Raw genomic sequence first — 57,671 nt, forward strand, 5'->3', positions numbered from 1 at the left:
ACTAGATCATCGGACAAAAGCCCTACTAGCGTTGATATGAAGAGGTTGATCCATCGAATGAACCAAACCGCCCACATATCTCTTCAGATATCATCAATGTCAAAGAGCATACATCCAGAGACAAAAACCAACAGATGCGCCAAATTCCTGACGCGCCCGCCGATCAAAACCCCATAAATGCCACCGTCTTTCCGATGCGTCCGACCGTCTCTCCAGCCCGTCCCAGCGTCTCTCCGCCGCGTTTCCCGTCCATCCCAGCGTCGCCGCCGTCCCGTCCGGTGTGTCTCAGTAGCGCCTCAGCGCCGCCGGTGAAGGGGGTTCTAAGGCGAGTTACCGATGGCCGCAACACCAAAATCAAAGAAAATCAAAGTTTCCGCAGAGAAAAGCGTGAAATCAAACAAAATCAAATAGTTAAACACCAACAAAGTCAGCATGCCTGACCCGAAATCCACCCCACCCTCGCCAAAACACAGCCGCCAATCCCCCCAAACCCAACTTACCCACAGACTCGCCCCACATATCCACAGACTCGCAAAACACACAAACAAGCCAACCAACCAAAATCACCGAAAAACAAACAACACAGGTTCGTCTGGACGGTGTCGCCAAAGGCCAGACGAACCGCAGGCGTCCCCCTCCTCTCATCATAGTATATAAAGACCGAACTGGGCGGTGACCGGGGCACACCAAAAGTCAAAACCCGCACCGTATAAAGATGCGCCGCGCTTTCGGACTGCAAACGCCGCACCCCTGTAAGGGGCGCGGCGCCTGGCCCAACAGAATAGGACCAAAGGTTCGGTTCTGGCGGGAGACCCCGCCCCGGTGGGGCGCGGTCTGTCTGGTGTTACTGGAGTTGTGCCCAGAACAGTTCCAGATGACGCGAGACGATGTCCTGAAATCGGCCATCAGCCTTGAGCGCCTTCAGACCTGCGTTGATGCGATAGAGATGCGAGGTACCGCGCCAGTGGCGTTTGGAAATCACCACATGCAGGCCTTCCTCGGAGAGTGGACGCTCCAGAGGGATCACCTGATCACGCAACCCCTCTGAGATCAGCGTGTTCGCGCCAAGGAAGAGGTTCAGGGATACCGCATCCACCTCCCGCGCCATCAGCTTGCGGAAACAGGCGCCGGGATCCGCGGCCTGAACCAGCGTCAGCTTGCCCTCGCTCAACCAGCGACGATCGCCGCGATCGAGGTCATGGGTGTAGTATCCTTCTGGACGGCACAGGGTCTTGCCCAGCATATCGGCGTCGCTGTCAAAGGCGAAGGCGGCATCTGCCCGCACGAAGACCATGATCGGGATGGTCATCAGCGGTTCCGAGAAATGGAAGTTCACGCAGCGCTCATCTGTTGGGTTTGCCGCGCAATCCGGCTTCAGCCAGGGGAACCCCATGTCGAACTGTTTCTCATCCAGCATCGGGAACAGATGTTTCGACCAATCCTGTTCCCAGGTGATCGAATAGGACACCGGCGCAGGGGTCAGCTCCAGCGCGGCATTGACCAGTTCGGTCACCATCCCCTGACCGGGCAGCGTCTGATCGGTGAACGGGGCAAAGCCACCACCGGTCAGCAGCTTCATCTCCGCGTCATCCTTGCGCAGGGGCGTGGCATCGGGCGTCGTGGCCTGCTGCGCGCAGGGGATGTGCAGGGTTTTGCCGGGGATGACGCTGGGCCCCTCCAGCACATGCTGGTTGCTATAGTAGATCAGCGTCCAGCGGCTGCGGTCACTATAATGGGTTTCGGCAATCGAGAAGAGCGTGTCGCCGGGCTGTACCCGGTAATCGACATTGCAGATGGCCTGCGCCGCGCGTGGTGCGACACCGATGGCCAGCAGCAGCGCTATGGCCGCCGGTGCGAGATGTTTCAACATGGCGCCCTCCCTCAGAAGCTAAGCCCAGATCCTGGCCATGTGATCCTCGATAATGGCCTGATAGCGACCGTTCTCACGGATATTGCGCAGACCGGTATTGATCATGGTCAGCATATCTTCGGCCTGTGGATGGGTTTTATGCACCACCACATGGATACCCAGCACTGAGAGCGGCAGTGGCAGCACTTCAAACTGATCCAGCAGATCGTTTTCCTTCATCACGCTGCGTCCGGTGAATTCATTGATCGCAACGGCATCCGCCTCCCCCTTGGCGACCATCTCGAAACAATCGGCAACCTTATGCGGCTGTTTGAGGGTGATCTTCTTCTCCTCCATCCAGCGGCGCCCGTAGCCATCCAGATCAAAAGTCAGATACCCCGCCGGGCGGCAGAGTGTCTTGCCCTCAATGTCAGCGTCCGTCTCAAAGGTGAAGGGGCGCGATTTATCGACAAAGAGCAGCATCAGCGTCTCAAACATCGGGTCCGAGAACAGGAAGTTCACGCAGCGATAGCTCTCCGGCATGGTGTCGCAATCCGGGCGATACCAAGGGAAGCCCAGATCCAGCAGCGCGTTCGACAGCAGCGGATCGAAATGGGAGGCCCAGTCGTCCACCCAGTGGATGGCAAAGCCCTGCGCCGGAGCGGCATCGGTCATGGCCGCATTCACCACCTCGGTGATCAGCCCGCCATTGTGGGCAGTCTTGGAGGTGAAGGGCGCATAGTCATCCCCGGTCAGCAGATTGATCTTGCTGCGCACGGCGGCGGTGCCCGGCTGTACCTTGACCGGTGCCGCGACCACTGGCTGCGCATCCGCAACCGCCTTGCCGCCGGGCAGCCCTGTCGGCAGACCATTCAGGCAGGCCATTGTCAGCTCCATGCCGACGCGGATCGCATCCGGGCGCGGGCCAATCGCGTCTATGTTGCGGCTGTGGATCGCGCTCCACATGCCCACATCCTTGTAAAGCCGATCAGCAATCAGCGACAGGCTGTCCCCGGGGCGCACCTTATATGTGCCACCGCAGGTCTCGGCGACGACAGGCGTAGCCAGCAGGCCGGTAACGCAACAGAGCGCCGCGATCAGGTGTTTTTTCATAATATCCCTCTTGGGTTGAACTCGGGCGTCCCGCGCCGATCATCGGCGCCGCCTCTTTGTCTTAGAACGGTTGGAAAGCTTATATCTTGGAGCTCTGCCGCGTTTCGGTCGAGCGCATCGGCGCACGCAGCAACACTGGCCCGGCGCTGGCGCTACTGACCGACGAACAGCGCCAGAATGGTTGCGGTATCGACGCGCCCATCCGCGCCGATCAGCGCCGCAGGTACGGTGATGGTCTCGCTGCGATAGGCGTCATTTACCATTTGGTCGATATAGGCGGGCGATTGCCCCTGCCCGACGGCCCGCAGCACCAGACTATAAAGCGCGGTATGGGCCTGCGACGCCGGGGCGGCGGGCTGTTCTGCGTCCGCAGACGGGCTCACGGCGCTGCCACGCCGCAGCGCCGCGAGCGTTCCTGCGGTCATCTGCGCAACCATGGCATCCTCGGCGCTGAGCGGCGCGGCGGTTTCGACTGCAGCCGTCAGCAGCTCCTCAGCCGCAGCGCGCTCGCTCGGGGTGGCACTTGGGTCCAGGCCCGCCAGCGCCTGCGGCGTCAGCAACCGTGCCACGCGGGGTTGATCAACAGCCGTCTCAGCAGTCTCATCAGGTCCGAACTGCAGCACCGCAAGACCCACGGCAAACAAACCCAGGACCGCAGCTGCGGCCCCCAGTTTCACAATCGGCGACATCTGGGCCAGGGGACGGCCGGGAGCAGGCCTACGCCCGTCAGCCTTCCCGGTTGCAGCGTTCAATGATCCACCAGCCCCTTTATTGATGTCCGGATTGAGTTCTGACCGATCCGTCGCAACGGAGGTCACCGCCGCGATATTTGCCTTGGCGCGGGATTTTCCCGCCTGAGGAGAGCGAAGCGCGCTGTTGCTTGAGGAGATCACACCATCAATCTGGACCGAGCGCACCGGGCGATCACCGGCATCAGCAACCTCTGTTCCGGTTTCACTGTCTTTCTTTACGCTCAACATCGGCACACACTACCCCCCGGCTGCTCCGAAAATCGCGGTCGAGCCGCTTTTTATTAACCGATTCTTAACGTTCGAGTGATTCTGCGTCAACATTCTGCGGCAGAATGGTAAATCTCTACAGGATTTGCTGTGGGGAAGCTCATGTTGAGAGGCAAACCGGGCAATCCCTCAATATACAGAACCAAAATATTTGGTGTACGCATGCCGATCATATCCGCCGCACGCGCGCCCGCCGAACGGATCACCGCTTACCCCAGATGCAATCATGAGAAGAGTTATGAGCGAGTCATGTCGCAGAGCGACCGAAACCGGTACCAGCTCGCGTCGCCGAAAACCTCAGCGCCATCCCCAGCTCGGGTGAACCGTCGCGGGCAGATTGGGCGCGGGCAGCGACAACATGCTGCCCGCGGCTGAAATCAAAAATCCAGGTTTTCCACGCTCAGTGCGTTTTTCTGGATGAACTCGCGCCGGGGCTCGACGACGTCACCCATCAGCTTAGTGAAGAGATCATCCGCCTCAACCATGTCTTCGACTCGGACCTGCAACAGGGTGCGCGCATCAGGGTCCAGCGTGGTCTCCCACAGCTGGTCGGGGTTCATCTCACCCAGACCTTTGTAACGCTGCAGCGCCAGACCTTTTTCGCCCTCTTCAAGGATGGCTTTCAACAGGCCAAGCGGACCGTGAATCGCCTGACTACGGTCGCGCCGGACGAGGGTCGCCGCAGCCCCGTAGATTTCCTGCAAGCTATTGGTAAAGCTGCCAGTTTTCCGGGCCTCGCCGGAGCGCAACATGGGGCCGTCCAAGGTGCGCAGCTCCTCAACACCGCGCAGGATTCGTGACAGGCGAATACCGTGATCCTGTGTGATCCGCCCACGCCAACCACGTTCATATTCCAACGCAATCAGGTCCAGACGCTGCGCCACCTTATCAGCGACGCCCTGCAGATCAGCATCAACAGCACCCGGCACAAAGGCGCTAAGCAACCGCGGCCTGCTCAAGAATATGACGCGGGTAATGGGTGGGGAAGGCGTCCAGAACACGCTTGAGCTGACGCGCCTCATCGACAACACGGGCAAGATCCTGACCTACCAGTTCCTCGCCGCTGCCCAGTTTCAGCACCGCCCCGTCGACGCCCTGATTGATCAGATATTCATCAAGGGCGGCCTGATCCTTGAGGTAGACCTCTGATTTGCCGCGCGACACCTTATAAAGGGGCGGCTGCGCAATATAGAGATACCCGCCTTCGATCAGCTCCGGCATCTGACGATAGAAGAACGTGAGCAGCAGGGTTCGGATGTGGGCGCCATCGACGTCTGCGTCAGTCATGATGACGATCTTGTGGTAACGCAGCTTCTCGATGTTGAACTCATCCCGGCCAATGCCGGTGCCCAGAGCCATCACCAGGTTACCGATTTCCTGACTGCCAAGCATCCGGTCGAAACGCGCGCGCTCCACGTTCAGAATCTTACCACGCAGAGGCAGGATCGCCTGGGTCATCCGGTCGCGCCCGGTCTGGGCGGAGCCACCGGCAGAGTCCCCCTCCACCAGGAAGACTTCGGTTTTGGAGGGATCTTTTTCCGAGCAGTCTTTCAATTTGCCCGCCAGATAATTCACATCCATCGCCGTCTTGCGGCGGGTCAGCTCGCGCGCCTTGCGGGCGGCCTCCCGTGCGAGGGCGGCTTCGATAATCTTGCCGACGATCTGCTTGGCCTGATTTGGGTTCTCCTCAAACCATTCTGCCAGCTTTTCGTTGACCAGGCTTTCGACCACAGGTCGCACCTCGGAGGAAACCAGCTTGTCTTTGGTTTGGCTGGAGAATTTCGGATCAGGCACCTTGACCGACAGCACGCAGGTCAGCCCCTCACGGGCGTCATCCCCGGTAAAGGAGACCTTCTCCTTCTTGGCGATGCCGGAAGATTGCGCATAGTTGTTGATGGTGCGGGTCAGCGCACCGCGAAAGCCCGCAACATGGGTGCCGCCGTCCCGCTGCGGGATGTTGTTGGTAAAGGGCAGCACCGTTTCATGATAGCTGTCGTTCCACCACATCGCGACCTCGACCCCGATGTCGTCCTTGTCGCCGGTGATATAGATCGGCGCCTCCATCACGGGCGATTTCGACCGATCAAGATATTTGACGAATTCCTTGACGCCGCCCTCGTAGAACAGCTCCACCTCCAGCCGTTCGGCCGGGCGCTCGTCAATCAGGATGATCCGCACGCCTGAGTTCAGGAATGCCAGTTCACGTAGGCGTTTTTCCAGTGTCTCGAAGGAATATTCGAGGTTGGAGAAGGTATCGGTAGACGCAAGAAAGCGCACCTCGGTACCGGTCTGATCACCACATTCGCCAACAACTTTCAGGTGTTCAGCAGTATCGCCACGCTCAAACCGCGCGACATGTTCCTTGCCATCGCGCCAGATGCGCAATTCCAGCCAATCTGACAGCGCGTTCACCACAGAAACGCCCACGCCGTGAAGGCCGCCGGAAACCTTGTAGGAGTTGCTGTCAAACTTACCGCCAGCATGGAGCTGGGTCATGATGACCTCAGCCGCTGAAACACCTTCTTCTTCATGAATCCCGACCGGAATCCCGCGCCCGTTGTCGTTCACCGAGACGCTGGAATCGGCGTGAATTTTCACGACCACCCGGTCCGCGTGACCGGCCAGGGCCTCGTCGATGCCATTGTCGACAACCTCATACACCATATGGTGCAGCCCCGACCCATCGTCGGTGTCCCCGATATACATGCCGGGGCGTTTGCGAACCGCCTCCAAGCCCTTGAGAACTTTGATGGAATCCGCGCCATAGTCTGCGGGGGCCTGCTCGTTTCCGGACATTCACATCTTCCTGTCTTTGCTTCAGGATTTTATACGAAGTCTGGCCGGGAATGTCACGCGCAAGCCCCTTTTTTCTTGGTGGAATCAGGCTGCTCTGGCGCCTAGGTCCGCGACCTTGCGCTGCCAGGAAAGGACGGTCTTCTCCGCAGCATCTGTCGCTGGTGCAAAAGACGAGAAGCGCGTCGGTTTGATCCCGACAAATCCCAGGATCTGGCTGCTGATAATCCGCTTGATAGCATTGCCGTAGATCAGCCGCAGCCAGAGCGCGGGCGTGTCAGATGTCAACAATACCCGCGCTGTCTTGCCGGTGAGCATCGGCGCAGGCAGCCCCAGGACATTGACGTTGTGGGTATCAAACGCGCGGCCCGGCAAGAGTGCGCGGTCAAAGACGCCTTTCAGCTTTGCCGGTATCGCGCCCCACCACATAGGTGTCGCCATCACAATGTGATCAGCCCATTCCAGATCGGTGAGAAAAGCTGCGAGATCCGGTTCCAACGGTTTTACATTCTTGTACCCCGTCTGCCCGTAATCGATATCAAATTGCATGGACGACAGGTCATGGTAGCGCACCTGATGGCCGCCTGCCTCTGCCGCCGTTTGATAGGTTTGACAAAGCGACTGGGACAGCGAACTGGGCGCCGGGTGACCGTTGAGGATGATGATTTTTCGCGTGGACATGGGGATCTCCGGATCTTAAAAGTGACTGAGGTCAACTTATTGAGAAAATGACCGTGGTCAATAAATTAATTGACCACGGTCATATTCGTGAGAGGTCATTATGTCCCGCGCTCCGCAACAACGCCGACTGGAAACCCGCGCCCGCCTGCTGGAGGTGGCTGCAGCGCAAATCACCGCATCGGGCTATAGCGGTTTGAGAGTAGAGGATGTGGTTGCAGAAGCCGGGGTCGCAAAGGGCACGTTATTTTCGCATTTCGGCGACAAAGATGGCCTACTCGCTGCGGTGATCGGCCCCCGGATCATGGCGGTTTTGGACGAGACCGAAGCCTTGCCCGCGCCGCAGACGCTGGAGGAGGTGATTGACCGGCTGCTGCCTGTGGTGCAGTTCGTGGCGCAGGACCGGGTGATTTTCGATCTGCTGCTGCGCTACTCAGGCACCACGGGCACCGAAACCGATGCGGTCATCGCACAGAGTTTTTGCCGCCAGACCTCGCTCTGGTCCGGTTGGGTCACCGAGCTGCAGAACACCGGCATGCTGCGTCAGGATCAGTCAGCTGAGGTGCTGGCCGAGGGGATGCAGGCCTTCCTGAATCATATATTGGCCCTGTCATTCTGCGCCGCACATGATGCCCCCGGCAACTTCCGCGATGATCTTCTGACCTATCTCAGCCCATGGCTGGTGCTGCCATCCGGGGCGTAGGAACCCGGTGCAAACCTCAAACAAAGGGGATCAGGCACCCCACCCCGATCAGCAGGCACCCCGACACGATATTGATCCGGCGCAGTGTCGCCGGGGATGTGATGTGCCAGCGCACCCGGTGGACCAGACCAGCCATGCACAGGTTCCCCGCCAGAGGCACCAGAAAAGACAGCACCACAATGGCGAGGATATCGAGATGGGTGACAGCCGTCAGATCAAAGAACCCCGGTAGCACCCCCATGTAGAACAGGATCGCCTTCGGATTGCCCAGAATGACCGCGATACCGGCAATAAATCCGGCCCATAACCCCGGACGGGTCAGCGCGCTATTGGCCTCAATCCGGGCACCGGCGTGCCGCAGCAACATCCCTCCCATGAACAGAAACATCGCACTAGCGACCCAGCGCAGCACCTCCATCAGGCCGGTGACCTCTGATACAATCCAGGACACGCCCGCCACCGCCACCAGCGGCCAGAGAATATCACCGCAAGCCACGCCCAAGGCCAGCGGCCAGGCTGCGGGAAAGCCGCCCGACATCGCCCGCGCCATCACCGCCAGCCAAACCGGCCCCGGCGTCAGAAACAACACAAACAACCCACCTGCATAGAGGGTCAGATCCCAGGCAGACACGCTCATCCCGCCACCACTTCGGAGCCTGCGTCGCCATCCTCAACGGTGAGCATCTGCGCCCTGCCTTCGAATTCATCGAACAGTTCGGGGCCGGTGCCCGTCATCCAGGCCTGCGCGCCAAGCGTCACGATCTCCTGGTAGAGCGCGGCCCTGCGAGTCACATCCAGATGCGCCGAAACCTCGTCCAGCAGCAGGATCGGCGGCGCGCCGCCTTCTGCGATTAATGCCCGCGCATTGGCAAGAATCAGCGACACCAGCAGCGCCTTCTGTTCGCCGGTGGAACAATCGCGCGCGGGCACGCCTTTGGCCTGATAGGTGCCCAACAGATCCGTGCGGTGCGGCCCCAGCAGAGTACGCCCAGCCGCCAAATCGCGAAACCGGCCCTCCTCAAAGGCCTCCTGCAGATCTGCTGCTGTGTCCGGAAGCCCACCGTCGGATTGGATTAGCTCCAGCTCGGCCGCGGGAAAGGCCGTTTCGGCAGCGTCCTGCGCCATTCGCAGGCGATCCACCGCAGCAGTACGCGCCGCGTGGATGCGATGGCCGCTTTCGGCCATCTGCGTTTCCAAGACCCGGTACCAGGCCGCATCGCGGATCTGTTCCTTCAGCAGGCGATTGCGCTCGCGCATGGCCTTTTCATAGAGCAATGTCGCCTCGGCATGGCCGGGATCGAAACTCAGCACGATGCGATCTAGAAACCGCCGCCGCCCTTCGGCCGCTTCGATCCACAACCGATCCATCGCAGGGATCAGCCAGACCACACGGCAGATCTGTCCCAGATCAATCTGGCTGCCAGCTTTATTGTCGATTTTGACCTGCCGCGCCTTGCCCGCTTCCGACCAGGTTTCCACCTCATAGCTCTGCCGCGCGGCGGTCAGCTGGCCCTTCAGCTTCCAGCCAAGAGCCTCGGGCCGACGCGCCATATCAGCAGCGCTGGCACGGCGCAGACCACGACCGGGTGAAAACAGCGACACCGCCTCAAGGATATTCGTCTTGCCCGCGCCATTGGCACCATGGATGGCGACAGGGCGACCGTCCAAATGCAAATCCGCCCGCAGATGCGAGCGGAAGTGCGACAGTGTCAGGGTCGTCAACGCCAGCATAAGGCGGGATCCCGTGTCATCTTTCCAAAAATACTCAAACTCCCCCGCCCGGCGGACAATTCAGACGCCAAGAGGGGTAAGCGCACCGTCCGGCAGATCACACCCGCATCGGCATGACGACATAAACCGCGCTTTCGTCGCTACCTTCTCGCATCAAGGTCGGGTCACCGGATGAATTGAACATGAAGACCGCGTTTTCACGATCAACCTGATTGGCGATCTCAAGCAGATATTTTGCGTTGAAACCGATCTCCAACCGCTCGTCACGATACGCCACAGCCAGCTCTTCCTCAGCCGCACCGCTGTCGGGCGCGTTGACTGAAAGGATCAGCCGATCCTCGTCCAGCTGCAGCTTCACAGCGCGCGACCGTTCGGAAGACACGGTTGCGACACGGTCCACAGCGCGGGCAAATTCAGAGGCGTCCACTTCCAGACGGCGGGTGTTGCCTGCCGGTATGACCCGCGTGTAATCGGGGAAGGTGCCATCGATGACCTTGGAGGTCAGCGTGATATTGGGTGTCGCAAAACGCACTTTGGTCTCAGAGACAGAAACCGCAATGTCCATCTCATCGTCGTCCAGCAGCTTACGCAGCTCGCCCACGGTTTTACGCGGCACGATCACACCGGGCATATCCTCGGCACCCATCGGCAGATTGGCATCGATCCGCGCCAGCCGGTGGCCATCGGTGGCGACACAGCGCAGCGCCTTGCCACCTTCGACACCATCCGCAACATGCATATAGACACCGTTCAGATAGTAGCGGGTCTCCTCGGTGGAGATTGCAAATTTCGACTTGTCGAACAACCGCTGCAGGACGGCAGCATTGGCAGTGAAGTTGGAATGATATTCGGAGGAGGCCATCACCGGGAAATCTTCACGCGGCAGGGTGGCCAGCGAGAAGTTCGAGCGGCTGGCCTCTACTGTCAGACGGCCGCTGGCGGCATCTGCAGTCAGGGTGACCAGCGCGCCATCGGGCAGTTTGCGCACAATCTCATGCAGGGTGGTGGCGGCAACAGTGGTGGCGCCTGCGCGTTCGACCTGGGCCGGGGCCTTGTCGACCACCTCGATATCCAGATCGGTGGCGCGGAACTGAACAGTGTCCCCTTCGGCCTCAATCAGCACATTTGCCAGGATCGGAATGGTGTTGCGGCGCTCAACCACTGACTGGGCCTGAGCCACAGCTTTCAACAGGGTGCCGCGTTCGATGCTGATCTTCATGTCCCTAAGTCCTCTAACGTCTGGCCGGGAGAAGCAACGTAACGCTTTACCCCTTCGGCACAAGGCTTTTTATGGATTTGTCCAAGGGATTGTGCGCAGCGTCAAGGGCGGATGCCCCCTTGCCCGATTTATCCCCGGTAAACGTGGCTCTCCGGCATGGTTTGCCCGCAACCACCCGATTTGTGTCATTCCTCAATCCCATAAGCCCAGAGGGCAAAAGACCCCGGACTGGCCGGGGTCATGCGGGACTTTTGGGGATGCCAGCTGACGGGACGTCAGGGCAAAATCTGCGACAAACACCGAGAGATATCAGGCCTCCAGCGAGCGGCGCAGCATTTCGACATCTTCGGCGATCTGGCCGTCGATTGTCTTCAGCTCTTCGATACGCCGCACGCCGTGCATCACGGTGGTGTGGTCACGCCCACCAAACCGACGACCGATTTCCGGCAGGCTGCGGCTGGTCAGCTGCTTGCAGAGATACATCGCCACCTGACGCGGACGCGCATAAGAGCGCAGGCGCTTGGGGCCGATGATGTCGGACATGCGGATGTTGTAGTACTCGGACACCTTGCGCTGGATCTCCTCGACGGTGATCTTACGCTCAGACGCGCGCAGCACATCCGCCAGACAATCCTGGGTCAGCTCCATGTCGATCTCACGACCAACGAGCGATGCAAAGGCAAACAGACGGGTCAGAGCACCTTCGAGAACACGAACATTGGTCGAAATACGGTGGGCCAGGAATTCCAGCACACCATCCGCAATCCGCAGATCCGGGTAGGTCTGCATCTGCTGCGCCACTTTGGACTGCAGGATGCCCAGACGCAGTTCATAATCCGTTGGGTGCAGATCGACCACCAGACCACATTGCAGACGTGACCGAACACGGTCTTCCAGATCCTTGATCTCCCCCGGAGCGCGATCGGCGGAAATGATGATCTGCTTATTCTGATCCACCAGCGCATTGAAGGTGTGGAAGAACTCTTCCTGGGTGCTGTCCTTGCTTAGGCAATAAACTGAACGTCGTCGACCATCAGCACATCCACGGAGCGGAACAGATGTTTGAAATCCATCATCTTGCGTTCGCGCAGCGCCTGCACAAAGCGGTACATGAACTGTTCTGCAGAGAGATACAGCACATTCAATTCGGGATTGCGGGCGGTCAGTTCCCAGGCAATCGCGTGCATCAGGTGGGTTTTACCCAGACCAACCCCGCCATAAAGCACCAGTGGGTTGAAAGTCACCGGCCCGCCTTCAGCGACGCGGCGCGCAGCCGCATGCGCAAGCTCGTTGGGCTTACCCACAACAAAGCTGTCGAAGGTGAAACGCGGATCCAGCGGTGCGGCCTGCAATGTCTCGCCCGGATCCTTTGGCGCGGCACCGTGACCTGTGGCAGCGCGGGCGCGCGGCAGATCGGTCAGCGCCTCATCATCCAGATCAAGCGGCAGGTCATCAGCAGCACCTGCGGTGTCGACAGCGGTCGGACGTGCAGCTGTATTGGCTGCAACCCTGAAGGCCAGCCGCTGCACCGGTTCACCGGACATGTTCAGTTCATGCAGGATCAGGTCAGCAAAGTTCTGGCTGACATAATTGCCCATGAAGTTCGTCGGTACGTTGAAAATGGCAACACCATTCTCCACGCAGGTAAACTCCAGAGGTTCGATCCAAGTCGTAAAGTTGTTTTGCCCCACGGTTTTCAACAAACGCTGTCTCAACCGGCCCCAGTTATCTTCCGTCATTCTGCGCCTCACGCGTCCCAATAGCATCGGCCCTTATTTGGCCTCTTGTTTCATCCCCAGCCTGGCCCAAAACCCAGACGACGTTCACGCACAGCGGATGTGTGTACTGACCCGCAACCGGAGCAGCACTGCCTCGCAGAAGGCAAAGTTTGGGGTCGCGTTTACATCAACCGGCAAGCAAGTTTGCGGCGGTCGAATAGACGAACCAAATACATACACAATTGGAACAGGCCTGCCGTCTGGATGACTCCAGAAACACAGCAGGAGCGTGGTGCACGGCGCATTGAAATGCCTGTGTACCAGCGCAATCAGCGCCCTTGAGTCCCATCAAGGAAGCTATAGCAGCCTGTCCCCCCAGCGAGTGAATCGCTGTAACAGTGGTAGCAATTCGGAAGGGGTCGCAGCAATGAAACTATGATGTTGACTCAGGGATTGGTCACAAAGAATCCCCTGCGCCCGCCGAGGTCGCATCAGCTGTGACCAAAATGCAAAAGGCGCCGCGGAACGCGACGCCTTTGTATTTTTTACGGCTTGTCGGGGGAGCGCTCAGCGCGGGTGCGATGGAATCAACCGCTCCCTCGAATACCCCGTTTTAACCCAGCGCTTTGACGCGCGCGGTCAGGCGGGAGATTTTCCGCGATGCGGTGTTCTTGTGGTAGACGCCTTTGGTCACGCCACGCATCAGTTCAGGCTGAGCAGCGCGCACAGCTTCTGCTGCTGCGTCTTTGTCGCCAGAAGCGATGGCTTCTTCAGCTTTACGCAGGAAGGTACGGATGCGCGAACGACGGGCTTTGTTGACAGCAAAGCGTTTCTCGTTCTGACGGGCGCGCTTTTTTGCCTGAGGCGAATTTGCCATGGTGTAGGACCTAACTTTGGTTTCGTGTTTTCAATAGGCGCAATGCCAGCCGAACCCGGATCCGATCCACCGGTGTGATTCTAGCCAAGCGGGCTGCACGCGCATGTATGGCGGCGGGTAGTAACGTCAAACCCCGAGGAATGCAAGCCATGTCGGAGCTGCTCGCCCTTCCCGGTTCCAGCACGCTGCCGCAGTACCAACGGAAACGGGCAGACGCCAGCGCCTGCCCGTTTCATATCTCGAAAAGAGACGCCGCGGATTGCGTCGCCACAGCCTGTGAACAGGATTACTTGTCGCGGAACTGAGCTTCGCGCTTTTCCAGGAAGGCGGCCATGCCCTCTTTCTGATCCTCAGTGGCAAACATTGAGTGGAAAACGCGGCGTTCGAACAGCAGCCCTTCGCTCAGCGGCAGCTCATAGCTGCGATTCACGGTTTCCTTTACCGCCATCGCTGTCAGCAAGGATTTCTCGGCAATTTTATGCGCCGCTGCGGTGGCTTCATCCAACAACTTCTTGGCGGGCACCACGCGAGACACCAAACCAGCGCGCTCGGCCTCTTCAGCGGTCATGAAACGACCGGTCAGGTTCATATCCATGGATTTCGACTTCCCGACAAAGCGGGTCAGGCGCTGGGTGCCGCCGATACCAGCAATCACGCCAAGATTGATCTCGGGCTGGCCGAATTTGGCGGTATCTGCGGCAATGATGAAATCGCAAAGCATCGCCAGCTCACATCCGCCGCCAAGCGCGTAGCCTGCCACGGCTGCAATGATCGGCTTGCGGATCGCGCTGACGCGGTCATTCACACCAGCAAACAGATTGGTTGAGAACACTTCGGTAAAGCTCTTTTCCGACATCTCCTTGATATCGGCGCCTGCGGCGAAGGCCTTCTCCGACCCGGTCAGGATGATGCAGCGCACCTTGTCGCTGGCGTCTGCCTCTTCCAGGGCGGTGCAAAGCTCACTCAAAAGCTCGGAATTGAGCGCGTTCAACGCTTCGGGCCGGTTCAGTTTAATTTGGCAAACGTGGTCCTGCACTTCGACGTTGATCGTCTCATAGGCCATGATAGTCGCTTTCGGTTGTTCCGTTCAGGGAAGAGTCATTATCACGCGACACATCGCATTCAAGCTATCTTTGGCATTTGCCACAGTAGAAGGAGGAGCGCCCCGACTGGGTGATCCGACCTACGATGCCATCGCATCCCGCCCGTCGGCAGGGCTCTCCCTCGCGGCCATAGACATCAAAGCTGTGCTGGAAATATCCAAGTTCTCCATCAGCTTGGCGGAAATCCTTCAGTGATGAGCCACCCGCCTTGATGGCATCCGTCAGCACGTCCTTGATGATCGGAACCAAGGCGCCAACCCGCTGCGCGGCGATCTGCCCAGCCTTGCGCTTGGGCGATATTCCCGCACGGAAGAGCGCCTCGCAGACATAGATATTGCCAAGACCCGCGATGATTCCCTGATCCAGAAGCGCCGATTTCACCGGCGTATTGCGCCCCTTGAAGGCCGCGATCAGGTGTTCTTCGTGAAAGCTGTTGCCAAGCGGTTCCGGCCCGAGAACCGCCAGAAGCTTGTGCTGATCCGCCGTGGCCGTCTCCAGCAGGTCCATAGCGCCAAACCGGCGCGGATCGTTGAAGGTGATGCGCGCACCATTGTCCATATCGAACACCACATGGTCGTGTTTCTGCGCCTGCGGGTGATCATGAACGAACTGGCCCAGAGGATCACCAGACACGGTCATACGCCCCGACATGCCAAGATGCACTAGCAGCGTCTCGCCGCTGTCCAGATCGGCCAGGATGTATTTGGAGCGCCGTCGCAGCGCGGTGACACGGCGCCCGGTCAGCCGTTCGGCCATACGTTCGGGAAAGGGCCAGCGCAGATCTGGTCGATTGATGGCAGCCTTTTCGATCACCGCCCCCTCCATCGCAGGGGACAATCCGCGGCGCACCGTCTCGACCTCGGGCAATTCTGGCATTACATCCCTCCTGACACATTGCACCAACATGGGGCCGAAGGGCCGCATTGTACCGCCCTCTCAGCGCCCTATAACTGGGGCGACACACAACAAACGGCAAGCCGCATGACCCAGAGATCTGAAGATACCACCCATTTCGGGTTTGAAACCGTGCCCGAGTCGGAAAAGGCGGGGCGCGTGCAGGGCGTATTCAACTCAGTCGCGTCAAAATATGACGTGATGAATGACGTCATGAGCATGGGCATCCACAGGATCTGGAAAGACGCGATGATGGACTGGCTGTCACCGCGCCCCGGTCAGCGCCTTCTGGATGTGGCCGGTGGGACCGGCGATATCTCGTTCCGATTCCTGAAGCGCGCAGGCTATGGCCATTCCACCGTACTGGATCTGACCGCGCCAATGCTGGAAGAGGGCCGCAAACGGGCTGAGGCCGCACAGATGGCCGACAGTCTAGACTGGGTCACCGGCGATGCCATGGCGCTGCCGTTCAAGGACAATACCTTTGACGTCTACACCATCTCCTTTGGCATTCGGAACGTCACCCGCCCTCAGGAAGCGCTAAATGAGGCTTACCGGGTGCTGAAACCCGGCGGGCGGCTGATGGTGCTGGAATTCAGCCAACTGCCAAACCCGGCAATGCAGAAGGCCTATGACCTCTATTCCTTCAACGTCATTCCCCGCATGGGTCAGATGATCGCGAACGATTATGACAGCTATCAGTATCTGGTCGAATCGATCCGTAATTTCCCGGATCAGGACACGTTCCTATCGATGCTGCGCGAAGCCGGGTTTGCCAACGCAAAATACCGCAACCTGTCGCTGGGCATCGCGGCGCTGCACTCTGGCTGGAAGATCTGAACCATGCGTGGCCCCCACAACATTATCCGCCTGATCCGCACAGGCGCCACATTCGAGCGCACGGGCGCCATGAATGTCGTACTGGATGCGTTTGAAGCGCCAAAACCCCTGCGCATTCTGGCCCGCACCCTTGGCTGGCCCTTCAAATGGCTAGGCTACAAGGGCGATCCCAATATGCCACCGGCCACCCGCGCGCTGACGGCGCTGGGGCTAAGCCTACATCAAATTTGGACAGGGTCCTGTCGACGCGGCCCGATGTGGTGGGCGATGATCTGGCGCTGCAATTGCGCGTGCTACAGGACAAGCTACCGCCGTTTTCGCGTGCGGAAGCCATGGCGCAGGTCGAACAGGAACTGGGTCAGCCGGTCGAGCAGATCTATTCCGAGTTCAGCGAACCGATCGCTGCCGCCTCCATCGCGCAGGTCCACCGGGCGCGTCTGGTCGACAACGAACGCGAAGTTGCGGTGAAGGTTCTGCGCCCCGGCATCGAACGCGCGTTTCGCAAAGATGTGGATGCCTTCTACTTTGCGGCACGGATTGCCGATCTCTTTGCCCCCGGCGCGCGGCGATTGAAGCCGATGGACGTGATCAAACATTTCGACGGGGTTGTGCAAGGAGAGCTGGATCTGCGATTGGAAAGTGCGGCCGCCTCCGAGTTTGCCGCCAATACCAAGGACGACACCGGGTTTCAGCTGCCCCAGATTCTGTGGAATCACTCCGCACGCCGCGTGATGACACTGGGCTGGGCCGACGGGTTACCGCTGGGTGACAATGCCGCGCTGGATGCCGCTGGGCATGACCGTCGGGTGTTGGCGGAGCGTGTACTCTCGTTGTTTCTACGCCATGCGCTGCGCGATGGCTATTTCCATGCGGACATGCATCAGGGCAACCTGAAGGTCGCGGCCAATGGTGATATCATCGCTTATGATTTCGGCATCATGGGGCATATCGACGAATACACTCGCCGGGTCTACGCCGAGATTCTCTTTGGCTTCATCAAACGAGACTACAAGCGTGTCGCCGAGGTTCATTTTGAGGCCGGATATGTGCCTGCCGACCGCGATGTCGATGAATTTGCGCGTGCACTGCGTGCTGTGGGGGAACCGATCTTTGGCATGGATGCCACCCATATCTCCATGGGGCGGTTGCTCAATTACCTGTTTGAAGTGACCGAGCGTTTTGGCATGGAAACCCGGACAGAACTGATCCTGCTGCAACGTACCATGGTAGTGGTGGAAGGTGTGGCCCGGTCACTGGACCCCCATATCAACATCTGGGATTCGGCCCGCCCCGTGGTAGAAGACTACATCAAGAAATCCATCGGTCCCCGGGCAATCGTCAATGATTTGATGAGCACGGCCAAGGTGATGGCCCGTTTTGGTCCGCGTCTGCCCGCGCTTGTGGAACAGGCGTTGATTGCCCAGACCCAAGAAACGGGTGACCGCAACCGCCGGTCCGGCAAGACTGGCTGGGTGCTGCCCGGTCTCTGCGGTCTGGGGCTGGGGATGGCCATTGCTTTTGCCGCAGCCGCCTTCAGCTAGACCTATCAGCGCAGGCGGTTGAGCACCGAAAGCGACGGGTAGCCGTCCGGGGTCAGCCCCATGGCCAGCTGATAAGCTCGCAGGGCGGCACGGGTCTTCGGCCCGATCCGCCCGTCCGCACCGCCGGTACCATAGCCCGCGCCAGTCAGCCGCTGCTGCAGTTCGCGCCGTTCTTTAGAGGTCAGGGGGCGGCTGTCCTGCGGCCAGCTGGCGCGGATCGGTCCCGCGCCACGCAACCGGTCGCTCAGGTGCCCCACGCCAATCACATAGGCATCCGCTGCATTATACCGCTCAATCACGGCGAAGTTTCTGTAAACGATGAAGGCAGCCCCCTGCGCACCGGCGGGCAGCAGCAAGGCGCCCTTGCCATGATCCGGAAGGGCCTCGCCATCGGCGCGGGTCACCCCCAGCTGCCGCCAGGACTGCGCGGATTTGGTGATTTTACGATCCGCCAGCGCGTAGTTAAACCCGGTCGGCAAGCGCACTTCCAATCCCCAGGGTTGGCCTTTGACCCAGCCGAAACGCTTCAGATAGGCGGCGGTTGATGCCAGCGCATCAGTGGGATCGTCGGACCAGATATCGCGTTTGCCATCGCCGGTGAAATCCACCGCATAGGCCAAATAGGAGGTCGGCATGAATTGCGTATGCCCCATGGCTCCGGCCCAACTGCCAGTCATCGCTTCCGGCGTCACGTCACCCGCCTGAAGGATCTGCAAGGCGGCTATCAGCTGGCTTTCAAAAAACGCAGCGCGCCGTCCGTCAAAGGCCAGAGTCGCCAGCGACCGGATGATATCGCGCTCCCCCCGAAAGGTGCCGTAGTTGCTCTCCATGCCCCAGACTGCCGCGACGACCTCCCTGTCGACGCCATATCTGGCTTCGATGCGGGCCAATGTCTGGGCGTGCTCGCGCAGGGCAGCCTGTCCGTTGCCAATGCGCGCGTCGGACACGGCACGCTCCAGATAGGTCCAGATCGGGGTTACGAACTCCGATTGGTTGCCATCACGCTGTACTATCTTCGGATCGAATTCCAGACCTGCGAGCGCCCGGTCCAGAGTAGCCTGCGACAGTCCGTCAGCCCGGGCGCGGGCGCTGAACGCGGCGATCCAGGCCTCAAAGGCGCGCTGCGTGGCCGGGGAGGCCCGAGGCTCCTCGGGTGTGGGGGTCTGTTGCGCCGGGCGTATCCGTGGCCGCAACCGGGTAGCTGCCACGCCCGATGGCGTCACCGGGCGGGCGGTTGGGCGCAGGGACACCTGCGGCGGTTGCGATGCCGCAATCTCCACAAGCGGTCCAGCGGCTGTGGGCAAGGGATTGGCTGCAACGCTGGCATCGGTCGCCACGAGGGCCGCAAACATCGCTGCTGTCAGGGCTATGTGCCTGCGGGCGCCAAGATCATACTGCATCTTACACCTCATTTTTATCTGCTCTGCCTCAGTCTACCCGCATCCCTGCCGCGCTCAAAGCAGTGGCACGCCGATGTGCGGAGGCTTGCCGACGTATCAAAAACACCGCGCTACCCCTCGGGCGCATCAGGCTCCACGTCGGCCCGCGGCGCGCAGGCTGCACGGTCAGCGCGCATCTGAGCCAGCGCATCCCGCAGCATTGGCACCCGATGAGGACGAAAACTGACGTCTGTGGCCTCAAACCCCGCAATCCGGTCAACGCGAAATACCCGCACGTCATCTCGCAATCCGCACCAGGCGATCAGCACGGTGGAGCGATCAAAATAGACCAAGCCAAGGGGCTTGACCTGTCGCTGGGTGACGGCACCCTTGGCATCGCAATAATCCAGCCGTACCTCAACCTCATCCCAAGTCGCACGGCGCAGGTCGGCCAGGGCGATCCCCGGCGGTTGTGGACGCTGAAACCGATAGGCAGACAAGACCGCATGTCGCAGCCGATGAGCCTGACGATTGGGCAGCCGCGCCTGCAGCTTGCGCAAGGCCTCGGCGGCGGCGTCGGCCAGCTCGGGATCACCAATCTGCTGCACCTCACGAAGGCCAAGAACCAGCGCCTCCAGCTCAGTGTCGCGAAACCCCATAGGCGGCAGCGCATTGTCCTCGATCAGGGTGAAGCCATAGCCCGCCTCGCCGTCGATAATCGCTCCCATCTCACGCAGGGTGGCGATATCGCGGTGAACACTTCGGGCAGAAATACCAAGGTCCTGCGCCAGTTTAGCGGCGGTATGAGGACCACCGCCCTGACGCAGCAGCTGCATAACCTGAAAAAGACGATGAGATCGGGACATGGCCCCATCATCCCTATCCCTGATGACAGTTTCTGTCATCAGCAACCTCTAAAACAGGGTAACGCATCTTCCCAGGAGCCAGATTGATATGACCCGCCCCTTTGCCAGCGCTGAAATTTCTGCCGTTTTTGATCAGGCGCCACCGGGCACGCGGGAAGGCCTGTTGCGATTGCGCGCGCTGATCTTTGATGTGGCTGAAAGCGATCCGGATGTCGGACCGGTCACGGAGACCCTGAAATGGGGGCAGCCCTCCTATGTCGCGGCGCGTGCCGGGCTGGGCACCCCACTGCGTCTGGGCCGGTCCAATCAGGCGCGATTTGCGTTGTTGGTTCACTGCCAAAGCCGGGTAATCGACAATTTTGCCAATCGTTTTCCGGCTTGGGACAGATTCGACGGAACCCGTGGCGTGCTGTTCAACCGTGTCGAGGATGTGGAACCTCTGCGCCACGGCTGGCTGATCCGCCACGCATTGACCTATCACAAATCCAAGGCTGCGGCGGACCGGGCCCGCAGGGCCCGGACCGGTTCAACTAGGGCTGCAAGGCGCAGTCAAATCAGCTGCGGCGCTTGCGTTCCACCTTGCGCTTGATCTTGCTGCGCTTGGCCTTTGCCTTGGCGGATTTGCGTTTCACGGATCGACCCGCCGGACTGCGCCGCCCGCCACCGCCGCCCGCTGGCATCGGTTTGTCCTCGATCGACAGCAATTCCAGTTCCAGCCCTCCGGTCACCGGAGTGGCCTGTGCCAGACGCACCTTTACCCGCTGGCCGATGGCGATGATCAGGCCGGTGTCCGCTCCCATCAGGGTTCCGGCCTCGGCATCGAAATGGAAAAACTCCCGCCCGATCGAGCGCACCGGCACCAGACCATCGGCCCCGGTCTCATCCAGTTTCACAAAGGCGCCAAAGCGGGCAATGCCGCTGATACGCCCCTCAAATTCATTGCCCACCCGTTCCGCCAGATAGGCGGCAAGATAGCGATCTGTGGTGTCCCGTTCGGCCATCATCGACCGGCGTTCGGTCTCTGAAATATGGGTGGCAGTCTGTTCGAGCCGTTCGATCTCGGCACTGTCCAGCCCGTCATCACCCCAACCATGAGCGGTGATCAGAGCTCGATGCACGATCAGGTCGGCATAGCGGCGGATGGGCGATGTGAAATGTGCGTAATTTCGCAGGGCCAGACCGAAATGGCCGAAGTTCTCCGGCCCGTAATAGGCCTGCTGCATGGATCGCAGGGTGGAGATATTGATCAGCTCCGCATCATCGGTCCCGGCGGCCCCATTCAGCAGCGCATTCAGGTGGCGGGTCTGCAAGACCTGCCCCTTCGCCAACGACAGACCGGCGGCACGGGCGGTCTCACGCAACGCTTCCAGCTTCTCCGGTGCCGGTTCCTCATGCACGCGGAACAACAACGGCGTGCGCTTCTTGATCAGGGTTTCCGCCGCTGCCACATTGGCCAGCACCATGAATTCCTCAATCAATTTATGCGCGTCCAGACGGTCGCGGAAATTCACCGAAACGACTGTGCCCTTCTCATCCAGCACGATTTTGCGTTCCGGTAGGTCCAAATCCAGCGGCTGGCGCTCTGCCCGGGCTTTGACCAACGCAGCGTAGGCGGCGTAGAGCGGCTTGATCACAGGCTCCAGGAAGGGGCCTGTGCGATCCGTTGGCGCGCCATCCATCGCCTCTTGCACCTCAGCGTAATGCAGGGATGCCGCCGACCGCATCAACCCCCGCACAAAGCGATGAGCGATTTTATTGCCATCGGCATCAATCTGCATCCGCACCGCGATGCAGGCCCGCGGCACCCCTTCGTGCAGACTGCAAAGATCGCCGGACAACCGGTCCGGCAGCATGGGCACAACGCGATCCGGGAAATAGCTTGAATTGCCACGTTTGCGTGCCGCGCGGTCCAGCGCTGACCCCGGCTGCACATAGGCAGCGACATCGGCAATCGCGACCCAGATGACATGGCCACCGGGGTTTTTGGGATCATCATCCGCATGGGCATAGCAGGCGTCGTCATGATCGCGCGCATCCGCAGGGTCGATGGTGATCAACGGCAGATCTCGCAGATCTTCGCGTCCCTTCAGACCCATCGGTTTGGCGGCATCAGCCTCGGCGATGACCTCATCTGGGAAATGATCAGGGATACCATGCTGATGAATCGCAATCAGCGACACCGCCTTGGGCGCCGATGGATCGCCCAGTCGCTCCACCACGCGGGCGCGCGGCAGGCCAAGGCGCGATTTCGGTCCGGCCTGTTCCGCCTCAACCAGTTCGCCGTCGCGCGCGCCGTGGGTGGCGTTTTCCGCAACGGCCCACTCCGTGGAGGCGGATTTGTCGATGGGCACGATACGCCCGCCTTCGTCACCCTTGCGGAAGATCCCGATCACCCGGCGCGGATTGGTGCCGATGCGGCGGATCAACCGGGCCTCGTAGTGATAATCGGCATCCTGAACCACGGTTAGACGGGCCAGAATGCGGTCCCCCTCGCCCAGCGCGGGGTCTGATGCGCGCGGCATCACCAGCACGACAGGTTCGACCCCTTCCCCATGCCATTCCAGCGGCCGTGCAAAAAGATCGCCATCGCCATCCGGCGCTCTGATCTGCAGAACGCTGACCGGGGGCAGGCGCTCAGGGTCGCGGTAGGTCTTTTTACGCTTTTCCAGATGACCTTCGGCCTCAAGCTCTTTGAGGATCCGTTTCAGATCGATCCTGTCGGAGCCTTTGATGCCGAAAGCTTTGGCGATGTCGCGTTTGGAGGTATGGGTCGGATGGGCTGCGATCCAGTCGAGGATCTCGGCCTTGGAAGGAATACGGGTCATATGCCTGAGCTACCACGCCCAGCCCCCAAGGTCATCGTGAAAAGCGCGCCGCAGACGTCATTGCCCGGGCGCGCGCTGTTCAGGTATCAGTTTCTATATTCGATCAGCCTTGGTCGAAATAATCACGCAGGATACGGCCGTAAATCGACTTCAGCTGGTGGATCTGGGCAATTTCCACCCGTTCATCAACTTGGTGCATCGTTTTGCCAACCAAACCCACTTCAACCACCGGGCAGTGATTTTTGACAAACCGCGCATCCGAGGTGCCGCCAGTGGTGGACAACTCAGGTTTGCGACCGGTCTCGGCCTCGACTGCGGCGCTGACAAGATCGGACAGCGGCCCCGGCGGCGTGATGAAACTCTCGCCGGAGATTTTGATCTCAACCCCGATATCAACATCGAAATCGCTTGCGACACGCGCCGCTTCTGCGCGCAGCCAATCGCTGAGCGCCACGCCAGAATGAGCATCGTTGAAGCGGATATTGACCGTGGACCGCGCCTGCGCCGGGATGACATTGGTCGCCGGGTTGCCGGTATCGATGGTCACCACCGCAAGGGTAGAGGCATCAAAATGATCCGTGCCCTGATCCAACTCGTGGCTGGCAAGGCGGTCCATCAGGCGCACCATGGCATTGAGCGGGTTCTTGGCGCGGTGGGGATAGGCCGAATGACCCTGCACGCCGGTGACTGTGAACCAGGCAGACAGCGACCCGCGACGTCCGATCTTGATCATCTCCCCCATCTCATTGGGGCAGGTCGGCTCTCCCACCAAGCAGACGTCCATCTGCTCTCCCACGCGATCCATATGGTCCAGCAACGCGGTCGTGCCATCGATGGCATCACCTTCTTCGTCGCCAGTGATGGTCAGAAGAATGGCCCCCTCAGGCGGTGCGGTCTGCACCAGATCAACAGCCGCAGCCACAAAGGCGGCAACGCCGGATTTCATATCCGTCGCCCCCCGCCCATAGAGAAAGCCGTCTTTCTCCTCCGCCCCAAAAGGGTCAACGGTCCAGGCGGCGGTGTCACCAACCGGCACCACATCGGTATGGCCGTTGAAGCCCAGGGTGCGGGGATGGCCCTTGTCACCCCAACGGGCGATCAGATTGCTAACCTCGCCACGATCCACACGGGTGCAGGTGAAACCCGCCGCACTCAGCACCTTGTCCAGCAGGACCAGCGCTCCGCCCTCCTGCGGCGTGACAGAGGCACAGCGGATCAAATCGGCGGTCAGCTGTTGCGGGTCGAGTGGCGAATGCGTCATTTGGATCCTCCGGATATGGGCCGCACGTCTCTGGCCCTGGTCTGCGACCACTGGCTACCCCGGTTCGAGCCATGGTGCAAACCTCCACGCCGGGGGCGATCCCATAAGCCCGCCCCGCCACGCCGCGCGTCTACCTAAGGAGCAAGGCGCCCGTTTGTGGCGTAAATGCCGCGCAGACCTGCATTGTTCCGCCGTCACCCCTTGGTCAACCAGACAAGACACCGGTGAAAATGTTAACAAAAAGCTAACATACGACTCGAGGCAGAGTAGTTATGCTGGGGATCCACCGTAATAGCGGGGCCACAGCGCAGATCGAACATTGCGTAGCCCCGGCAGGGACGCGCCACCGGCAACCGCTGGTATGATGTCGTGATCTGCCACATATGCTGCCTCATCGTGCAGAGGTGAGACAGAGCAATGGTTGCGGCATCCGAGCTGACATATAATATCAACGCGACAGCGGAACAGATGGCTGAGACCATCTTTGGCGATAGCGTGCGGGTGGTGAACGCGAGCTACACCGGTGATACCCGCGCCTCGGCGATCTATTCTGACGGCGATACAATCGCACCCGGAGCGACGCCCTCCGATACCGGCATCATCCTCTCCACAGGCCAGGCCAGCGCCTATACCAACTCCACCGGTGAGGCCAATCAGTCCAACAATCAGTCGACTGCCAGCAATGGTCCGAATGGAGATCCGGCCTTCAACGCGGCAGCGGGCACACGGACATTCGACGCCTCCTATCTGGATGTGACGTTTGTGCCCGACGGCTCGGTCATGACAATGCAGTTCGTCTTTGCCTCTGAGGAATACCCTGAGTATCAGGACTCGGTGTTTCAGGATTTCGTCGGCGTTTGGGTCAATGGCCAGATGGTGAACTTGGAGATCGGCAATGGCGACGCTGATCCGGGCAATGTGAACTCCGGCAATAACTCCAACATCTACCTCGACAACGCCAACGACGACTACAATACGGAAATGGACGGTCTGACCGTCACCATGACGCTGACCATGCAGGTCGATCCCGGTGTGGAAAACACCATACGGATCGGTATCGCCGATGTGTCGGACAGCAGCTACGACAGCAATCTGCTGATCGCCGCTGACTCCGCGCAGACCGAAGTGATCGCGGAAACCGACACGGTCCGCGTTGACGCCAACGGATCGCGGGTGGTCAATGTACTGGCCAATGATACCAACAACTCTGCAACAGCACTGACCATCACACATATCAACGGCACCGCCGTGGTTGCCGGAGATGTGATCACGCTGGGCACCGGCCAGCAGGTCCAGCTCAATGCAAACGGCACCTTGACCCTGGTCGGCGATGGCGATGTGGAAGACTTCGCCTTCACCTATACGGCCAGCAATGGCACCAACAGCGATGTCGGCTATGTGGAGGCAACCAGCATCCCCTGTTTCGTGGTCAGCAGCCGCCTGCTGACGGACCGGGGGTTGGTCCCTGTCGAAACCCTGCAGCCCGGTGATTTGGTCATGACCCGCGACGATGGCTTGCAACCGCTGCGCTGGATCGGCGCGCGGCGGGTACAGGCGCAGGGGCGCTTTGCCCCGATCAGGATCAGGGCTAGGCGCGCTTGGCGATCATGACGACCTTTGGGTGTCGCCGCAGCACCGCGTACTGCTGAGTAACGGGATGGCCGAAATGCTGTTTGGCGCGCGTGAGGTTCTGGTCGCAGCCAAAGATCTGGTCAACGACCGGTCGATCACGCGCAAGCCCGGTGGTGAGGTCACCTATGTCCATGTGCTGTTCGATGATCATCAGCTGGTCATCAGTGAAGGTTTGGTGACCGAGAGCTTCCAGCCCGGACCGCAAACCAGTCGGCAATTCGACCGCGACGTTCTGGACGAACTGCAAGCGCTGTTCCCGGACCTCGACCCCCGCACCGGCGAGGGCTATGGTCCGGCAGCCCGCCCCAGCCTGCGCAGCTATGAGGCGCGCCTGCTCTCCGCCACACTTGATGCGCGCTGATCAGATGAATTGGGTGGCGGCACATAGCATCGACCGGAAAGGGATCGCCCTGGCGACACCCCAGAACAGCCGCTGCCCCGGTGGCCCCGACAACGCCCTGATGACAAGGGGCAGCCTCTGTCTGGACCTGTCTCTGGATGAGGCGCGCCCAAGCGGTGATCTGCTGCTGCTGGAGCGAACAACAAAGGATCCGGAGGGCTGGCCCCTCTTGCTGCGTGTGAAGCGAAATCGGGGCCGAGGCATCACGCTGACCCTTTGCCAACCGGGCTGCGAACTGGAGCACCGGATCATTGCCGACACCTCCCTTAGCAACGAAAGCGATGCAGCGCGGCTGATCTATTCCTGGGACAGCCTGTTGCGCTGGGGGCGGTTGGCGCTGATGACCGGTTCGGGCGGAAACATCGCGACCGTGGACATTTCATCGCCTCCACCATTGAGAGCGCAGGACGCAAAAACACTGCTGTCGCTGTTGCCAGCCACGGCGGAGGTCTGCGGACTGCGGGCCGTTTCGCTGAACTCTGACATTATGCCGTTAACGCCGCTTGCCGGGCTAATACCAGAGACAAAGATTGCCACCCCCGATGGAGCGACATCTCTGGGACAGCTGCGACGCGGAGATCTGGTGCTGACACCCGAGGGCGATGCCGTGCCTGTTCTGCATCGCATCGACCGCCGCGTCCCAGCCATCGGTCACGATGCCCCCATGCGTCTGCGGGCGCCGTTCTTTGGGCTGACAGAGGATCTTTTGCTGGCGCCACAGCAACGGCTGGTGATTTCCGGCACGGATGTGGATTACCTCTTTGGTCGCCCGGATGTTCGACTGACAGCGGAGATGCTTCAAGGAACTGCGGTGGCCGCACCAACGACGGTTGCGCTGCACGGCAGACCTGACCGTCCTTGCCCATTGATCGAACTGACCCAACTGATACTGCCACGTCATCAACGCTTCATCGCAGCGGGCACGGCCGTCGAAAGCCTGTATTTGGGTCGCCTGCGAAGAAAGCGCAGCGCCTATGAGGTCAGCGCGCTGTCCCATCTGGATCGCAATACACTCCCCGAACATGCCATGGATCCGGCCCCGTTGCTGCGCAGCTTTGATGCCGCAGTTTTGGCAGAACGGCGCATCGCCTGACCGCGACACTTGCCTGAGGCTTTGGGACATTCTAAGGACAAAACGAATGATGTCTCATGGGGTTCTATCGTTCCGTTGCGCCGCTTCTTTGCTCCTTTTGTCCTGATCTACCTGTTGTGGGGGCTGGCGGCGACTGCCGAGACCCTGACCGTCAGCACCGTAACGCGGCCTCCATTTTCGATGATGGACGGCGACCGCGAGACCGGGTTTTCCATTGATCTGGTGCGCAGCCTGACTGACCGGTTGGGGTGGGACTATCAGCTCGTCCGCACCGATACCTTTGGCGAGATGCTGGAAATGGTGCGCACGGGTGAGGTGGATATGGCGGCGGCCAATATCTCCATCACCGCAGCGCGCGAAACCGATATGGATTTCAGCCACCCAATTTTCGAAAGCGGTTTGCGGATCATGGTGGCGGCGGCTGATGTGCGTTCACCCTCGCTGATCCGGGTGCTGTTCTCCGCTGATCTGATGATTGCGATCGCAATTGCGGTCGTCTTGTTGATGGGGGGTGGCATGCTGATGTGGGGGCTGGAACGGCGCGCACAGCCCTATTTCGACCGCCCCCTGAAAGAGGCCTGGTTCCCGTCGTTCTGGTGGGCATTGAACCTCGTCGTCAACGGCGGGTTTGAGGAGCGGGTCCCGCGCACGCCAATCGGGCGGATCTTTGGCGTGATTCTTGTCGTGTCCTCATTGTTCGTGGTGTCCCTCTTCGTCGCCAAGATCACTGCCGTTATGACGGTTGAGGCGATCAGCGGATCGATCAACTCTGTCAATGACCTCTATGACAAAGACGTCGGCACCCTCGCTGAGTCCACAGCCGCCCGCTTCCTCGAGCGACGCGATATCAGCTATCGCGGGTTCTCGGATCTGGCCTCACTGCTGAGCGATTTTGAAAGCGGTAATACACGGGTTGTGGTGTTTGATGCTCCCGTGCTGGATCACTATATGGAAGACAACGGTCGCCTGCATGGGCGCGCGGTTGGTCAGGTATTCCTGCGCGAGGACTATGGCTTGTTGCTGCCGGACGGCTCACCACATCTGGAAGAGATCAACCGCGCCCTGCTGGCCCTGCGCGAAAACGGCGAATATGGCGACATCTACCGTAAGTGGTTCGGCAAGGCGCCCTGACCAGACGTGACCAGGGCGGCCTGCATCCAAGCCTGCCCCAGGACCGTGCTATGTCAGAGATGCCAGAGGCCCGCCCGCCATCAGTGCAGAGTTGCAGGCCCGTCCTCAAAGAACGGCGTCATCTGCGCGACAATCACCGAATTCTCGTCCAGCGCCCGCTGCATCAGCGCCCGTTCTTCGTCCGAGATGTCTTGATCCTCGGCCTCACGGTCAGCCAAAGTCCCATAGCCGGTGACATCCAGCGGCGCAGTGTCGGCCTGCTTCAGGATAGCAACGGTTTCACGCACGGCCTCAGCCTCATCAACGCCGGAGGCGTAGATCATCAGGGCTGCACCAGTGGCCCCTTCGGGAAGGCCATCACCTTCCTTGCGCCCGATCTGCACCACAAGCGTGTAGACCTGCTGACGGGAGATTTTCTTTTTTTCCATGCGCTCGCCATATCCCTGTGACGGGGGTTTGGTCAATACAAGCCAAACTGCCGCGCGCAGTAACGCGCCCGGTCAGTAGCGGCTGCGCATCTGATAGCCCGGATGAAAACTCATCCTGACAAAAGTCACCGGCTGCGCCTGAAACCACGTCGTGCGCTCCATCTGAAACAATGGCGCAGCAATCGGACAAGCAAGGTATTCGGCAAGCGCCGCATCAGCAGCAATTGCCCCAAAGCTGAGTTCCGCCGTCGAAAACGGCACCTCGGCCAATAGCCATTCATTGGGCCCGACCGTACTGAAGTCAGCCGCAGTAACGCCGGGCACAGCGGCAATATTGATCCAGCGATCTTCGAACTGAAACGGGTGATTGTCAGCGTAGTGCATCGCACAGATGTGCAGCACCGGGGTGTCAGCCGCCAGCTGAAGCTGCGATGACAGCCATCCCGGCGCCGGGACCTCCTCCCGGTGGACCAGCGCATAGCGGTAATTAGCGTTGCGATCCTCGACCAACTGGCGGGTCAGGGTGATTTCGAGCTTGGCTTGTTTCACGGGTAACACTGCCACCCGTGTGCCGCTTTTGCGTTTGCGGTCAATGATGCCGCGATCTGCCAGTTCCCGCAGCGCGCGGTTTACCGTGGCGCGGGCGCAGCCAAATTCTTCTGCAAGCTCCTGCTCGGTCGGCAATAGATCACCCTGCCCCCAGACCCGGTCCTGAATGCGTTTCAGCACCTCATCACGGACGTCCTGAAAACCGGTTTTTGTCCGCTCTGTCATGCCTCTACCCCTCTTGTGCCCTGCTCAACCGCTGCCACAGGCCATCCTGTGCCGCAACCCCATGTGTCCCAATCCAACCCGTCAAAGCGCTCTCAGAAGCGAAGCCACGGCAGAGGTATAGCGGGCGATGATCTGTGCACGGTTCGCATGGCGCCCGCCGGTCACAACATGGCGTCCCGCCGACCAGACATCGCGAACGACAGAATCATCAGCAGCAAAACACAGCCCATCCAGCAATTGATCCGGGCGCAATGCGCAGAGCGCCACATCAGTTGTGTCAAAGGCCATCAGATCCGCCAATGCGCCAACCTCAAGACGGCTAAGCGTCACGACCCAGAGCCTGAGCCCCGCCGCTAGCTGCACCAAGATAGAGGGTCGCGCCGACCGATCCCTCCCCTGGCACCATCACATTGCGGGCGAGATCGCGTAGCCGTTGCGAATATTCCAGCAACCGCAGTTCCTCGCTGAGGGAAATTCTGACATTCGAGTCCGACCCCACACCAAAGCGACCGCCACCCTCCTGGAACAACGCGCCATTAAACGGCCCGTCGCCCAGATTTGCCTCGGTGATCGGACAGAGCCCAGCCACCGCACCGCTGCGGGCCAGATCATGGGTTTCCTCCTCCGTCATATGGGTTGCGTGGATAAGACACCAATCCGTGTCGACCGCGCAGTTGTTCAGCAACCATTGCACCGGTCGCTCTCCCAGCCATCCGCTGATATCTGCGACCTCCTGCGGCTGTTCAGCGATGTGGATATGAACCGGGCTTCCCGCACGCAGTGTGAGCACCTCGGCCAGTTCCTCCGGCGCGGTCGCACGCAGTGAATGGGGCGCAATGCCGACCCGCGCATCCGGCGGCAAATGCTTACGCGCAGTAGTGCGACAGTCGGACAGAAGATCTGCGTAGCGCGCCACATCATTGCCAAACCGCTGCTGTCCACCGCTCAACGGGACCTGCCCCGCGCCACCGTAGGTATACAGCACCGGAAGATGGGTCAGTCCGATTCCGGTCAAATCCGCCGCCGCAAACACGCGATTGCTCAGCTCTCCCAGCGCCTCGTAAGGCTGACCTCCCGGCTGGTGATGTACATAGTGGAATTCCCCGACTGACGCATACCCTGCTTCCAGCATCTCCATGAAAACAAGCGCGGCAATCGCCTCGTACTGCTCAGGCGTCAGGTGGTCGACGAATTGATACATCAGCTTGCGCCAGGACCAGAAGCTGTCCCGGCCTGATACGCGGGTTTCGGTCATTCCAGCCATCGCCCGCTGGAAACTGTGAGAATGCAGATTGACCAATGCCGGCACCAATGCCCCGACCCGATGGTCCTGCGGCTGAACAGCCGCACCGGGCTCAAGCGTTGTGATCTTTCCCGCCTCAATCGTGAGGCGCAGATCGGTGACCCAGCCCTGAGGCATCCGCGCGTGATGTGCAAAAATTGTCTGCATCAGATCCTCTTATGTATAGACATAATGATATTAGATTCATACATTACACCTATCAAGCGTTTTTGCGAGGATGCCATGGACAGCCCCCATTCTTATCTGATCTGTGATGCGACACTGGCAACGATGGCTGGCAGTGATCCTGCCTATGGCTTGATCCCTCGCGGCTTGATCGTTGTACAAGACGGCTGGATCCGTTGGTCGGGGCCTGAGGCGCAGCTGCCCAAGGACTACACCAACTGGCCGCGCGTTTCGATGGGGGGGCGTCTGATCACACCCGGTCTGATCGATTGCCACACCCATATCATCTTTGGCGGCAACCGGGCGATGGAGTTCGAGATGCGCCTCAATGGTGCGTCCTACGAGGAGGTCGCCCGTGCTGGTGGTGGCATCGTCTCAACTGTGTCGGCCACCCGCGAGGCCTCGCTGGAGGATCTGGTGCAGGGCGCGCTGCCGCGGCTGGACGCGCTGATCGCCGAGGGCGCGACTGTGGTGGAGGTGAAATCCGGCTATGGGCTGGACCTCGAAACCGAGCTGAACATGCTGCGCGCCGCCCGTCGGCTGGGCGAGTTACGCCCGGTGACGGTGAAAACCACTTTCCTTGGCGCCCATGCCACACCTGCCGAGTACAAGACCCGTGACGATGCCTATATCGACGAGGTCTGCATCCCCGCCCTGCGCGCCGCCCATGCGGAGGGGCTGGTGGATGCGGTGGACGGCTTCTGCGAAAACATTGCCTTTGCCCCCGCGCAGATCGAACGGGTGTTCAAGGTGGCGCAGGAACTGGGCCTGCCGGTGAAACTGCACGCCGAACAGCTGAGCCACCAGGGCGGCACCGCGCTGGCGGCGCAGTACGGTGCATTGTCAGTTGATCATGTGGAATACGCCACCGAGGACGACGCTAGGGCCATGGCGGCGTCCGACTCGGTGGCCGTGATCCTGCCCGGTGCGTTTTACACAATCCGCGAAACCCAAGCGCCACCGATTGAGCATTTCCGTACCCACCGCGTGCCGATGGCGCTGGCGTCCGACTGCAACCCCGGATCCTCGCCGCTGACATCCCCGCTTCTGACAATGAACATGGGCTGCACCCTGTTCCGCATGACACCGGAGGAGGCGCTGGCGGGCGTTACCCGCAACGCCGCCCGCGCGCTGGGGCTGACGGACCGCGGTCAAATTTCTGCCGGTATGCGCGCCGATCTGGCGGTCTGGGACGTGGATACGCCTGCCGAGCTTGCCTACCGCATCGGCTTCAACCCGCTTTACACCCGTATCTATGAGGGCACCCAATGATCGAGACGATTCAGATGGTTCCGGGCACAGTCACCCTGTCCACGCTGGAAGATATCTACCGCAACCTGACCCCGGCCAAGCTGGCGTCTTCGGCGCGTGAGCCGGTGGAAGCTGCGGCGCAGATGGTGGCGGACGCCGCCGCGGGCGAGGATGCCGTCTATGGCATCAACACCGGCTTCGGCAAACTGGCCTCGACCAAGATCGCACCGGAAGACACCGCCACCCTGCAGCGCAACCTGATCCTCAGCCATTGCTGCGGGGTGGGGGAGGCGCTGCCGGAGGACAAGACCCGGCTGATGATGACGCTGAAACTGCTGTCGATGGGCCGCGGCGCATCGGGCGTGCGCTGGCTGGTGATTGATCAGATCGAGCAGATGCTGGAACGCGGCGTGGTGCCGGTGATCCCATCGCAGGGATCCGTGGGTGCATCGGGCGATTTGGCGCCGCTGGCGCATATGGCGGCGGCGATGATCGGGGCAGGAGAGGCCACTTATGACGGCACACGTATGTCCAGCGCGGATGCGCTGAAAAAGGCCGGGTTAGAGCCTATTGTGCTCGGCCCCAAGGAAGGTCTGGGGCTGATCAATGGCACGCAATTCTCGACCGCCTGCGCGCTGGCCGGGCTGTTTGACGCCTGGCGTCTGGCCGAGGCCTCGATGACCATCGCATCGCTGACGACGGACGCAATCATGGGCTCAACCGCGCCGCTGATCGCCGATATCCACACCCTGCGCGGCCATGCCGGGCAGATCGATGTGGCGCAGCAGATGCGGGAGATCATGGACGGCTCGGAAATCCGCGAGAGCCACCGCGAGGGCGATACCCGGGTTCAGGATCCCTATTGCATCCGCTGCCAGCCTCAGGTTGTCGGTGCTGCACTGGACGTGCTGCGGATGGCCGCGAAAACGCTGGAGATTGAGGCCAACGCCGTCACAGATAATCCGCTGGTGCTGGTGAACGAGGGCCGCATCGTCTCTGGCGGCAATTTCCATGCCGAATATGTAGGCTTTGCTGCTGACCAGATTGCGCTGGCGGTGGCCGAAATCGGCGCCATCGCGCAGCGCCGGGTGGCTCTGATGGTGGACCCGACCCTCAGCCACGACCTGCCACCGTTCCTGACGCCTGATCCGGGCCTGAACTCCGGCTTCATGATTGCCGAGGTGACCACCGCCGCTTTGATGAGCGAAAACAAACACTTGGCCAATCCTTGCGTGACCGACTCGACGCCGACCTCGGCCAACCAGGAGGACCATGTGTCGATGGCCGCCCACGGCGCGCTGCGGCTGGCGCGGATGAACGCCAACCTGTCGGTGATCCTGGGCGTTGAAATGCTCTGCGCTGCGCAAGGGGTGGAGGCGCGTGCGCCACTGCAAACCTCGGCCCGCCTGCAGGACGTGCTGGCGATGCTGCGCGCGGACATTCCCGCGCTGGCCGAGGACCGCTATCTGGCACCGGACATCGAAACGGCCAGTGCGATGGTGCGCGCGGGCCGCGTGGCGGATGCCGCAGGCGTGAAGGTGACGGCATGATCGAAGTGACCCGAGGCGCGTCGCCGCTGGTGCTGGGATTGCCCCACACCGGCACCGATGTGCCCCCGGACATTTGGGACTGCCTGAACGAGACCGGCAGGGCGCTGGCTGATACTGACTGGCATATCCATGATCTCTATGCAGGGCTGGTGGAGGACATCACAACTGTTCGCACCCCCATCCACCGCTATGTGATCGACGTGAACCGCGATCCCGCGGGTATCAGTCTCTATCCCGGGCAAAACACCACCACTCTGGTGCCGCTCACGGATTTTGACGGGCTGCCGATCTGGCAGGAGGGCAAGGAGCCGGATGAGGCCGAAACCGCCCGCCGCCGCGATGCCTATCACGTGCCTTATCACACCGCGCTGGCGGCAGAGCTGGAACGGGTGCAGGCGATCCACGGCTTTGCCATCCTCTATGACTGCCACTCGATCCGCGGCGACATTCCCTTCCTGTTCGACGGCCGCCTGCCGGATTTCAATGTGGGCACCAAAATGGGCGAAACCTGCGATGCATCCATCGAGGCGCTGACCGTCGCCCATTGCGAGGCGGCGGAAGGGTATACCTCGACCCTCAACGGGCGCTTCAAGGGCGGCTGGACCACCCGCCATTACGGGCGGCCCGCGGATGGGTTTCACGCCATCCAGATGGAGCTGGCGCAGGCCACCTATTGCCAGGAAAGCCCGCCCTGGACCTATCTGCCGGAGCGCGCGGACAAACTGCGCGCCCATCTCACCAAAATTCTGACTGATCTCAAAAACTGGAGGCCCTCGGCATGAGCGATCCCCGCAAGAACACCCGCGACATCTTCCCGCCTACCGGCCCGGAAATCACTGCCAAGTCCTGGATGACCGAGGCGCCGATGCGGATGATGATGAACAACCTGCACCCGGATGTGGCCGAAAACCCGCATGAGCTGGTGGTTTACGGCGGCATCGGCCGCGCCGCGCGCACCTGGCAGGATTTCGACCTGATCGTCGAGACCCTGAAAAACCTTGAGGAAGATCAGACCCTGATGGTGCAGTCGGGCAAGCCGGTCGGCGTGTTCCAGACCCACAAGGATGCGCCCCGCGTTCTGATCGCCAACTCCAACCTGGTGCCGCATTGGGCCAACTGGGACCACTTCAACGAGCTCGATAAGAAGGGGCTGATGATGTACGGCCAGATGACCGCTGGTTCGTGGATTTACATCGGCACGCAGGGCATCGTGCAGGGCACCTATGAAACCTTTGCCGAGGCCGGGCGCCAGCATTTCGGCGGCGATCTGACCGGCAAGTGGATCCTGACCGGCGGTCTCGGCGGCATGGGCGGCGCGCAGCCTTTGGCGGCGGTGTTTGCCGGGGCATCCTGCCTGGCAGTGGAGTGCAACCCCGACAGCATCGACTTCCGCCTGCGCACCAAATACCTGGACGAGAAGGCTGAAACCCTGGACGAGGCGCTGGAGATGATCGAGCGCTGGACCGCCGAGGGCGAGGCGAAATCCGTGGGCCTCTTGGGCAATGCGGCAGAGATTTTCCCGGAACTGGTGAAGCGCGCGGAAGCAGGCGGCATCCGCCCCGATATCGTAACCGACCAGACCTCGGCGCATGATCCGGTCAACGGCTACCTGCCGCTGGGCTGGACCATGGGCGAGTGGAAAGAGCGCCGCGAGAGTGACAAGAAAGCGGTTGAGAAAGCCGCCCGCGCTTCGATGAAGGTGCAGGTCGAGGCGATGTGCGATTTCCACGCGATGGGTGTTCCCACGGTGGATTACGGCAACAACATCCGCCAGATGGCGCTGGAGGAGGGGCTGGAGAACGCCTTTGACTTCCCCGGATTTGTGCCCGCCTATATCCGCCCTCTGTTCTGCAAGGGCATCGGCCCGTTCCGCTGGTGCGCGCTGTCGGGCGACCCGGAGGATATCCGCAAGACCGACGCCAAGATGAAGGAGTTGTTCCCCGAGAACGAAGGCCTGCATCGCTGGCTGGACATGGCGCAGGAACGCATCGCGTTCCAGGGCCTGCCTGCGCGGATCTGCTGGATCGGTCTGGGCGACCGCCACAAGGCCGAGCCTCGCGTTTAACGAGATGGTCCGCAATGGCGAATTGTCCGCACCGGTGGTGATTGGCCGCGACCATCTGGATTCGGGTTCGGTGGCGTCGCCCAACCGTGAGACCGAGGCGATGATGGACGGCTCGGACGCGGTATCCGACTGGCCGCTCTTGAATGCGCTGCTGAACACGGCATCGGGTGCCACCTGGGTGTCGCTGCACCACGGCGGCGGCGTTGGCATGGGCTTCTCACAGCATTCCGGCGTGGTGATCTGCTGCGACGGCAGCGAGGACGCCGACCGCCGCATCGGCCGGGTTCTGTGGAACGACCCGGCGACCGGTGTCATGCGCCACGCGGATGCAGGATATGAGATTGCCAAGGATTGCGCACGCGAACACGGGCTGAACCTGCCCGGCATCCTCTGAGGTCAAGGGGGCTCTGCCCCTCGGCCTTACGGCCTCACCCCGGAGTACTTGGAGAAAGGTGACATGTAGCCCCCTGTCATCTTTCCAGAAAATACTCTGGGGTCCGGGGCAAAGCCCCGGTCCTGACAAAAGAAAACGCGCCCCGTTTTCCAGGGCGCGTTCCGTTTGCCAGTCTGTGCTGCGCACTCAGTCGCGCAGCAGCTCGTTGATTCCGGTCTTGGAGCGGGTCTTCTCGTCCACCCGCTTCACGATCACCGCGCAGTAGAGGTTAATGCCGTTTTTCGATGGCATTGAGCCTGCGACGACAACCGAATAAGGCGGCACTTCGCCGTACATCACTTCGCCGGTTTCACGATCAACGATCTTGGTGGACTGACCGATAAAGACGCCCATGCCCAGAACCGACCCTTCACGCACGATGCAGCCTTCGACCACTTCGGAGCGTGCCCCGATGAAGCAGTTGTCTTCGATAATCGTGGGGCTAGCCTGCATCGGCTCCAAGACACCACCGATACCGACGCCACCGGAAAGATGCACGTTCTTACCGATCTGGGCACAAGAGCCAACGGTCGCCCAGGTATCAACCATGGTGCCCTCATCGACATGGGCCCCGAGGTTGACGAAGGACGGCATCAGAACCACGCCCGGCGCGATATAGGCCGATTTGCGAACAACGCAGTTGGGGACGGCACGAAAACCGGCCTCTTTCCACTGGGCTTCACCCCAACCCTTGAACTTGCTGTCGACCTTGTCCCACCAGCCGGAGCCCTGCGGGCCGCCGGATTGCTCTTCCATATCCTTGATGCGGAAGCCCAGCAGCACAGCCTTCTTGGCCCATTGGTTGACATGCCAGTCGCCACTGTCCTGACGCTCAGCCACACGCAGCTTGCCCGAATCCAATGCGTGCAAAGTCTCTTCGATCGCATCGCGCTGCTCACCTGTGGTGGCTGATGTGATGGTATCACGGGCCTCCCAAGCGGCCTCGATTGCGGTTTCCAGCTGAGCGTTGGACATCAGGGGTCTCTCCGGCGTGTGGTTGGTTTGGCTGCTACATACCCTCATTTTGCCGCGGGGTCATGTGCGGATTGCGTCAATATTTCCCTCCGCAGCGGCCAATCGCGGTACCAGATACTGGCACCTAGCGGACGCGACGCAAATGACGACGCAGAATATCGCAGGCAGTGGTCACATCGCGACGGCGCATGGCCTGCACGATCAGGGCATGGTCGGTGTCAACACGCTGACTCCAGCGGTGCTTCCAGTTCGCAAAAAGATGCCGGGCGGAGGCGATATGTAAGTCATCAATTGTCGCCAGCAGGCGCGGCATGCCACAGGGTGACAGGATCACGCGGTGAAAGACCCGATTTTTTTGCTCCCAATCAGCCATATCGGTTGCAGCATCACAAGCCAGCCGGGCGGCATCCGCAGCCTCCAGCTCCGCCGCCCCCAGATGGGCAAAGGCGTTTTGCAACGCCAGCAATTCCAGCGAGACACGCATTTCGATGACCTCGCGTATTTCAGAGGGATCCAGCGCCGTCACCCGCATCCCCCTCCGGGGAATGGACTTGGCCAGTCCATGTGCCTCCAGCCGCAGAAGCGCCTCGCGGACCGGAACATGGCTGGCGTTGAACTCACGCGCGATATGATCCTGGCGCAGTTTCTCACCTGCAGGCAGCGCGCCGGTGACAATCCGTTCGCTCAACGCATGATAGATACGGTCAGAGATCGTGGCACTGACACTCATGATACACCACCGCGACATCGGTGAGCGAGCCAGAAGCCAACACGGCACTCACGAAGGGACATGTGGTGCCTCCAGCGGATCATGGGCAATATTGCCACCGCAGAGAAGCACGGCAACCCGCTCATCCGGGGCGGGTTGATAGGCGCCGCTGGTCAGTGCTGCCAACGCAGTTGCACCTGCTGGCTCCACCAGAAGCTAGCGCTCCTGCCATAGTTTGTTCTGCGCATCAGTAATTGCCTCATCCGACACGGTGAGCGAGGTCACGGTATCAGACTGATCCTGTGCCAGCCCATAACAGATGGTTCCAATGCGCCGAGCACCAAGTGCATTTGCAGCAACACCTGAGACTTCGACATCAACAGGCGCGCCAGCCGCAAGCGCTGCGTTCAGGGCCGAGCTGGTTTCAGGCTCCACCGCCACGATCTTCTTCGAGTTACCGTACCAGGCCATCGCGCCAGCGATAAGGCCGCCGCCACCCACCGCGATCAGAAGGGTATCCGCCTCCAGACCCTGGGCATCCCATTCGGCGAAACAGGTCCCCTGACCAATCACTGTTGCCGCTGCATCATAGGCATGGACCTGCATGGCGCCTGTCAGCTGTTCATAAGCCTGCGCCTGCTCTAGCGCATTGGCATAGGCACCCGGCACAACCTTCAGATCGGCGCCACAGGCCCGGATCAGCGCAATTTTTGCAGGGCCTGCCATTTCAGGCACATAAACGCGCGCGCGCATCCCAAGCCGCTTTGCCGCGTAGGCAACCGCTGCTCCGTGATTGCCGCCTGATGCCGCGACCAGCCCTGCATCCGGCACAGATCCGCCCAACAACGTGTTGAAGGCGCCCCGTGCCTTGAAGCTGCCGGTGTGCTGCATATGCTCCAGCTTCAACGAGATTGGGTAATCCAATCCAAAACCGGTGGTTTCGAGTATCGGTGTGCGTTGAATATACGGGCGGATCCGCGTGTCAGCGGCCCTGATATCCTGCGTCCAATGCATATGCTGTCCCCTTTTGCCATTGGCGCGCTGACCGTAAGCCCTGTACCGGCGGGCGCAAGCCCTCGTTGCACCTGACCAAGCCTCACTGCGGATCACCTGCGTATTGGCACGCCATTCCGGACTGGCGCCACGACAGCCAAAGCGGTAGAACTGAAACTCCGCTTTCTTTCAGAAATAACACAGTAGGTTTGCAATGAATGATGATCGCCACAGCCGGTTCCGGGATGCACATTCTGACAGGGATCGCGCCGAGCATGTGCCATCGACACCGCAGACCGAATCTCCCGCGTATCGTCTGGCGTTTGCGGATAAGGATTTTCTCTGTCGCGACGAGCTGCGACCGGTGCGGTTACAACTGGAGCTTCTGAAACCCCAGCTCATGCTGGATGAACATGGTATCGAAAGCACAATCGTCATGTTTGGCGGTGCGCGGATCCCGGCCCCAAAGGATAAGGATCAGGCACGCACCAAGACATTGCGAGATCTGTCGCATTTCTACGATGAAGCCCGCAAATTTGCGAAGCTGATGACCGAAAAATCCATGCTCACCGGTGGCAAGAATGACGTCATCGTCACCGGCGGTGGACCGGGTGTGATGGAGGCTGGCAATCGTGGCGCGATTGATGCCGGAGGCGCCTCTGTTGGCCTCAATATCGTGCTGCCGCATGAGCAGGCGCCAAATGAATATGTGACGCCCGATCTGTGTTTCAATTTCCATTATTTTGCGATCCGGAAGATGCATTTCCTGATGCGCGCGCGCGCCATCACCGTGTTCCCTGGTGGCTTTGGCACCCTGGATGAGATGTTTGAAACTCTGACACTTATTCAGACCGGCCGGATGGAACGTGTGCCGTTCCTGCTGTTCGGCCGTGCTTTCTGGGAAAAGATCATCAATTGGGAGGCGCTGGCGGATGCGGGCACCATTTCCGAGGAAGATCTTGATCTGTTCCGTTTTGTGGAAACCGCCGAAGAGGCGATTCACATTATCGACAACTGGGCACCAGCGCCGCCGCGCGACAGCCTGCCCGGTCGCGATGATTAATCATGTGACCTTCCCCGTCGCGCGACACATCGCGCGTGGCGGGGACCGGCAAATCTGCAAATGGGTCAGGCAAATTCAGCAGGCAGGACACCCAGCGGTTTGCCATGTGGCAGGCGAGTCAGGATTTGCGATCCTTCGATATCCTTGATCGCATAGCCGTAGCCGCGCAGGCGGAATTTCCATTCACGTGGGCTGAGCGCCTTGCCGCGTTCTTCGCGCACCAGATCCAAAACGGTGGGCTCAATCGGCGTGGCGGCCGGTGTGTGACGTGCCATGATCTCTTTCCCTTCCATTGACTGTCTACGATTTGGAAACTGTCTTGCCGAAATGGCGGAAATGTACCGCAATTGTGAAAATTTCTGGGCGACACCCAAACCTGCAAGTCAGTGAGGTCAAAATTACCCCCTGGTAACCGGATACCAAGAGCCGTCAGAATCGCCTCCTGATCTCCAATCTTTAAGAGGGTTGTTTTGAATGTGACCTTCCGGCGCAGAAACGTCATTTTCTGAAAGTTGATGCAAAGGAGCAGCCTGACCGCCCTCCAGCTTGGACATACTACATTGAATCAACTGCACTTTCGAGAAGGGATCAGCAGCGACACCGACAGGGGGGATCAGTAATGGCTGTCTCTCAGGTCGTTTGCGAGCCGAAAACTGCGCAAAAAGTCCCAATCTCGGGCGTATCGGCGCCACATTCATTGACGAGATTGACCGCAACCCAATGTGGAGTGGTCACATGCCAAGAGTCTCGGATTATTCAGCGCTGCTATACTATCTTGATGGTGATCATTTTCGCTGGAACGCCCCTGCAGACCTGGGGACGCAAGCAATCATCACATATAGCTTCACAGAGACAGGCAGCCTTGCAGATCCTGCAGTCAGTGATCCTTATGGCGCGACGGAGTACTGGTCATTTGACGAGGACCAGCGCGATATTTTTCGCGAAGGGCTTTCTCTCTACGAAGACATCTCAGGCGTCCGGTTCATAGAAGTCGACGGCCGGGGCATGATCAATGCGTTTGGCACAACCGGCAGTAGTGCTGGTGGCTGGGCCAATATCGCAATGTCCGGAAATGGCTTCACCGGCAGGGGTGACCTGACCGTTGATACGGATGTCATGACAAAAGGCACTTATGGCTATGTCACGGTGTTGCATGAAATAGGTCATGCTCTCGGGCTGCAACACTCTCATGACGGTGGTCTGACATTAGATCACCACGCGGATACGCCCGCGAACACCGTAATGACCTACAATCATAGCCCTGCTTATGTGACCGACTTGGGTACATTCGACGTTCAGGCCATGCAGCACCTCTATGGCAGTACCGACAGCCTTGCGGGTTGGGAAATATTGGGCGGTGGAAGCGACCCGATCATCATCCGCAGCACGAATGCTTCCGAAACGGTGATCGGCACCGACCAAAACACCACCATTAATGCCAAGGGCGGCCATGACCACGTTCGGGGTCGCGAAGCAGATGACACACTACGTGGCGCGGATGGGCGCGACACGATGATTGGTGGCCTGGGGGAGGATCGCCTATTCGGGGGCAATGGCGCCGACCTTCTGATCGGCGGCACAACGGGCGATGCCTATTCCGGTGGTAGCGACAATGATGTCCTCTACGGCAATCGCGGACACGACATGCTGCACGGCGGATCCGGCAACGATCACCTGCTGGGTGGTGTTGGTCGCGACACGCTGGTGGGTGGTGACGGCAGTGATACCCTGACCGGTGGTACCGGTGCGGATACATTTGTTTTCGATCAGGCTGATGCCTTCGACACCAACCGAATCACCGATTTCGGCCGGGGCGCTGATGTGATTGATCTGTCGGGTGTTTGGTTGACCAGTTTGGAACAGCTGGACATCTCAGAAGACAACGGCACCACCACCATCTCTTATTCCAATTGGTTTGAGCTGGAGCTGACCAATTACACCGCCCCCCTTACGGGATCGGATTTCATATTCAGTTGAGGCAGCCGGGGACCTGCCTGGAGGTCGAGGTCAGGGGTTGAGCCCCGCCTCGGCCTCAATCTGTTTACGGCTCTTGCGCGCACGCTCAGTGGCGGATTTCAACTGGCCACAGGCCGCCAGAATGTCTTCACCACGCGGGGTACGGATCGGCGAGGCATAGCCGGCCTGATAAATGATGTTCGCGAACGCATGGATGCGGTTGTTTGATGACCGCGTATAGGGTGAGCCGGGCCATTCATTGAATGGGATGAGGTTCACCTTCGCCGGAATCCCCTCAATCAATTCGACCAGGCGGTGGGCGTCTTCGTCGCTGTCGTTCACACCATTCAGCATCACATATTCAAAGGTGATCCGCTCCGAATTGGTCAGACGGGGGTACGCGCGCAGCGCCTCCAGAAGTGCCTCGATGTTCCAACGTTTGTTGATCGGCACCAGCTTGTCGCGCACCTCATCAGTTGTGGCATGGAAGGAGACTGCCAGCAGGCAGCCGATTTCTTCAGCTGTGCGGGCAATTTCCGGCACCACGCCGGAGGTCGAGAGGGTAATGCGGCGGCGCGACAGGCTGATCCCCTCAGGATCCATCGCAATCTTCATCGCATCGCGCACGTTTTCAAAGTTATAGAGCGGCTCACCCATGCCCATCAGCACGATGTTCGACAACAGACGTGTCTCATCCTTGGGCGCGCCTGGCACAGGCCATTCGTCCAGATCGTCACGCGCCATCATGATCTGGCCAACGATTTCAGCGGACGTCAGGTTGCGGACCAATTTCTGCGTGCCGGTGTGGCAAAAGGAACAGGTCAGGGTGCAGCCCACCTGCGAGGAAATGCAGAGCGTCCCGCGCCCTTCCTCCGGGATATAGACGACCTCCACCTCGTGACCGCCAGCAATCCGCACCAGATATTTGCGCGTGCCATCGGTCGAGACCTGCTTGCTCACCACCTCTGGGATCGCAATCACGAAATGCTCATCCAGTTCCGCGCGATACGCTTTGGCGAGATTGGTCATCTCGGCAAAGTCGCGTTTGCCCCATTGATAGATCCACTGCCAGATCTGCCCCACCCGCATTTTGGCCTGCTTTTCCGGCGTGCCATGCGCAATCAGGGTGTCGCGCAACTGGTCGCGGGTTAGGCCCACAAGATTGATCTTGCCGCCCTCTGGCAGTTTGCGGGGCAGGGTCAGGACGTCTTGGGTGATCGGCGCATTGGCGGTCATGGCAAAAAGACTCGGTCTGTTTGGGTGGATGCGGCTCTATATAGGATTCTCACCGAAGATCAAAAGGAATCCTGCAGATTGACCTTTTCCGCCCGCTATCCTGCGTGGTCCATCAGCGCCTCAACCCGCCCCCGTGTCAGGCTGATACGGCAGGACAGAATCGCGATACCGGTACCGGAACCACCGCCGAAGGTCGTGCCAACAAAGGCGCAATGCGCATCGCGAAACGCCTCCCACGACTGTTGCGCCGCCTCCAACGCGGGGCTGGCGCTTTGGCGCCCTGTCGTGTCGTCCAGATCGGCGGCCGCCTCACGGGCATAGCCAAGCGCCTGCGACAGAGCGGCGTTCGCGCGAATATGGTCACCCTTCAAGCAGTCGCGCAGCTCAATCTGAGAACCGGTGTCACTGCATTCCATTGCGGGATCCGCAAGGGCGGGCAGCGGCAGAGCAAGAAGGGCGGAAAGCATGTACTTTCTCATGATGTGACTGTCCTTTTGTCGTCGCCTAACCGAAGTGACATTCCGGTGGTGAAAACACAAAACCCCGGGCGAAGGCCGGGGTTTCTAAGCGTTTGATGGAGGCACCGGAACGATGACCGGATGCCCTCAGTTACAGCGCTTTTCTGCGTCTTCGACCGCGGCGGTAAAGCCCAACAGGGAAAAGGTATCTTTCGTCTGGGTGCCGCGGGCCGATCGCGCCGTCAGCACTGCCTTGGCACCCCGCTTCATCGCGGTGATGATCTTCGCGTCATCCGCAGCGGTGGCAGGCCAGGCCCATTCGCCTTCGGTGAACAGCTCAAATTCTGTGTCGCCCACCGCAAGGTTCACAGTCGATCCCGGAGCGAAAGGATACCCGCCGGTAAAGGTCACCTGACCCTTGTCGCCGGTTTCGGGCCGATAGAAAACAAACAACTGGATTTTGCCGCGGCGCACCGCTTTGACCCGCCCGTCGCGGGTGTTCACGGTTTCCTTGGGCGCAGAGACACCCCAGCATTCCTTGGGGCTTTCGCCTTGGAACACGCTCCAGTCGACATTGCTCGCAACGCGATTGTCAGATTCTGCCTGCTGTGCGGATGCGCTGGTGGCCATTGCGGCCAGACACAGGCCCGCGATGCAGCGGACGAGTTTTGATGTCATTTGTCCCAACTCCAAGACTGTCTTTACCTCAAATAAGCCAGAGGACATGCGGCGTTGCCTTCGCCGTCTGGTCCCGATCCCCTCGCTTGTGTACTCATACACACTATCGTAACTATCGCCACGTGTGAAAGCCCGTTTTGGCGGGAAATTGCCAACAGGAAAGGCGTTTTGTGATGACCAACCCCGTACCAATGACCGAAGTATGGCGCGGTCCGCTCCTGGAAAGCCTCCACCTGGGCCATGCCGTGGTCTGTAACGCCAAGGGCGAGATTGTGCGCAGCTGGGGCGATCCTGATGCGGTGATTTACCCCCGCAGCTCGGCCAAGATGATCCAGGCCTTGCCGTTGATCACATCGGGTGCGGCTGCAAAATACGGGCTGACGTCTGAACAGCTGGCCCTGGCCTGCGCCTCCCACAATGGGGCCGAGATCCACACAAGCCGCGTCAACGCCTGGCTGGATCAGCTCTCTATGACCGATCATGATTTTCGCTGCGGCCCGCAACTGCCCGACGATATTCCTGCCCGCAATGCGCTGATCAAAACAGACACCAGCCCCTGCCAGGTACATAACAACTGCTCTGGCAAACACGCGGGTTTCTTGACGCTGTCGCAGCATCTGGGCGCCGGACCGGAGTATGTCGAGATTGATCACCCGGTACAGCAGGCCTGCCGCAGCGCCTTTGAACAGGTGACGGAAGAGGTTAGCCCCGGCTACGGTATCGACGGATGCTCGGCCCCGAATTTCGCAACCTCCGTAAAGGGTTTGGCCCGCGCGATGGCCTGGTTCGCCGCCGCGTCTGACCGCTCTGACCGCGACGCTGACGCTGCACAGCAGTTGGTGAGCGCAATGATGACCCACCCCGAGCTGGTGGCCGGGGAAACCCGTGCCTGCACCAATCTGATGCGCGCTATGGGTGGCAAGGTTGCTATCAAAACCGGGGCCGAAGCGGTCTTCATCGCTATCCTGCCGGAGCAGAAACTGGGCGTTGCGCTCAAGATCACGGATGGGGCCACCCGCGCCAGCGAATGCGCCATTGCAAGCATCCTGGTGGGGCTGGGTGTTCTGGATGCGGATCATCCAGCAACGCTGAAGTATCGGAATGCCCCCCTGATCAATCGTCGCGGCATCGACTGCGGTTCCATCCGACCATCCGCCGAAATGATGTTCTGAATGCAAATCGCCCCGGCAGCCACATGGCGCCCGGGGCGATGCTCAAGACAATAGTCTGTCCTTACATTTCGATGATTTCGGCCACCTCGACTGAGCCGTCGCCGCTGGCGACCATCGGGCAACCATTTGCCATTTTGCAGGCGGCGTCGATATCGACCGCCTCGACCACAGAATAGCCAGAAAGCGGATTGGCACCGCCATTATCCTCGACCCCAGAATGCTGAACCGTCTTGGACATGCCGACAGGATTGCCCGGCACGACAAGCGCATCACCCATTTCTCCCATCCAGCTTTTCCAAGCCTCCATAACCTTGGCGCCCTCCTCAGGTGTGTCCGGTGTCTTGCCGCCGTGATACGCAAAAATGAACTGTGGCATTGGGTACTCCTCTCCCGTTTGGGTCTTCGTTAAAAACACTCGCAGCTGCCTGCACCTGCCAGAACTACTGGATCTTGGACGCCAGTTTGCGCAGGGTTGATTCCCACCCTTTTTGATGACCTGCGGCCTGTTCGGAACTGTCCAGATCGCGATGGTCGATGACGAGGCGGGCGCTAAGCCTCGACAGCCTCAACGGTCAGGGTCACATGGCTTTCGTGTCCCCGCGCGCCGGTCTCATCGTGCCACCCCCAGGTAAACCCGATTGATTGCGGCGGCCGGACATGGGTAACCACGCCGGACACATGGTAGCGCTCCCCATCGGCATTGGTCATGACCGTGGACCATGGCCCCTCCTGATGAAAATTCAGCGTGTATTCGGGCACGGTCATCCCCTCTGGCCCCCACCATTGCAGCAGCTTTTCGGTGTCGCTGATCCAGGCAAACAGGCGCTCCGGTGACACGGAAAAGTCGCGCTCCAATCGCAGATCTGTCATTCTATTTCCTCCCTTAACGCCGCCTCCAGCCGATCAAGGCTGTTTTGCCAGAACGACTGGCGCGACATGGTCCAATCCGCGATCAGCTTCAGCCCCTCAGGTCGCGCAGAATACAATCGGCGCGTTCCATCGGCACGCTGCGCAACCAGCCCTGCCTCGCGCAGGGCCTTGAGGTGCCGAGAGACTGCTTAGCGCCGTGATCCCCGATCCGCGCACAAGATCCCCAGCGGGCAATTCGCCGTGTTCCATCAACTGTTCAACGATGGCCATGCGGGTGCCGTCAGACAGCGCGGAAAAGGATTTGAGCAGAGGTGTCATGCCGATGACATTAACACATCAGTTAATTAATAGATAGGTTAAATTTAAAACCACTCGTCACCCGGACAAAACATTGGCGCTGCTTTGAAACTCAGACGGTCACAGCATGTCCCACAAAAGCCGCAACGCCAGTACGACCGATGTTACCACCAGCAACGGCTTGATCATCCGTGCACCCTGTTTCTGCGCCATCCCCGCGCCCACGCGTGCACCGGCAATCTGCGCAGCACCCATGGCCAGCCCCACACCCCACCAAGGGGTCGCAACAAAGGCAAAGGCCAGAAGCGCGCCAGCGTTGGATGCAAAATTCAGCAACTTCGTATGTGCGGTCGCCCGCAAGATGCCGAAACCGGCCAGCGACACGAAGCCGAGCATGTAGAAACTGCCTAGCCCCAGGCCCCAGAAGACCATCATAGAGCCCGCAGAGCGGTACGATTGTGACTGCAAACAGCGTCGGCGAAAGACGCCGTGCCCGGTCGCTGTCATCCAACCCCTTTTTGGTGGCAAAGAAAACCGCGATCCCAATTAGCAGCAACGGCAGGATCCATCGGATCCACGTTGTCGGCAGAACGGATATCAACAGCGCGCCGCAGATTGAGGCAAGGCCCGCGATCAGAGCCGAACCAGCCTGCGCCCGCAGGTCAACATGACCGCCGCGGGAATAGCTGATCGCCGCGGTGGCGGCTCCAAACAACCCTTGAATCTTGTTGGTCGCCAAAGCGGTAATGGGATTGGCACCGGCCAGCAGCAATACAGGCACCGTGATCAGCCCTCCACCGCCCGCAACCGCATCAATAAACCCAGCCGCAAACCCCGCTGCCATCAACAGCAGCAGGAGATCAAACCCCACTTCGAACATAAAATCAGCCCTTGAAATCAGTCCGGGCATAGCCCTGGAGATAAAGCAGTGCCGTCAGATCGCCATGGTTGATACGGATATCACATTCTGCGGCCACGGATGGTTTGGCGTGCAAGGCAACCCCTGCACCTGCCCGGCCCAACATGCCGAGATCATTGGCCCCGTCACCGACCGCCATGACATCCGCCTCGCTCAACCCGAGGCGGGCGGTGATCTGTTCCAGCGCCTCAACCTTGGCAGCGCGCCCCAGAATCGGCATACCAACCTCGCCAGTGAGCAACCCATCGGCGACCAGCAACGTATTGGCACGGTTCTCATCGAATCCCAGCTGCTCTGCCACCCGTGAGGTGAAGGCGGTGAACCCGCCAGACACCAGCGCCGCATAGGCGCCGTCAGCCTTCATCGTAGCCAGCAGCGCGGGCCCACCAGGCATCAAGGTAATGCGACGATCCAGAACCTGAGCAATCACTTCGACAGGCAGCCCTTTCAGCAGCGCCACGCGCTCCCGCAGGGCGCCGTCGAAATCCAGCTCACCATTCATGGCGCGTGCGGTGATCTCCTTAACACGCGAACCGACGCCCGCCTCCTCGGCCAGCTCATCAATACACTCCTGTTGGATCATGGTGCTGTCCATATCGGCCAGCAGCATCTTCTTGCGACGCCCCTCCCTTGGCTGAACCACCAGATCAACGCCCAGATCCTGCAGATCGGCCCAGACCTCCCATTGGTTGTCCGGCAACCGCTCCAAAGAGAACTCCGCAGCAATATCGGGTGCCAGCCACTGTGCGTCCCCACCACCCCAGGCATTGCGCAGAGAGTCGACAAGCGCAGGCGCAAGGCAGGGGTTTTTAGGATTGCAAAGCAGGGTGGCAACAAACATCGGCAGGCTCCATTTGGGCGGGGTTGCGCCCGTCATACGCCCGCACGCCCACTATCGCCAAGCCCTCGAATCCACCCCGATGCCAGAACTGTGCTGCCAGCGTCGCACATCACGTCGGCCTGCCGCCCTGGGATACATCTGTTTCCGAAAGGCGTCACAACAGGTCGTGAATGATCCCAAAATGGCCGCTATCTGTCGTTTTCCCTGTTGCCGGTCCGGATTTCAGCCAGTAGCCCTATCTGTGGGACACCTCTCCCCAACGAGAGGCGCTTATCTGGAAGGATAGCAGTAATGGCTATTGAACAACCGGCAACGCGGCCGGGTAATCCGCGTTTTTCTTCTGGCCCCTGCGCCAAACCCCCCGCATTTGATCTGACCAAACTTGCAGGCGCGCCCTTGGGCCGCAGCCACCGTGCTGCCGTTGGCAAGGACAAGCTGCTCGCCGCAATTGAAGGCACGCGCGAAATCCTCGGCGTACCGGCGGATTACCGCATTGGCATCGTGCCTGCCTCGGACACTGGTGCGGTCGAGATGGCGATGTGGAACCTGCTGGGCGCGCGCGGTGCGGAGATGCTGGCCTGGGAAAGCTTTGGCGCGGGCTGGGTTACGGATGTTGTCAAACAGCTGAAACTGGACGCGGTTGTGAAGACCGCCGACTACGGTGAGCTGGTCGATCTGGCCTCTGTCGATTTCAACAATGACGTCGTTTTCACCTGGAACGGCACCACCTCCGGCGTACGGGTTCCCAATGGCGACTGGATCCCGGCAGATCGTGCAGGGCTGACCATCTGCGATGCGACCTCTGCCGCCTTTGCGCAGGATCTGCCGTGGGACAAACTGGATGTGACCACCTTCTCCTGGCAGAAAGTTCTGGGTGGTGAGGCCGCACATGGCATGATCATCCTGTCCCCGCGCGCGGTCGAACGGCTGGAAAGCTATACCCCAGCCTGGCCCCTGCCGAAGATCTTCCGCCTGACCAAAGGCGGCAAGCTGATCGACGGTATCTTCAAGGGGGCGACGATCAATACACCGTCCATGCTGGCGGTTGAGGATTACCTGCTGGCGCTGGACTGGGCGCGGTCTGTTGGTGGTCTGGACGGGTTGAAGGCGCGCGCGGACGCAAATGCCCAGGCGATCTTCAACTTCTGTGCCAACCGCCCCTGGATCGCCAATCTGGCAACGGATGTCGCGACACGGTCAAACACCTCAGTCTGCCTGAAGTTCACCGATCCCCGCATTCAGGACGGCGCTGTATTTGCCAAGGCAATCGCCAAGCGGCTGGAGGCGGAGAACATCGCTCTGGACATCGGCGCCTATCGCGACGCGCCGTGCCAGCCTGCGCATCTGGTGCGGCGGCACGGTTGAGACCTCAGATATCGAGGCCATGCTGCCCTGGCTCGAATGGGCCTTTGAGGTCGAAATCGCAGCACAATCGGCAGCGGCCTGATCAAGACGCCGCCTGCCCGACCAACCACATCGGGCAGGCACCATATACCCTGACGCCGAGCGCGGCGTCATTCCAGACATTCGGCCCAACCGGCCCCCGCATGAAGGACCTAACCCATGGCTCCCAAAGTTCTCATTTCCGACAAGCTGTCCGAAGCCGCTGTTCAGATTTTCCGTGATCGCGGTATCGACGTTGATTTCCAGCCCGACCTTGGCAAAGACAAGGACAAGCTGGCCGCAATCATCGGCGACTACGACGGGCTTGCGATCCGTTCGGCCACCAAGGTGACGCAGAAGATTCTCGACAATGCCACCAACCTCAAGGTGATCGCCCGCGCTCGGCATCGGCACCGATAATATCGACAAGGATGCCGCCTCGCAGAAGGGCGTGATCGTGATGAACACGCCTTTTGGCAACATGATCACCACCGCTGAGCATGCCATCGCCATGATGTTTGCTGTCGCGCGACAGATCCCTGAGGCCTCCGCCTCGACCCATGCCGGAAAATGGGAGAAATCCAAATTCATGGGGGTTGAGCTGACCAACAAAACCCTTGGCGTGATTGGGGCTGGCAATATCGGCGGCATCGTCTGTGATCGCGCGCGTGGGTTGAAGATGAAAGTCGTCGCTTACGATCCCTTCCTCAGCCAGGAGAAGGCTGACAAGATCGGCGTGGAGAAGGTCGAGTTGGATGAGCTGCTCGCGCGGGCCGATTTCATCACCCTGCATGTGCCGCTGACCGATCAGACCCGGAATATCCTGTCCAAGGAAAACCTGGAGAAGACCAAGAAAGGCGTGCGGATCATCAACTGTGCCCGTGGCGGGCTGGTAGATGAGGCCGCCCTGGCAGAGTTGCTGACCTCTGGCCATGTCGTCGAGCGCGGCCTTCGATGTCTTCTCCGAAGAACCGGCCAAAACCAATCCATTGTTTGGGCTGCCGAACGTGGTCTGCACCCCGCATCTGGGCGCCGCCACCAGTGAGGCGCAGGAGAATGTTGCCCTGCAGGTCGCGGAACAGATGTCCAACTATTTGCTGGATGGCGCTGTCGAGAATGCGCTGAACATGCCCTCTATGACCGCTGAGGAAGCCCGCGTCATGGGCCCATGGGTCGCCCTTTCCGGCCATCTCGGCGGCTTCATCGGGCAGATGACGGATGAACCCATTCAGGCGATCAACATCCTATATGACGGTGTTGCCTCCGAGATGAACCTTGCCGCACTGAACTGCTCGGTTGTCGCAGGCATCATGAAGAAGCTGAACCCGGACGTGAACATGGTCTCCGCCCCGGTGGTGGCCCGCGAACGCGGGATCCAGATTTCCACCACCAATCAGGATAAATCCGGCACCTTCGATGGCTATATCAAGGTCACGGTGGTCACCAGCAAGCGCGAGCGTTCGGTGGCCGGGACGGTGTTCTCCGACGGCAAGCCGCGCTTCATCCAGATCAAAGGCATCAACATTGATGCCGAGGTCGGGGCGCATATGCTCTATACCACCAACGAAGATGTCCCGGGCATCATTGGGACACTGGGGCAGATCCTGGGCGATATGGGCGTCAATATCGCCAACTTTACCCTTGGCCGGTCCGAGGCTGGCGGAGAGGCCATCGCGCTTCTCTACGTTGATGAACCGGTGCCCGCAGCTGCTCGCGCCGCTTTGGCAGAAACCGAGTTTTTCAACCAGATCAAGCCCCTGCAGTTCGATGTCAGCTGATGTCTAGCTCAGTTTTGGTTTAAGCAGATGCGTCGCCCGAGTATAAGGGCGGCGCATTTTCCGTTTTGCCTCTGTTGATGACGCCCCGAGGAGCCCCTGTCCTATGACCAGATCTACGACCAGCCCAATCTACGCCATTGGTGATATTCACGGCCAGCTGGAGATGTTGGAACAGGCACTGGAACGTATCGAAGCAGACGGCGGCCGCGACGCACCGGTCGTGTTCCTGGGGGATTTTATCGACCGCGGCCCTGATAGTCGGGGTGTCATTGATCTGCTGATCCGTGGACAGGCTGAAGGACGGGACTGGATCACGCTCCTTGGCAATCACGACCGCATGTTTGCATGGTTCATGGAAGATATCCCCCGCCAAGATCCCCATATGCTGGTTGGCTATCACTGGCTGCATGAGCGTATCGGCGGGATCGAAACCCTGGAAAGCTATGGCGTTGCTGTTCCTGAACGCACTCGACTGGAGGAGGTCCATGCCGCAGCAAGAGCCGCCGTACCCGATCGCCACATCACCTTCCTTCAGGCGTTGAAAGCAATGCACCAGACCGATGATCTCGCCTTTGTCCACGCAGGGATCAAGCCTGGCGTTCCTTTGGACAAGCAAGCCGAAAACGATCTGGTGTGGATCCGCCAACCTTTCCATAGACACACCGACCAGCATCCAAAACTAATCATCCACGGCCATACACCGGTCGATACACCCACGCATTACGGCAATCGTATCAACCTCGACACGGGGGCGGGCTACGGCAAACCGCTCACCACAGCTGTCTTTGAAGGCACGTCAGCCTGGTCGCTCAGTGACACAGGGCGACAAAAGCTAACCCCATAACCATCCTCTTCTGGCCAAACATACCTAAAGTGATCTTTAATCAGCCATTCGGCACTGCGTTAGCAAAAGCCAATTTTCGCGCAACGCACACCGAAAGCAGAAAATTTTTCCGTACGCGCTCGCAGAACGCGGGTCAGCGCATTCTGGGAAAAATCTGGGGACTCGCCCACGAAGGTGACGGGTTTTCAGATACGCGCTGTGTTCTTTTCTTCGCAAGCCTCCTCATTCGGAGAAAACCGACCCCCTTGGACAGGAATGCTGTGTACTGCCTTCTCTAGCGAATCAAAATCGGTGCGCGATCTTGGCACTGGAGAGAATACCATGCCCTCCGACAGTCATAGGGTCACCCAATAGCGACGCCTGATAACTGAAGTGAGATCCAAGCAAACATCAGAACAATGCGGGCAAACCGTGGTCTTCAACGGGCGTGACAGGGGGACCATCGAACGGCGCTGACAGTTCTTCATCTGGCGCCAGTACATTCGCCGCCAGCGTAATATCCGGCGGCCCAGCGCCGAGGCCCAGATCCAATCCCACGCCGATTATCCCCAGATCGATATCAAGGTCGAGCAAGATGCCATCTTCCGGCACCACATTCACGTCGAAACTTGTCGTGCTGGTCTCCACCTCGCCATCTGGGGAACGCAGCGTTGTCTCCAGATCAAGTGTGACGGTCCCCAAATCATCAGAAGCTGGCGCGATCACCAACTGTGACAGATCCCAACCGGTGACATCAATTTCGCCACCCGCAGCAACTGCGGTCTCCTCTCCCGCGCTGAAGATCCAGTTATCCGGCACACCAGTCAGTTTGACCGCCTCCAGAGTTGAAGTGCCTGTGTCTATATCAACGATGAACCCTGCATCATCGTTATTCTCAATCGAGCCGTGCGGACTCGGTGTGACCAAGCTGAAATCAGCCTCCCCGGGCGCGCGCCATTCCAAGCTCATCTCTGCGTCGCCATTCAGGTCCAGATGATAGATGACAATCTCATGCTCACCCGCAGACAAGCTGCAGCTTCCCAGTTCAACAGTCACCAAACCCTCAACAGCTTTGACGATCGTCGACACGCCATCAATCCAGACAATCGCGGTATCACCGGTGGTTAACCTAAATTCATAGCTCCCCGCCTCGGAAACATCGATCCGCCCAGTGACCTTAGTTGCAAAAACATCCGGTGACAGCAGATCAAAAAAGGTAAAGGGCGTGCTCGGGAAATCGATTGTCTGTGTGTAAATTTCGTCCAGCGGATCACTGTTGTAGTCGATATCGAGGATATTCAACACGCCATCGACAACTGCGATCTGCTCAACATGAAAGCTGGTGTTGACCGTAACAGTGGCCGGAACGACCGGCACATCAGTGACTGAAACATTGAATTGCTGATCGGAGCTGTTGCCCCCCGCATCCGTCGCAGTCACGGTGACCGTCACGCTGGGTTCCGCCTCATAATCCAGGCTGATGCCGTCCTTCAGCTTCAGCGTGCCATCGCCTTGCACCTCAAACCGCGCATCATCCACGGTGAATGTGAGCGCCCCGCCTGCGGGGTCGCTGGCGGTGAGGGTGCCGATGGCCGCCCCCGCCGCATTCTCCGCCACAACGCTGCTGCTGAGCGACAGCCCTTCCGGCGCCTCATCCACATCACTCACCGTCAGGGTGAAGGCCTGATCCGAGCTGTTGCCGCCCGCATCCGTCGCGGTCACCGTCACTGTCACACTGGGCTCCGCCTCATAGTCGAGACTGATGCCATCCTTCAGCTTCAACGTGCCATCGCCCTGTACTTCAAACCGCGCGTCATCCACGGTGAATGTGAGCGCCCCGCCTTCGGGGTCGCTGGCGGTGAGGGTGCCGATGGCCGCCCCCGCTGCATTCTCCGCCACAACGCTGCTGCTGAGCAACAGCCCTTCCGGCGCCTCATCCACATCTGTGACCGTCAGGATGAAGGCCTGATCAGAGCTATTGCCGCCCGCATCCGTCGCGGTCACCGTCACCGTCACGCTGGGTTCCGCCTCATAGTCGAGGCTGATGCCATCCTTAAGCTTCAGCGTGCCATCGCCCTGCACCTCAAAGCGGGCATCGTCCACGGTGAATGTGAGCGCCCCGCCCTCGGGATCGCTGGCGGTGAGCGTGCCGATGGCCGCGCCCGCTGCATTCTCCGCCACCACGCTGCTGCTGAGCGACAGCCCTTCCGGCGCCTCATCCACATCCGCCACCGTCAGGGTGAAGGCCTGATCGGAGCTGTTGCCGCCCGCATCCGTCGCGGTCACCGTCACCGTCACGCTGGGTTCCGCCTCATAGTCGAGGCTGATGCCATCCTTCAGCTTCAGCGTGCCATCGCCCTGCACTTCAAAGCGGGCGTCATCCACGGTGAATGTGAGCGCCCCGCCTTCCGGGTCGCTGGCGGTGAGCGTGCCGATGGCCGCCCCCGCCGCATTCTCCGCCACCACGCTGCTGCTGAGCGATAGCCCTTCCGGCGCCTCATCGATATCTGTTGTTTCCGGTGACGAATCGGGCTCAAAGCTCGGTCCGACTGATTGGGGATCAGCAACAGGCTTGGTTCCTACTGCCCTGGTTGGCTGTTCACCTTCCCCTGGCGGAGGCACAGCAGCAGATTGCTGTCCGGTTCCCTGTGGTCCCTCGACCGCGCCAGTTGCCGGGTTGCCTGTGAACAATTGAGCTTGCTGGCCACCGGATACACCAAGAGCGCCGTTGTCGCCCGGCAGATCGCGAGAAAGGAAGCCCTGTTGCGAAGATGTGAACTCCGTCTTGCCAGACGAAGGCGAATTGATTTCCGTATAGTTGTTTACAATTTCATCTGGGGCAGGACGATTGTCAGGTGGCGGCGGTGCCTCTTCCTCGATCTTTTGAAACTGGGCCGTACCCTGATGAAGCAGCGCTTGGCGTTCTGGGTCATAGTCCCCGTCTGTTTCGCCAAATGTGGGAGCCGTGTTTGCAGTTTTCACGCTTAGTTCACGCTCTGTTTCCTGATGCAAATCGCTGCGTCTCTTGGACCCAGAGTTCTGAAACACACCGGACTGATCAGGGCCTCTCCCACCATTGTACTCTCCTACAGCGTAACATGCTGAACCAAAAAATGTTAAAATCGTAGCGAATTTCAGATCTTTTGAACTGACACCAAACGACGTAACGGTACAAAATAAAAACACCTTAAACGATCTATATAAAGATTCAACTCCACTAAAAGTAGTTTTCCTCATCGAAGGAGATTTAACTGCCTGTAAAGGCCAAGAGTGTCAGCTTAGCTTGTAAAGTTTTTATCGAGTATATGTGTTTTTGGGGGTTGCCGATGGTTAGTGTAGACCAGGCAGAGGTACCATCTGTCCAGGCAAGCTGGCGCGGTATCGACGTGGATTCAGTTGTATCGGGCGTTGTCATCAACATGCTGACACTTGCGATGCCATTGGCCTTGCTGCAAGTTTTTGACCGGGTCATTCCCAATGGTTCCTACGGAACTCTGTTCGGCATTTTTCTTGCGATGTTGGGGGTTATCACAATCGACCTCTTGCTCAAAGTAGCCCGAGCCCACTTCGTTCTGGAGGCTGCACGTCAGCGGGGTCATCAAATCAGCATGGATGTCACGCAGGCGCTCTTTGAGGGATCGCCTAAGGCTCTGGACCGTCTGGGTAAAGAAGCTACAGTGGAGCGCCTGATGGGGTTGCTGGGGCTGCGCCAAGCTGTGCAAGAGCAGGTGGTCAAGGTGACCGTTGATCTTGTGTTTTCCGGTCTCTTTCTGCTGATCATTGCGGGGCTTGGTGGCTGGCTGGTGCTTGCGCCGCTCAGCGTCATGCTAGGACTGTTGATTTTCGCAGCAACTCTGCGCCCTGCCTATCGCGATGCATCGAGAAAGCGGCGTGAGTATGATCGCCGCAGGATGTCCTTCCTATCGGAAGTACTGCAGCAATCCAGATTGGTTAAGCTTCTCGGATTGGAACATCAGATGCTGCGGCGCTACGAATTGCTGCAGGCCAGCTCTTCAGTATCAAGTGAAAAACTTATTCGACTTAGCGGCGGTAGCATCGGGGCCGCCAGTATGGGCGCCCAGATTGCCACCGTACTGACCTGTGCAGCAGGTGGTGTCTTGGCCATTCAAAGCACGTTCTCTGTGGCCGAACTGGCGGCTTGCATGCTGCTAACCGGACGGGCAGTACAACCTGTCATCCAGCTCACGTTTCTGAGTGCGGCGAGAGACGATGCCGCCGCACGGTTCTCGGGCCTGGCGGAAGTGGCAGACGCCCGTACTGATGATGCCCACCGACAGCGCGATACTGTCAGCGGTGGCCTGTCAGTAACGAACCTTGGGCTACGGAGGGAAGACGGAAGCGGTTTCCACTTCCGCAATGTTAGTTTTTCTGCCTCTCCCGGCCAGTTAGTGGTGGTAGATGGTCCGCTGTCTTCGCGCAGAGGCTGCCTGTTACAATTGCTCGCGGGAGAGCTGCAGCCGGACGAAGGCAGCGTCTTCCTGGACGGCTACGGCTAAGCTGGAGACCAGTGTAATCGCCGCTCCGCAGGGGCTTGTGTTTGAGCCAAGGGAACCAGTTATTCTGGAAGGAAAGATACTTCAGAACCTGACTGGTTTCAGTCTAGCGACTCCCGACAACGAATTGCAGAAAACCGCACTGGAACTGGGGCTGGCCAGACAAATAGCGCAACTGCCAGATGACCTTCAGAGCACCCTATCAAGCGACCGCCGCGGGACTGGAAGCCCAGGCTTTTACCGGCGCCTAGCTCTGACTAGGGCCTTAGCGCAACGACCGCACATTCTGCTGTTGGAAGACCCGCTTTCAGACCTGGACCCAACGGGCCAACGAGCTGTTGCTGAACTGTTGATTTCACTCAAGGGTCGTAT

General features: G+C 59.8%; 39 protein-coding genes and 11 pseudogenes. 18 read left to right on the forward strand and 32 right to left on the reverse strand.

All coding sequences use genetic code 11. From position 1 onward, the window contains the following. Window positions 1-844 precede the first annotated feature (844 nt). The 5 genes and pseudogenes from L0Z65_RS13190 to L0Z65_RS13210 all read right to left on the reverse strand — a co-directional run bounded on the left by L0Z65_RS13190 (window position 845) and on the right by L0Z65_RS13210 (window position 7,455). Window positions 845-1,870 carry a transporter substrate-binding domain-containing protein gene (locus tag L0Z65_RS13190; RefSeq protein WP_405108313.1) on the reverse strand — a complete coding sequence of 342 codons (1,026 nt, stop codon included), beginning with the start codon at window positions 1,868-1,870 and terminating at the stop codon, window positions 845-847. Between the two features lie 18 nt (window positions 1,871-1,888). Then, the gene (locus tag L0Z65_RS13195; protein ID WP_405108316.1) at window positions 1,889-2,962 is read right to left on the reverse strand and encodes a peptidoglycan-binding protein LysM; all 1,074 of its coding nucleotides are present in this window, start codon (window positions 2,960-2,962) and stop codon (window positions 1,889-1,891) included. A gap of 152 nt (window positions 2,963-3,114) precedes the next feature. After that, the gene (locus L0Z65_RS13200) at window positions 3,115-3,942 is read right to left on the reverse strand and encodes a hypothetical protein (protein WP_405108319.1); all 828 of its coding nucleotides are present in this window, start codon (window positions 3,940-3,942) and stop codon (window positions 3,115-3,117) included. Window positions 3,943-4,358: 416 nt separating this feature from the next. Beyond that, window positions 4,359-6,777: pseudogene (gene gyrB / locus L0Z65_RS13205) on the reverse strand (DNA topoisomerase (ATP-hydrolyzing) subunit B). 84 nt (window positions 6,778-6,861) lie between these two features. Further along, window positions 6,862-7,455 carry an NAD(P)H-dependent oxidoreductase gene (locus L0Z65_RS13210; RefSeq protein WP_405108322.1) on the reverse strand — a complete coding sequence of 198 codons (594 nt, stop codon included), beginning with the start codon at window positions 7,453-7,455 and terminating at the stop codon, window positions 6,862-6,864. Between the two features lie 100 nt (window positions 7,456-7,555). Between L0Z65_RS13210 and L0Z65_RS13215 the strand changes: the two genes are divergently transcribed. After that, window positions 7,556-8,155 (forward strand): TetR/AcrR family transcriptional regulator, encoded by a 600-nt coding sequence (locus L0Z65_RS13215; RefSeq protein ID WP_405108325.1) that lies wholly within the window; start codon window positions 7,556-7,558, stop codon window positions 8,153-8,155. 16 nt (window positions 8,156-8,171) lie between these two features. On the opposite strand, the gene L0Z65_RS13220 is transcribed toward L0Z65_RS13215, so the two are convergent. The 7 genes and pseudogenes from L0Z65_RS13220 to mutM form a co-directional block, all read right to left on the reverse strand. Beyond that, entirely contained in the window at window positions 8,172-8,792 is a 621-nt protein-coding gene (locus tag L0Z65_RS13220) for a LysE family translocator (RefSeq protein ID WP_102896122.1), read from the reverse strand. Next, window positions 8,789-9,886: a DNA replication/repair protein RecF gene (gene recF, locus L0Z65_RS13225; RefSeq protein ID WP_405108329.1), complete on the reverse strand. Its 1,098-nt coding sequence runs from the start codon at window positions 9,884-9,886 to the stop codon at window positions 8,789-8,791. Before recF ends, L0Z65_RS13220 begins: the two co-directional genes overlap by 4 nt. Window positions 9,887-9,983: 97 nt before the next feature. Further along, the gene (dnaN, locus tag L0Z65_RS13230; RefSeq protein WP_405108332.1) at window positions 9,984-11,105 is read right to left on the reverse strand and encodes a DNA polymerase III subunit beta; all 1,122 of its coding nucleotides are present in this window, start codon (window positions 11,103-11,105) and stop codon (window positions 9,984-9,986) included. A gap of 309 nt (window positions 11,106-11,414) precedes the next feature. After that, window positions 11,415-12,844, reverse strand: a pseudogene (gene dnaA / locus L0Z65_RS13235) (chromosomal replication initiator protein DnaA). A gap of 592 nt (window positions 12,845-13,436) precedes the next feature. After that, on the reverse strand, window positions 13,437-13,700 hold the full coding sequence (gene rpsT, locus L0Z65_RS13240; RefSeq protein ID WP_072506211.1) for a 30S ribosomal protein S20: 264 nt from the start codon (window positions 13,698-13,700) through the stop codon (window positions 13,437-13,439). A gap of 286 nt (window positions 13,701-13,986) precedes the next feature. Continuing rightward, window positions 13,987-14,763 (reverse strand): enoyl-CoA hydratase, encoded by a 777-nt coding sequence (locus tag L0Z65_RS13245; RefSeq protein ID WP_014876529.1) that lies wholly within the window; start codon window positions 14,761-14,763, stop codon window positions 13,987-13,989. Window positions 14,764-14,827: 64 nt separating this feature from the next. Then, the gene (gene mutM / locus L0Z65_RS13250) at window positions 14,828-15,679 is read right to left on the reverse strand and encodes a bifunctional DNA-formamidopyrimidine glycosylase/DNA-(apurinic or apyrimidinic site) lyase (protein ID WP_096873052.1); all 852 of its coding nucleotides are present in this window, start codon (window positions 15,677-15,679) and stop codon (window positions 14,828-14,830) included. Window positions 15,680-15,784: 105 nt separating this feature from the next. Between mutM and ubiE the strand changes: the two genes are divergently transcribed. Together ubiE and ubiB are read left to right on the forward strand one after the other, a co-directional pair. Then, window positions 15,785-16,537 carry a bifunctional demethylmenaquinone methyltransferase/2-methoxy-6-polyprenyl-1,4-benzoquinol methylase UbiE gene (gene ubiE / locus L0Z65_RS13255; RefSeq protein WP_024099010.1) on the forward strand — a complete coding sequence of 251 codons (753 nt, stop codon included), beginning with the start codon at window positions 15,785-15,787 and terminating at the stop codon, window positions 16,535-16,537. 3 nt (window positions 16,538-16,540) lie between these two features. Next, window positions 16,541-18,078 (forward strand): annotated as a pseudogene (gene ubiB, locus L0Z65_RS13260) (2-polyprenylphenol 6-hydroxylase). A 5-nt stretch (window positions 18,079-18,083) separates the two neighbouring features. Here the strand turns inward: ubiB and L0Z65_RS13265 are convergent. Further along, complete coding sequence (locus L0Z65_RS13265; protein ID WP_405108339.1) at window positions 18,084-19,478, reverse strand: lytic murein transglycosylase; 1,395 nt, start codon at window positions 19,476-19,478, stop codon at window positions 18,084-18,086. Window positions 19,479-19,588: 110 nt separating this feature from the next. Then, window positions 19,589-20,323 (reverse strand): helix-turn-helix transcriptional regulator, encoded by a 735-nt coding sequence (locus L0Z65_RS13270; RefSeq protein WP_405108342.1) that lies wholly within the window; start codon window positions 20,321-20,323, stop codon window positions 19,589-19,591. A gap of 88 nt (window positions 20,324-20,411) precedes the next feature. Here L0Z65_RS13270 and L0Z65_RS13275 point away from each other — a divergent pair, with 88 nt between their 5' ends. Next, window positions 20,412-20,912: a DUF1801 domain-containing protein gene (locus L0Z65_RS13275; protein WP_405108345.1), complete on the forward strand. Its 501-nt coding sequence runs from the start codon at window positions 20,412-20,414 to the stop codon at window positions 20,910-20,912. Here L0Z65_RS13275 and rnr read toward each other — a convergent pair. Further along, a complete protein-coding gene (rnr, locus tag L0Z65_RS13280; RefSeq protein ID WP_405108348.1) occupies window positions 20,878-23,148 on the reverse strand; it encodes a ribonuclease R in 2,271 nt (756 codons plus the stop codon). The two genes, L0Z65_RS13275 and rnr, sit on opposite strands and share 35 nt — an antisense overlap. A 103-nt stretch (window positions 23,149-23,251) precedes the next feature. Then, window positions 23,252-24,409 carry a succinyl-diaminopimelate desuccinylase gene (gene dapE, locus L0Z65_RS13285; RefSeq protein WP_405108351.1) on the reverse strand — a complete coding sequence of 386 codons (1,158 nt, stop codon included), beginning with the start codon at window positions 24,407-24,409 and terminating at the stop codon, window positions 23,252-23,254. 417 nt (window positions 24,410-24,826) lie between these two features. Here dapE and L0Z65_RS13290 point away from each other — a divergent pair. The 3 genes and pseudogenes from L0Z65_RS13290 (at window position 24,827) to L0Z65_RS13300 (ending at window position 28,665) form a co-directional block, all read left to right on the forward strand. Further along, window positions 24,827-26,402, forward strand: a pseudogene (locus tag L0Z65_RS13290) (Hint domain-containing protein). Between the two features lie 4 nt (window positions 26,403-26,406). Continuing rightward, entirely contained in the window at window positions 26,407-27,534 is a 1,128-nt protein-coding gene (locus L0Z65_RS13295; RefSeq protein WP_096873249.1) for a Hint domain-containing protein, read from the forward strand. Window positions 27,535-27,609: 75 nt separating this feature from the next. Next, on the forward strand, window positions 27,610-28,665 hold the full coding sequence (locus tag L0Z65_RS13300) for a transporter substrate-binding domain-containing protein (RefSeq protein ID WP_096873045.1): 1,056 nt from the start codon (window positions 27,610-27,612) through the stop codon (window positions 28,663-28,665). 80 nt (window positions 28,666-28,745) lie between these two features. On the opposite strand, the gene L0Z65_RS13305 is transcribed toward L0Z65_RS13300, so the two are convergent. The 3 genes and pseudogenes from L0Z65_RS13305 to L0Z65_RS13315 form a co-directional block, all read right to left on the reverse strand. Continuing rightward, window positions 28,746-29,093, reverse strand: coding sequence for a hypothetical protein (locus L0Z65_RS13305; protein ID WP_040174930.1), 348 nt, complete (start codon window positions 29,091-29,093; stop codon window positions 28,746-28,748). A gap of 72 nt (window positions 29,094-29,165) precedes the next feature. After that, window positions 29,166-29,867 carry a GntR family transcriptional regulator gene (locus L0Z65_RS13310; protein ID WP_405108356.1) on the reverse strand — a complete coding sequence of 234 codons (702 nt, stop codon included), beginning with the start codon at window positions 29,865-29,867 and terminating at the stop codon, window positions 29,166-29,168. Between the two features lie 81 nt (window positions 29,868-29,948). Then, window positions 29,949-31,317 (reverse strand): annotated as a pseudogene (locus L0Z65_RS13315) (formimidoylglutamate deiminase). Window positions 31,318-31,392: 75 nt separating this feature from the next. Between L0Z65_RS13315 and hutI the strand changes: the two are divergent. From hutI to hutU, 4 genes and pseudogenes are all read left to right on the forward strand, one after another. Continuing rightward, entirely contained in the window at window positions 31,393-32,607 is a 1,215-nt protein-coding gene (gene hutI / locus L0Z65_RS13320) for an imidazolonepropionase (RefSeq protein WP_405108359.1), read from the forward strand. Then, window positions 32,604-34,136: a histidine ammonia-lyase gene (hutH, locus tag L0Z65_RS13325; protein WP_405108362.1), complete on the forward strand. Its 1,533-nt coding sequence runs from the start codon at window positions 32,604-32,606 to the stop codon at window positions 34,134-34,136. The genes hutI and hutH overlap by 4 nt, the downstream gene beginning before the upstream one ends. After that, window positions 34,133-34,918 carry an N-formylglutamate deformylase gene (hutG, locus tag L0Z65_RS13330; RefSeq protein WP_405108365.1) on the forward strand — a complete coding sequence of 262 codons (786 nt, stop codon included), beginning with the start codon at window positions 34,133-34,135 and terminating at the stop codon, window positions 34,916-34,918. The genes hutH and hutG overlap by 4 nt, the downstream gene beginning before the upstream one ends. Beyond that, window positions 34,915-36,595: pseudogene (gene hutU / locus L0Z65_RS13335) on the forward strand (urocanate hydratase). Before hutG ends, hutU begins: the two are co-directional and overlap by 4 nt. Before the next feature lie 186 nt (window positions 36,596-36,781). Here hutU and dapD read toward each other — a convergent pair. The 3 genes and pseudogenes from dapD to L0Z65_RS13350 all read right to left on the reverse strand — a co-directional run bounded on the left by dapD (window position 36,782) and on the right by L0Z65_RS13350 (window position 39,332). After that, a complete protein-coding gene (gene dapD / locus L0Z65_RS13340; protein WP_405108367.1) occupies window positions 36,782-37,609 on the reverse strand; it encodes a 2,3,4,5-tetrahydropyridine-2,6-dicarboxylate N-succinyltransferase in 828 nt (275 codons plus the stop codon). A gap of 124 nt (window positions 37,610-37,733) precedes the next feature. Next, window positions 37,734-38,339, reverse strand: a complete 606-nt coding sequence (locus L0Z65_RS13345; RefSeq protein ID WP_405108370.1) for a GntR family transcriptional regulator — start codon at window positions 38,337-38,339, stop codon at window positions 37,734-37,736. Between the two features lie 48 nt (window positions 38,340-38,387). Beyond that, window positions 38,388-39,332, reverse strand: a pseudogene (locus L0Z65_RS13350) (threonine/serine dehydratase). 193 nt (window positions 39,333-39,525) lie between these two features. Here L0Z65_RS13350 and L0Z65_RS13355 point away from each other — a divergent pair. Then, entirely contained in the window at window positions 39,526-40,374 is an 849-nt protein-coding gene (locus L0Z65_RS13355; protein WP_118069362.1) for a TIGR00730 family Rossman fold protein, read from the forward strand. Window positions 40,375-40,439: 65 nt separating this feature from the next. On the opposite strand, the gene L0Z65_RS13360 is transcribed toward L0Z65_RS13355, so the two are convergent. Then, window positions 40,440-40,649 carry a hypothetical protein gene (locus L0Z65_RS13360; RefSeq protein WP_052463933.1) on the reverse strand — a complete coding sequence of 70 codons (210 nt, stop codon included), beginning with the start codon at window positions 40,647-40,649 and terminating at the stop codon, window positions 40,440-40,442. A gap of 364 nt (window positions 40,650-41,013) precedes the next feature. Between L0Z65_RS13360 and L0Z65_RS13365 the strand changes: the two genes are divergently transcribed. Then, window positions 41,014-42,351, forward strand: coding sequence for a matrixin family metalloprotease (locus tag L0Z65_RS13365; RefSeq protein WP_405108374.1), 1,338 nt, complete (start codon window positions 41,014-41,016; stop codon window positions 42,349-42,351). A 30-nt stretch (window positions 42,352-42,381) separates the two neighbouring features. On the opposite strand, the gene rlmN is transcribed toward L0Z65_RS13365, so the two are convergent. From rlmN to L0Z65_RS13380, 3 genes are all read right to left on the reverse strand, one after another. After that, entirely contained in the window at window positions 42,382-43,566 is a 1,185-nt protein-coding gene (gene rlmN, locus L0Z65_RS13370) for a 23S rRNA (adenine(2503)-C(2))-methyltransferase RlmN (protein WP_405108377.1), read from the reverse strand. A gap of 95 nt (window positions 43,567-43,661) precedes the next feature. Next, a complete protein-coding gene (locus L0Z65_RS13375; RefSeq protein WP_405108380.1) occupies window positions 43,662-44,033 on the reverse strand; it encodes a lysozyme inhibitor LprI family protein in 372 nt (123 codons plus the stop codon). A 138-nt stretch (window positions 44,034-44,171) separates the two neighbouring features. Then, window positions 44,172-44,702, reverse strand: coding sequence for an invasion associated locus B family protein (locus tag L0Z65_RS13380; protein ID WP_096707789.1), 531 nt, complete (start codon window positions 44,700-44,702; stop codon window positions 44,172-44,174). A gap of 173 nt (window positions 44,703-44,875) precedes the next feature. Here L0Z65_RS13380 and L0Z65_RS13385 point away from each other — a divergent pair, with 173 nt between their 5' ends. Then, window positions 44,876-45,874 (forward strand): asparaginase, encoded by a 999-nt coding sequence (locus L0Z65_RS13385; protein WP_102898119.1) that lies wholly within the window; start codon window positions 44,876-44,878, stop codon window positions 45,872-45,874. 61 nt (window positions 45,875-45,935) lie between these two features. Here the strand turns inward: L0Z65_RS13385 and L0Z65_RS13390 are convergent, their stop codons facing one another. The 5 genes and pseudogenes from L0Z65_RS13390 to serB all read right to left on the reverse strand — a co-directional run bounded on the left by L0Z65_RS13390 (window position 45,936) and on the right by serB (window position 48,801). Then, window positions 45,936-46,250: a YciI family protein gene (locus L0Z65_RS13390; protein ID WP_102898118.1), complete on the reverse strand. Its 315-nt coding sequence runs from the start codon at window positions 46,248-46,250 to the stop codon at window positions 45,936-45,938. A 173-nt stretch (window positions 46,251-46,423) separates the two neighbouring features. Next, window positions 46,424-46,744: an SRPBCC domain-containing protein gene (locus tag L0Z65_RS13395; RefSeq protein ID WP_405108384.1), complete on the reverse strand. Its 321-nt coding sequence runs from the start codon at window positions 46,742-46,744 to the stop codon at window positions 46,424-46,426. Further along, a pseudogene (locus L0Z65_RS13400) lies at window positions 46,741-47,062 on the reverse strand (ArsR/SmtB family transcription factor). The gene L0Z65_RS13395 and the pseudogene L0Z65_RS13400 overlap by 4 nt, the downstream one beginning before the upstream one ends. Before the next feature lie 99 nt (window positions 47,063-47,161). Continuing rightward, window positions 47,162-47,921, reverse strand: a pseudogene (locus tag L0Z65_RS13405) (TSUP family transporter). Between the two features lie 4 nt (window positions 47,922-47,925). Next, a complete protein-coding gene (serB, locus tag L0Z65_RS13410) occupies window positions 47,926-48,801 on the reverse strand; it encodes a phosphoserine phosphatase SerB (RefSeq protein WP_405108387.1) in 876 nt (291 codons plus the stop codon). Between the two features lie 291 nt (window positions 48,802-49,092). On the opposite strand from serB, the pseudogene L0Z65_RS13415 reads away from it, so the two are divergent. The 3 genes and pseudogenes from L0Z65_RS13415 to L0Z65_RS13425 all read left to right on the forward strand — a co-directional run bounded on the left by L0Z65_RS13415 (window position 49,093) and on the right by L0Z65_RS13425 (window position 52,806). Then, a pseudogene (locus tag L0Z65_RS13415) lies at window positions 49,093-50,248 on the forward strand (phosphoserine transaminase). Between the two features lie 116 nt (window positions 50,249-50,364). Then, a pseudogene (gene serA / locus L0Z65_RS13420) lies at window positions 50,365-51,962 on the forward strand (phosphoglycerate dehydrogenase). A 103-nt stretch (window positions 51,963-52,065) separates the two neighbouring features. Continuing rightward, window positions 52,066-52,806, forward strand: a complete 741-nt coding sequence (locus tag L0Z65_RS13425) for a metallophosphoesterase family protein (protein WP_405108390.1) — start codon at window positions 52,066-52,068, stop codon at window positions 52,804-52,806. 390 nt (window positions 52,807-53,196) lie between these two features. On the opposite strand, the gene L0Z65_RS13430 is transcribed toward L0Z65_RS13425, so the two are convergent. After that, window positions 53,197-55,248, reverse strand: a complete 2,052-nt coding sequence (locus L0Z65_RS13430) for a PA14 domain-containing protein (protein WP_405108393.1) — start codon at window positions 55,246-55,248, stop codon at window positions 53,197-53,199. Between the two features lie 863 nt (window positions 55,249-56,111). On the opposite strand from L0Z65_RS13430, the gene L0Z65_RS13435 reads away from it, so the two are divergent. Beyond that, the gene (locus L0Z65_RS13435; RefSeq protein WP_405108396.1) at window positions 56,112-57,302 is read left to right on the forward strand and encodes an ABC transporter transmembrane domain-containing protein; all 1,191 of its coding nucleotides are present in this window, start codon (window positions 56,112-56,114) and stop codon (window positions 57,300-57,302) included. The last annotated feature ends 369 nt before the right edge of the window (window positions 57,303-57,671 follow it).

This window comes from Phaeobacter sp. BS52, from assembly GCF_045040595.1.
Classification (GTDB): Bacteria; Pseudomonadota; Alphaproteobacteria; order Rhodobacterales; family Rhodobacteraceae; genus Phaeobacter; species Phaeobacter piscinae.

Bases quoted from the DNA above. Each gene is read 5' to 3' on its own strand.
- L0Z65_RS13190 (WP_405108313.1), bottom strand. From the start codon at position 1,870: ATGTTGAAACATCTCGCACCGGCGGCCATAGCGCTGCTGCTGGCCATC.
- L0Z65_RS13195 (WP_405108316.1), bottom strand. From the start codon at position 2,962: ATGAAAAAACACCTGATCGCGGCGCTCTGTTGCGTTACCGGCCTGCTG.
- L0Z65_RS13200 (WP_405108319.1), bottom strand. From the start codon at position 3,942: ATGTTGAGCGTAAAGAAAGACAGTGAAACCGGAACAGAGGTTGCTGAT.
- L0Z65_RS13210 (WP_405108322.1), bottom strand. From the start codon at position 7,455: ATGTCCACGCGAAAAATCATCATCCTCAACGGTCACCCGGCGCCCAGT.
- L0Z65_RS13215 (WP_405108325.1), top strand. From the start codon at position 7,556: ATGTCCCGCGCTCCGCAACAACGCCGACTGGAAACCCGCGCCCGCCTG.
- L0Z65_RS13220 (WP_102896122.1), bottom strand. From the start codon at position 8,792: ATGAGCGTGTCTGCCTGGGATCTGACCCTCTATGCAGGTGGGTTGTTT.
- recF (WP_405108329.1), bottom strand. From the start codon at position 9,886: ATGCTGGCGTTGACGACCCTGACACTGTCGCACTTCCGCTCGCATCTG.
- dnaN (WP_405108332.1), bottom strand. From the start codon at position 11,105: ATGAAGATCAGCATCGAACGCGGCACCCTGTTGAAAGCTGTGGCTCAG.
- rpsT (WP_072506211.1), bottom strand. From the start codon at position 13,700: ATGGCAAATTCGCCTCAGGCAAAAAAGCGCGCCCGTCAGAACGAGAAA.
- L0Z65_RS13245 (WP_014876529.1), bottom strand. From the start codon at position 14,763: ATGGCCTATGAGACGATCAACGTCGAAGTGCAGGACCACGTTTGCCAA.
- mutM (WP_096873052.1), bottom strand. From the start codon at position 15,679: ATGCCAGAATTGCCCGAGGTCGAGACGGTGCGCCGCGGATTGTCCCCT.
- ubiE (WP_024099010.1), top strand. From the start codon at position 15,785: ATGACCCAGAGATCTGAAGATACCACCCATTTCGGGTTTGAAACCGTG.
- L0Z65_RS13265 (WP_405108339.1), bottom strand. From the start codon at position 19,478: ATGCAGTATGATCTTGGCGCCCGCAGGCACATAGCCCTGACAGCAGCG.
- L0Z65_RS13270 (WP_405108342.1), bottom strand. From the start codon at position 20,323: ATGTCCCGATCTCATCGTCTTTTTCAGGTTATGCAGCTGCTGCGTCAG.
- L0Z65_RS13275 (WP_405108345.1), top strand. From the start codon at position 20,412: ATGACCCGCCCCTTTGCCAGCGCTGAAATTTCTGCCGTTTTTGATCAG.
- rnr (WP_405108348.1), bottom strand. From the start codon at position 23,148: ATGACCCGTATTCCTTCCAAGGCCGAGATCCTCGACTGGATCGCAGCC.
- dapE (WP_405108351.1), bottom strand. From the start codon at position 24,409: ATGACGCATTCGCCACTCGACCCGCAACAGCTGACCGCCGATTTGATC.
- L0Z65_RS13295 (WP_096873249.1), top strand. From the start codon at position 26,407: ATGAATTGGGTGGCGGCACATAGCATCGACCGGAAAGGGATCGCCCTG.
- L0Z65_RS13305 (WP_040174930.1), bottom strand. From the start codon at position 29,093: ATGGAAAAAAAGAAAATCTCCCGTCAGCAGGTCTACACGCTTGTGGTG.
- L0Z65_RS13310 (WP_405108356.1), bottom strand. From the start codon at position 29,867: ATGACAGAGCGGACAAAAACCGGTTTTCAGGACGTCCGTGATGAGGTG.
- hutI (WP_405108359.1), top strand. From the start codon at position 31,393: ATGGACAGCCCCCATTCTTATCTGATCTGTGATGCGACACTGGCAACG.
- hutH (WP_405108362.1), top strand. From the start codon at position 32,604: ATGATCGAGACGATTCAGATGGTTCCGGGCACAGTCACCCTGTCCACG.
- hutG (WP_405108365.1), top strand. From the start codon at position 34,133: ATGATCGAAGTGACCCGAGGCGCGTCGCCGCTGGTGCTGGGATTGCCC.
- dapD (WP_405108367.1), bottom strand. From the start codon at position 37,609: ATGTCCAACGCTCAGCTGGAAACCGCAATCGAGGCCGCTTGGGAGGCC.
- L0Z65_RS13345 (WP_405108370.1), bottom strand. From the start codon at position 38,339: ATGAGTGTCAGTGCCACGATCTCTGACCGTATCTATCATGCGTTGAGC.
- L0Z65_RS13355 (WP_118069362.1), top strand. From the start codon at position 39,526: ATGAATGATGATCGCCACAGCCGGTTCCGGGATGCACATTCTGACAGG.
- L0Z65_RS13360 (WP_052463933.1), bottom strand. From the start codon at position 40,649: ATGGCACGTCACACACCGGCCGCCACGCCGATTGAGCCCACCGTTTTG.
- rlmN (WP_405108377.1), bottom strand. From the start codon at position 43,566: ATGACCGCCAATGCGCCGATCACCCAAGACGTCCTGACCCTGCCCCGC.
- L0Z65_RS13375 (WP_405108380.1), bottom strand. From the start codon at position 44,033: ATGCTTTCCGCCCTTCTTGCTCTGCCGCTGCCCGCCCTTGCGGATCCC.
- L0Z65_RS13380 (WP_096707789.1), bottom strand. From the start codon at position 44,702: ATGACATCAAAACTCGTCCGCTGCATCGCGGGCCTGTGTCTGGCCGCA.
- L0Z65_RS13385 (WP_102898119.1), top strand. From the start codon at position 44,876: ATGACCAACCCCGTACCAATGACCGAAGTATGGCGCGGTCCGCTCCTG.
- L0Z65_RS13390 (WP_102898118.1), bottom strand. From the start codon at position 46,250: ATGCCACAGTTCATTTTTGCGTATCACGGCGGCAAGACACCGGACACA.
- L0Z65_RS13395 (WP_405108384.1), bottom strand. From the start codon at position 46,744: ATGACAGATCTGCGATTGGAGCGCGACTTTTCCGTGTCACCGGAGCGC.
- serB (WP_405108387.1), bottom strand. From the start codon at position 48,801: ATGTTTGTTGCCACCCTGCTTTGCAATCCTAAAAACCCCTGCCTTGCG.
- L0Z65_RS13425 (WP_405108390.1), top strand. From the start codon at position 52,066: ATGACCAGATCTACGACCAGCCCAATCTACGCCATTGGTGATATTCAC.
- L0Z65_RS13435 (WP_405108396.1), top strand. From the start codon at position 56,112: ATGGTTAGTGTAGACCAGGCAGAGGTACCATCTGTCCAGGCAAGCTGG.